The organism is Marinobacter halodurans (assembly GCF_004327985.1).
GTDB lineage: Bacteria > Pseudomonadota > Gammaproteobacteria > Pseudomonadales > Oleiphilaceae > Marinobacter_A > Marinobacter_A halodurans.
Genome location: NZ_SJDL01000015.1, coordinates 57,672 through 100,971 on the forward strand (window position 1 = coordinate 57,672; position 43,300 = coordinate 100,971).

Genomic DNA, 43,300 nt, shown 5'->3' on the forward strand with positions numbered 1-43,300 from the left:
TTCATCGGCTTGGGCTGGTTCGGGTCGTCGACCGCCTGGGCCCCCTCCGGCAGGACGATGCCCGGGTCGAGGGTCTTCAGGCCGACCAGTTGCTTGCGATCGGTCCGCACACAGTCTTCCCGCTTCATACCCCGTTTGCCGATGAAGCTGAACGGTTTGTCTTCCTTGACGGCCCAGCTCATGCCGAGGTCGTAAGGATGCACCGAGCCGTCCGTATCCTGGCCGGCAATGATGAAGCCTTTTTCGGCACGCAGGATGTGCATGGTCTCGGTGCCGTAGGGGGTCAGGTCATACTTGGCACCGTGCTCGAACAGCTTTTCCCAGACGTGCAGACCGTAATGGGCCTGGACGTTGATCTCATAGGACAGTTCGCCGGTGAAGGAGATACGGAAGACCCGGGCCGGAACCCCGGCTACCGTGCCCTGGCGCCAGTCCATGAACTTGAACGTGTCCCGGTCGAGATCGATGTCATCGGTCAGCTCCGAGAGCAGCTTGCGCGCGTTCGGCCCTGCGATGGTCATGGTGGCCCAGTGATCGGTCACGGTGTTCATGTAGACTTCCAGTTCCGGCCATTCGGTCTGGTGGTAGAGCTCCAGCCACTCCAGGACGCCGGCCGCACCGCCCGTCGTCGTGGTCATCAGGAAGTGGTTTTCGCCCAGGCAGGAGGTGACACCGTCGTCGAACACCATGCCGTCCTCGCGGCACATGAGACCGTAACGGCATTTGCCGACCGGTAGCTTGGCCCAGGCATTGGTGTACACCCGGCCGAGGAACTCCCGGGCGTCTTTGCCCTGGATATCGATCTTGCCCAGTGTCGACGCATCAAGGATACCGACGCTGTCGCGGGTGGCCAGGCATTCCCGGTTCAGGGCCTGCTGCATGGTTTCACCCGGCTTCGGGTAGTACCAGGGGCGCTTCCACTGGCCCACGTCCTCGAACTTGGCGCCGTGTTTCACGTGCCACTCGTGCATGGCGGTGTAGCGCATCGGGTCGAACAGGTCGTTGCAGTGGCGACCGGCTATGGCACCGAACGTCACCGGCGTGTAATTCGGACGGAAAATCGTCGTGCCGGTTTCCGAAATGGTCTGGTTCAGCGACTTGGCGGCAATGGCCATGCCGTTGATGTTGCCAAGCTTGCCCTGGTCCGTACCGAAACCCATGGCGGTGTAACGCTTGACGTGCTCGATCGACTCGAAGCCCTCCCGGGTGGCCAGTTCGATCGCGGCAGCGGTCACGTCTGTCTGGAAATCAACGAACTGCTTGGGGGCACGACTGTTGCGCTTGTGGTGCGGCACACAGAACAGGGCCATGGGGCGTGTTTCCGGGCGGCACTCGGCGGTGGGCACGGCTGCCGGTTCGGCTGTAAAGCCAGCATTGGTGGCCGCCAGGGCGCCCAGGCTGGCGCCTTCCTCGAGACACTCGTTGAGGCCGAATCGGCCAGCCACGGCACCGGCCGCAAGCTGTTTCTGAACGGTTTTGCCCGGCACGAAGCCAATCACTTCGTCGTCCCAGATCGGACGGCTGCCGGTGTGGCAGGACAGGTGGACGGCCGGACTCCAGCCGCCGGACGTCGCGAGCGTATCGCAAACCAGGACCTGGTCGCTGCCGAGGGCCTGACTGCCGTCGGGGCTAAGCCCGCTGACCACGGCACCCTGCACCCGCTTGCGTCCCCGCGCTTCAATCACCGCATGGCCGGTCAACACCTTGATACCCCGGCGGCGTGCTTCCTCCTGCCAGGCACCGGCGGCGCCCTGGCGGGTATCGACGATCGCCACGACCTCACGCCCCGCATCCTGCCAGTCGAAGGCAGTACGGTAGGCATTGTCGTTGGTGGTCATCAGCACCAGGCGATTGCCCGGAACGACCGCGTAGCGGTTGATATAGGTCGATACAGCCGAGGCGAGCATGCAGCCCGGAAGATCGTTGTTGCCATACACCAGCGGACGCTCGTGGGCGCCGGTGGCCAGGACGACCCACTTGGCACGAACCCGATGCAGACGCTGGCGCGAATGGTTGGCAGGTGCGCGATCGCCGATGTGGTCTGTGCGCCGTTCATGGATCGTCAGGAAGTTATGGTCGTGATAGCCATTGACGGTCGAGCGGGGCAGCAGCAGGACGTTGTCATAGCGTGCCAACTCGTCGAGTGTCGCCTTCAGCCATTCTGCCGCCGGCTGGCCGTCCAGGGTATAGCCGCCGTCCAGCAGCGATCCACCCATTTCAGCCTGCTCGTCGGCGAGAATGACACGGGCACCCGAGCGTGCCGCGGAAAGCGCCGCAGCAAGACCGGCCGGGCCGGCACCGACGATCAGGACGTCGGTGTGCTGGTTCAGGTGGTCGTAGATATCGACGTCCGGCTCGCGGGGCGAACGACCCAGTCCGGCGGCTTTGCGGATGTACTTCTCGTACGTGTCCCAGGCCGCCTGGGGGAACATGAAGGTCTTGTAGTAGAACCCGGGCGGTAGCATCCGTCCAAGAATGGTTCCCATCAGGCCCATGAAGTCGAAGTTGAGGTTGGGCCAGCCGCTGGTCGGCTGGCTGACCAGTCCGTCGAACAGTTCCTGCTGCGTTGCCCGGACGTTGGGTGTCTGGGTGGCTTCGGTGGCACCGAGCTGGAAGACGGCGTTCGGCTCTTCCGCTCCGGCCGCGATGATGCCGCGCGGACGGCTGTACTTGAAGCTGCGGCCGATCACATCGACCCCGTTGGCGAGCAGTGCCGAGGCCAGGGAGTCGCCAGCGAAGCCCTGATAGGTTTGCCCATTGAACTTGAATGTCAGCGGACGGCTGCGGTCGATACGGCCGCCGCGCGGGAGACGGTTGGATTGTGTCATGGTTCGCCTCTCAGGACTGCTGTTGATCGGTGGATTGGGACAGTTTCGGTGATTCGCCAATCCGATAGGTTTCCAGGATTTCGTAGGTCTGGGTATCGCGCGCGATGTTGAAGAACTTGCGACAGCCTATCGCATGGACCCAGAGCTCGTGATACAGGCCGCGGGGATTCGGGCGGAAGTAGAGGAAGTTCCCCCATTCCTCGTCGCTACAGGCATCCGGATCCTTCGGGCGTGCCAGATGGGCCTGGCCCTTGGCATGAAATTCCTCTTCTTCCCGGTGCTCGCCGCAGTAGGGACAGTAAATATAAAACATGGAATGTCCTCCGTTAGTGGGCGACGCCCGCAGCGCCGTGTTCGTCGATCAGTGCGCCGTTGTGGAAGCGGAACATGGAGAAGGGTTTGGCCAGTTCGTGGGCCTTGCCCTTGGCCAGGGTGGCGGCAAAGACATGGCCTGAGCCGGGTGTTGCCTTGAAGCCACCGGTACCCCATCCGCAGTTGAAGAAAAGGTTGTCGACCGGTGTGTCGGAAATGATCGGGCACGCATCCGGGCAGGTATCCACGATGCCGCCCCACTGGCGATTCATCCGGACCCGGCTGAAGATCGGGAACATTTCCACGATGGCCTGGAGCGTGTGCTCGATCGTGGGATAGGAGCCGCGCTGGCCGTAGCCGTTGTAGCCGTCGATACCGGCACCGATAACCAGGTCGCCCTTGTCGGACTGGGAGATGTAGCCGTGTACGTGATTCGACATAACCACGGTATCCAGGATCGGACGGATCGGCTCCGAGACGAGTGCCTGCAGGGGATGCGACTCCACCGGCAGCTCGAAACCGGCCATCTTGGCCAGCACGCCGGAGTTGCCGGCCACGACACAGCCGATGCGGTCGCCGCGAAGTACGCCATGCTGCTTGGTTTCGACACCGACGGCGGCGCCGTCCTCGGTGATGATGTCAGTGACTTCACACTGTTGGATCAGATCCACGCCCATGGCGTCGGCGGCGCGGGCAAAGCCCCAGGCCACGGCGTCATGCCGGGCGACACCGGCGCGCGGCTGCCAGGACGCCCCGAGAACGGGGTAACGACGGTTCGCGGAGCAGTCCATGATGGGTACGATTTCCTGCACGCCCTGGGTGTCCAGCGCCACACTGTCGATGCCGTTGAGGCGATTGGCGTTGACCCGGCGCTGAATGTCGCGCATATCCTGCAGGGTGTGGCCCAGGTTCAGCACGCCGCGCTGGGAGAACATCAGGTTGTAGTTGAGATCCTGGGAAAGTCCTTCCCAGAGCTTCATGGCGTGCTCGTAGAGCAGGGCGGCCTCGTCCCACAGGTAGTTTGAACGTACGATCGTGGTGTTACGGGCGGTGTTACCGCCGCCCAGGTAGCCTTTCTCGACCACGGCCACGTTGGTGATGCCATGCTCTTTGGCCAGGTAGTACGCGGTTGCCAGACCATGACCACCACCACCAACGATAATGACGTCGTACTTCCGTTTGGGCTTCGGGTTACGCCAGACACGTTGCCAGTTTTCGTGATAGGTCAGGGCGTGTTTCAGCAGCCCGAATCCGGAATATTTCTGCATGACTGGCTCCTAATAAAGACGGTGGTCAAGTCTGGCTCGGTTGTTTGGGGCCAGCGCCGGTTCTCTGGGCGGATCGCCCGCGATGGCGCTGACATGTAGAGATAGTATGTTTGCGTCCGTCAGCCCGTCTGCTTGACCGCGACACGCCCGTTAGAATTTGCGACAGTCTCCGTCGCTTTCCGGGGGCGGTCGCGGATGCCTGGCAGACGGGCGCGTCAGCATTCGATCACGTTGACGGCGAGTCCACCGCGGGACGTTTCCTTGTACTTGTCGAGCATGTCGCGGCCGGTATCGCGCATGGTGCGGATCACCTTGTCGAGCGAGACGAAGTGCTCGCCGTTCCCGCGCAACGCCATCACGGCCGCATTGATGGCCTTGACGGCGCCGACGGCGTTACGTTCAATGCAAGGCACCTGGACGAGTCCCCCGATGGGATCGCAGGTCAGCCCCAGGTGGTGCTCCATGCCAATTTCGGCGGCGTTCTCAACCTGACGTGGCGAGCCGCCCGTCGCAGCGGCCAGTCCGGCTGCCGCCATGGCGCAGGCCGAGCCCACTTCGCCCTGGCAGCCCACCTCCGCGCCGGAGATTGAGGCGTTCTCCTTGAACAGGATGCCGATGGCGGCGGCGGTCAGCAGGAAGCGGATAACGCCTTCCTCGTCGGCTTCCGGACACCAGTTCCAGTAGTAGTGCAGTACCGCCGGAATAATGCCGGCAGCGCCGTTGGTCGGGGCCGTGACCATCCGCCCGCCGGCGGCGTTTTCCTCATTGACCGCCAGCGCGTACAGGTTGACCCAGTCCATGGCGCTCAATGACGGGGAGATGAGGTCTTTTCGGTCCGCCGCCATCAGTAGGGCATACAGCGAGGCCGCCCGGCGTTTTACTTTCAGGCCGCCAGGAAGGATGCCTTCGTTGCGGATACCGTTTTGAACGCATTCCTGCATGACCTGCCAGATATGCAGGATTCCCTCGCGGATCTCTGACTCGGATCGCCAGACCTGCTCGTTGGCCATCATGACTTCGGCGATGGAGAGATTGTGGGTATCGCATTGCTGCAGAAGCTCGGCACCGCTCTTGAACCGGTATGGCAGGGGCGTTTTGTCCTCGACGATGCGGTCGGCCCCGGCGGCTTTTTCATCCACGACGAATCCACCACCCACCGAATAGTAGGTGCGCTCGCGGATCACGGCACCGGTGTCGTCAAAAGCCGTGAATTTCATGCCGTTGGGGTGATAGGGCAGCGTCTCCTTGCGGTGGTAGGTCAGGTCCTCGGCTTCGTTGAACGAGATGCTGTGCTCGCCGTTCAGGCAGAGCCGCCCCTCATTGCGAATGGCTTCCACCCGGGGAGGAAGCATTTCGGGATCGATCCGATCCGGACGGTGACCTTCCAGTCCCATCAGGACGGCGGGTCCGGTACCGTGACCTTTGCCGGTGGCGCCGAGCGAGCCATAAAGCTGGATATCGACACGGGCGACATCGGTGAGCCGGCCATTCTTCCTGAGGCCCCGGACGTAGCGCCTTGCGGCGGCCATCGGGCCGACAGTGTGGGAACTGGACGGACCAATGCCGATCTTCAACATATCGAAAAGACTGATAGCCATGGCAACGTCCTTCTTAAATTTGTGAGCATTCACCGCCCCTATCAGGTTAGACCGATAAGGGCGGCCGTTTGCTTATCCGCCGAATCAGCCGTAGGCCGGGAAATCCCGGCACAGCTGGCTGACTTTCTCGCGTACTTCGCCAATGGTGGCTGCCGCGTCACCCTGCTGCATGGCATCCAGGATGTCGGCAATCCAGCCGGCCAGGGAGCGGCAGTCCGACTCGCCCAGACCGCGGGTGGTGACCACGGGCGACCCGATGCGCAGCCCCGAGGTGACAAACGGCGATTCGGGATCGTTGGGCACCGCGTTCTTGTTGACGGTGATGTGAGCTTCGCCCAGCGCGGCATCGGCCGCCTTGCCGGTGAGTCCCTGCTTGACGAGACTCAGCAGGAACAGATGGTTATCCGTACCGCCGGACACCACGTCATAGCCCCGTTCAATAAAGACCTCGGCCATGGCCCGGGCGTTGATGACCACCTGTTGCTGATAGGCGTGGAACTGCGGCTCGGAGGCTTCCTTGAAAGCGACGGCTTTCGCAGCGATAACGTGCATCAGCGGCCCGCCCTGGCCGGCCGGGAACACTGCAGAGTTGAACTTTTTCTCCAGCTCAGGCTGGCCCTTGCTGAGAATCAGGCCGCCGCGGGGACCTCTCAGGGTTTTGTGGGTTGTGGTGGTAACCACATGGGCATGGGGCAGCGGGTTGGGGTAGAAGCCCGTGGCGACCAGACCGGCCACGTGCGCCATGTCGACCATCAGATAGGCGCCGACCTGATCGGCGATCTCGCGGAACCGGGCCCAGTCGACCACCCGTGAGTACGCCGAAAAACCGGCAACGATCATGCGCGGCTGATGTTCCTTGGCCAGTGCCTCAACCTGGTCGTAATCGATTTCACCGGTGGCTTCGTCGAGGCCGTACTGGACCGCGTTGTACAGCTTGCCGGAGAAGCTGACGTGGGCGCCATGGGTCAGGTGTCCGCCATGCGCCAGACTCATGCCGAGGACGGTATCGCCGGCATTCAGCAGTGCCATGTATACAGCGGCATTGGCCTGGGATCCGGAGTGCGGCTGGACGTTGGCGTAATCGGCGCCGAACAGGGCCTTGGCGCGATCGATGGCGAGTTGCTCCACGCGATCGACATGCTCGCAACCCCCGTAGTAGCGCTTGGCCGGATACCCTTCGGCGTACTTGTTGGTCAGGCAGGACCCTTGCGCCTGCATCACCAGCGGGCTGGTGTAGTTTTCCGAAGCGATCAGTTCCAGGTGGTCTTCCTGACGAGCGGCTTCGTCCTGCATGGCGGCCCAGAGGGTGGGGTCATAAACGTCAATAGATTGGCTTTTATCGAACATGCGTCCTGAATCCTATTGTGTGAGTAGGCACCTGAAGAGCCAGGCGTGAGGTGATATAAAAATAGTATGCCTTTGCCAGCGGACCGATCTGCTCTAGCACGACACGGAGACAAGGATTTGCGACAGGACAGCCAGAATAATGGGTAGGATGCGAAGGGAAGTCGCGGCAATAGCGGGTTGAGCGAGCGGGCCGGGTTCAGTGGGTGTCGTCCCTGTCACGATCATGGCGTGCGGCCGTGGGCGCCATGCCGTAGTAATCCCGGAAGCAGTTGCTGAAATGGCTGCTGCTGACGAACCCGCTTGCCAGGGCGATGTCGAGGATCGTCTTGTTGGTCTGCAGCAGCAGACGGCGGGCGTGGACCAGTCTGAGCTCCAGGTAATGGCGTGATGGTGAGGTGTCCAGGTGAGTCTGGAACAGGCGTTCCATCTGGCGCCTCGAGATATCGGCGCACTCGGCCAGTTCGGCCAGGGACAGGGGTTCCTCGATGTTGGCGCGCATCAGGGCCAACAGCGTTTGCAGCGCCGGGGGGAAGGTTGGATCATCGCCCACGTTCAATGGCATCGGGCCGACCTGCTCAGCCACCTGGTCGCAGCTCAGAATCTCCCGGACGGCACGGACGATGTGGGCGTTATGCAGCATCTGGCCGATCAGTTTCAGCATCATTTCCAGCGTACTGACCGGGCCGGCGCAGGTGGCGTAGGCGCCGTCGATCACATACGCATTGGTCGATACGCTGATGGTCGGGAAATGCTCCTTCACGTAAGCATGGTTGTCCGGATGCAACGCGCATTCCCGGCCGTTCAGCAGACCGGCTTGAGCCATCGCAATGCCACCGTTCCATAAACCGGCGATTCGGATACCCTGATGCTCTGCCGTCTTCAGGGTGTGCAGAAGTCGGGGCGCGACTTCAAGCGGGCTTCGATAGCCACCGCAGACGACCAGCATGTCGATCCGGCCCGAATCGAGCCTGAGATTTTCCAGCGTCGTACTGGTTGAGACTTCAATGCCCAGATCACTGAGAACGGTGCCAGAAGACACCCCGACCGTTAAGTGCTCAAACACCGGATCGGGCGTCACCAGATTGGTAGTGACGAGGGTATCGACTGCCGCCGTAAACGCGACCATGGAGAAGTGTTCCCGCAGGATGAAGGCGATGCGTAGCGGCTTTTCGATCCCGGTGGCCCAGGGAGATAAGGGCGCCGGGGTATCAACGGAGTGGTCTTGCACCATGGTCGTTTCCAGTATGACGCCGGGCCCGGGCCGGCCGCGTAAGAAGGTTGCGTGTACCGTATTTTTATTGGCTAATCAGTAAGATATTAATATAGCACAGCGCCGGCGGACAACGGTCCATTTCCGGGAATCCGCGGGAAATGGCCGGAACCGTCGGCCGGCACCGACGGCAAAATACCTTGGAATGGGCTCCTCTGACATCTCCCTGAAACGATTGTGGCGGTTGGGAAAGCGGCGCTTGTACTCGGGGATCCTGGCGTGTTGCACAATCATCAGAGGCGATATGGTTATAGAAAGCTGGCTGGTCACACCATGTCCAATGCGCGAAAGAATGTGTCGTATCCAGGCATGTGCTCTTTGAAAGGGTAACTAGAGTAGGAAAGGCACCCTTCCACTACAAAGCCCCACTAAAGAAGGAAGATACAATGACCAGTAATGCATCCAACCGTGGCGTCGTCTATCAGGGCCCCGGCCATGTTTCCGTTGAATCCATTGCCTTTCCGCAGCTTGCTCTCGGCAACCGCCGCTGCGATCACGGCGTCATCCTCAAGGTACTGACCACCAATATCTGTGGTTCTGACCAGCACATGGTTCGCGGCCGAACGACCGCACCCCAGGGCTTGGTGCTCGGCCACGAAATCACCGGCCAGATCATCGAGTGCGGCCGGGATGTGGAGTTCCTCCGTGAGGGGGATATCGTCTCCGTACCGTTCAACATTGCCTGTGGCCGCTGCCGCAACTGCAAGGAAGGCAAGACCGGCATCTGCCTGAACGTCAATCCGGCACGCCCCGGCGCCGCCTATGGTTATGTCGATATGGGCGGCTGGGTTGGTGGCCAGGCCGAGTATGTCATGGTGCCTTATGCCGACTTCAACCTGCTCAAGTTCCCGGATCCCGACCAGGCGATGGAGAAGATCAAGGACCTGACGCTGCTGTCGGATATCTTCCCCACCGGTTTCCATGGCTGCGTGACCGCCGGCGTTGGGCCGGGTTCTACCGTCTATATTGCTGGCGCCGGGCCGGTCGGCCTCGCGGCAGCTGCCAGCGCCCGCCTGCTGGGTGCCGCCTGCGTGATCGTGGGCGACATGATCGACGAGCGGCTGCAACAGGCCCGCAGCTTTGGCTGCGAAACCATCGACCTGAAGCAGGATGCCGAGCTGCCGGAACTGCTTGAAGCGATCCTGGGTGAGCCGGAAGTGGACTGCTTCGTGGATTGTGTGGGCTTTGAGGCGCACGCTTGTGGCCATGACCACCACCATGAACAGCCTGCCACCGTGCTGAACTCCGCCATGCAGGTCACCCGGGCCGGCGGTGAAATCGGCATTCCCGGCCTGTACGTGACGGAAGATCCCGGCGCGGCGGAAGCGGCGGCCCAGAAGGGTTCGCTTAGCATGCGCTTCGGCCTTGGCTGGGCGAAGTCCCACTCCTTCCACACAGGCCAGTGCCCGGTCATGCAATACCATCGTCAGTTGATGCAGGCCATCCTGTTCGAGCGCGTTGCCATTGCCGACGCCGTCAATGTGCAGATGATCAGCCTCGACCAGGCGCCCAAGGGCTATGCAGACTTCGACGGCGGCGCCGCCAAGAAGTTTGTCATTGATCCGCACGCTTCAGTTGCGGCCTGATTAAGTCCCAACCAGTGCTCATTCATCGGCTCCCATGCGTCAGCATGGGAGCCGATGATGTATCCGATACTCCCCCCCCCCAAAAAAAAGAACCATGACCTGTTCTGTCGCGTGCGCAACGGGCAGAGGGAAATGACTTTCCAATCGCAGTCCCTTGTACCGATTCAGCGGACGCCCTTCGTTGCTCCGGCAGCGGATATGGAACCAGGGTGCCTCTGATCAACTCCGCATGTTCTGGAAAGTGTAGCCGCAAGGCGTGGCTCGCCGGGAATGGTCTGGGCGGTATCCGGTCAGGAATCGCATCGCAGCCGATGCAGTCTTCAAAGCTCGCCCTACGGGTAATCGGAGCGAACCATGCTTGATGTGATGTAGAGCTGCAACGCTACGGTGGAGCGTGTCGATCAGCGCCTGGCCGATAGGAAGACAGGGGTGAATCTCATCGCCGCAAGCGGAGAGTTCGGTTGATCTGCTGGGTGGGGTCGTTCTCCGGGCGCGGGGCTGTTGCTCCACTCCGGCGTCAGGACTGATGCGCGCCGGGACTGTCGCCGCCGGCGCGCTTGTGATCGGAGTATTTAGAGGTTGTGGCGAGTCAGGTTCTTCAGGACAGTCTCGGCATACCAGTCCAGGAAATTGATGACCCCGAACTCATAGGTTTCGGAGTAGGGCCCGGGCTGATAGGCGGTGGAGTTGATGCCCCGCTGGTTCTGTTCGGCCAGTTCCCGGTCCTGCTTGTTGGTCTGGTCCCAGACATAGCGCAGGCGGCTGACGTCATAGTCCACACCCTCGACGGCATCCTTGTGAACCAGCCATTTGGTCGTCACCAGAGTCTTCTGCGCCGATACCGGTTGCACCATGAACACGATCACGTGATCGCTCTGCATGTGGTTCCAGGAGTTGGGGAGGTGGAGAATCCGCATTGAGCCCAGGTTCTGGTTCTGGATGCGTCCCAGCTTCTTGCTACAGGCTGGCTTGCCATCCATGGTCATGACCGCCGTGCCTTCCTTTAACGGCATCCGGACGATCCGGTTCTGCAGGCCGAACTCAACATGCTTGTGGGGGATACCCTCGCGGTCCCATTCTGCGGCCTGGCGTGCGTAATACTCCTTGAACTCGGGGGTTGCCCGGGGGTCGGTGGTATCGTCCCACTCCAGTAGCGTCCGCAGTAACTCGGGATGGGAGCCGGAGCAGTGATAGCATTCCCGGTTGTTCTCGATGACCAGCTTCCAGTTGGCATTCTCTTCGAGTGTCGACTCGGCGGCCACCTTGGCGTTTTCCATGTCGTAGGGATCCATGTAGGAATCCAGTGCCGTCAGGTAGTCGTCGATCTCGGGGGGCTCGCCTTCGGCGAGGCAGACATAGATAAACCCACCGGCAGTCTCGCAATGAGCCGGTTTCAGGCCGAATTCGCTCTTGTCGAAGTTGTCGCCCATTTCCGTGCCGGCATAGAGCAGGTTGCCTTTCAGGTCGTAGGTCCACTGGTGGTAGGGGCAGGTGAGGTTGGCAACCAGCCCTTTATTCGCGGTACAGACGCGCGATCCCCGGTGGCGGCAGACGTTATGGAAGGCCCGCACCTGATTGTCCCGGTCCCGGACGATCAACACCGGATTCTGGCCGATCTCGACGGTCATGTACGCGCCGGGTTTGGGGACCTCGCACGTCATGCCTACGAATAGCCATTCCTTCATGAAGACTTCTTCCATGTCAATGCGGAAGAGGAAGGGGTCGTTATAAAGCGCTTGGGGCAGGGAAAGCTGACGGGAGCGTTCATTCAGCGTATGATCCATATCCCGCCGGGCATCCTCGATATTGCTGTACTTCATGTTGAGCAGGTCGTGTTCGGTCATTGCGGTGTTTCCTCAATCTGGTGGAACTCAGCACGTGCCGTGGTATGCCCCCGGCGCGGGAATGTCGGTAGTCCATTCTCGAATGGAGGTGTCTACGTCAGTTGTCCGTTTACGACATCGTCCGCTATTTATTCGACTCCGTCACGGGGCGGAGGGGAGGGGCGGGGCAGAGGTTGGAGAAGTTGATCAAGTTCATGTCGTAAATGGCTAACCTGAGGGGCCCGGATTTCCCCAAAATGAATTTGCAGCCAACCACGGGTGCCATTCATCGATGTTGGAGATACGATCCATGACCAGTGTTACCGAAGCCACTGATCCCTCTACCCAGTTCCACGCGCTCAACACCCGGGTGTGGGCGAATGGCCGTCACCTGGTCCGATGTGTCCGGGTTATCCAGGAAACATGGGACGTGAAGACGTTCTGCTTTAACGCTGAGCAGTCCATCATGTTCTTCTTTAAGCCGGGACAGTTCGTCACCCTTGAGTTGGACATTGAGGGTGAACAAGTCATGCGTTCCTACACGATCTCAAGTTCGCCCTCTGTGCCTTACAGCTTCTCCATTACCGTGAAGAGGGTGCCGGGCGGCTACGTTTCCAACTGGCTGCACGACAATCTCAAGGAAAATGATGAGCTGGCGGTCCACGGGCCGGTAGGCAACTTCAACTGCATCGATCACTCCTCCGAAAAGGTGCTGCTCCTCTCAGGCGGAGTGGGCATCACGCCCATGATGTCGATGGCGCGATGGTTCTTCGATACCAATGCCGATGTCGATATTACGTTCATTCACAGCGCCCGTACGCCCAAGGACATCATCTTCGGGCGGGAGCTCGAGCACATGTGCTCGCGGGTCCCCAATTTAAATCTCAGCATCATCTGCGAGCGCACCGAGATCGGGCAGGCATGGAATGGCTACCGGGGCTTTTTGGACGAGGCCAAACTGAGAATGGTGGCGCCGGACTTCATGGGGCGGCGAATTTTCTGCTGCGGCCCGACGCCCTATATGCGAGCGGTCAAGAATCTCCTGATCGAGAACGGGTTCGACATGGATTACTACCATGAGGAATCGTTCGGAGCCACACCCGAAGGTGCCAGCCAGGATGCTCTCGAACAGGCCGAGCTCGCAGTCAAGCAGGCCGAGGAAATCAAGGATGCGGATACCTTCACCGTTGATTTCCAGGCGTCCGGCATGAGCATCCAGGTGCTGCCCGGCGAAACCGTTCATGCCGCTGCCAGCCGGCTGGGGCTGAATATTCCGAAGGCCTGCGGTGTTGGAATCTGCGGCACTTGTAAGGTGATGAAGACCTCGGGCGAGGTGGATATCCGGCACAACGGTGGTATCACTGAAGAAGATCTGAGTGAGGGCTATATCCTTTCCTGCTGCAGTACTCCGCTGTCCGATCTGTGTATCGACGGATAGCTGTTGGTTAGACCTTGGTCTAGCCAGCCCCCTCTTGCCTTTTGCGGGCCGTCGGCGTTGTCGACGGTTCTGCAACCCCTGTGTCGCTTTTAGGTCATAAATACCAGTCAATGCGACGCTTTTGAACTGTTGCGTGCTCGTTGCTGGTCGTAATATGTTCGCTAATCCAGCGCGGCAAATCGTCGCATAAGTACCAATACGACTGGCGAAAGCTGGAACAGAAACTGCTAACAAGAATCGAGGCTGAGAGTGCCCAGGCGGCTATACGGACGCCGGCAGCATTCTCATGACTCGCACGAGAGATTCAGGGAGCGCCCCAGGTGTGACTTCGTCATCCGCAGATCCGCCAGGGCGAAAAAAGTGGTTAGTCGACCCGAGCTCCGTTCGGCCCCCGCTGACCAAAGGGACCGTAAGAATGACAGTAATGAGGGGTTAATCGATGAGAGAGAATGCTGTTTCTCAAGAGAAAACAGTTGGTAAAGAACCGTACCGGGTTGGTTTTCTGCTAATCAACAACTTCACTCTGGTTGCCCTGGCGTCGGCGATTGATCCGTTGCGCATGGCTAACCAGTTGACCAGTAAAGAGCTTTATGCATGGCAGCTACTGTCCCGGGATGGCCAAGCGGTGAAAGCCAGCGACGGCATTTCAATCTCTCCGGATGGATCCATTGAAGAACGAAAGGCGTTCGACATTGTCATTGTGGTTGGGGGTGTCGATATCACCCGCAGCTTCGGTTCCAAGGAAGTGCACTGGCTCCAGGTCCAGGCACAGAAAAAGGTCCTGCTTGGTGCGGTGTGCACCGGCGCCTATGTCCTGGCAAGCGGCGGCTTGCTTGATGGGTACAATTGCAGTGCTCACTGGGAGTGTCTTGCTTCGCTGCAGGAGCGCTTCCCGCGGGTACAATGCACGAACCATCTGTACACGCTTGACAGGGACCGCATGACCTGTACGGGCGGCAGTGTGCCGATGGACATGATGCTCAGCATGATCACGCGCCAGCATGGCAAGGCCCTGGCCAATGCCATCTGCGACATGTTTGTCTGTGACCGGGTGCGTCCGGATAACGAAACCCAGCGCACCCCCCTGCGGCGGCTGCTGGTGACCGCCCAGCCCAAGCTGGCAGAGGTCACCGAACTGATGGATGCCAACATCGAGGAGCCCATCGAGCTTGAGGAACTCGCCAGCTTCGTCGGCATTTCCCGGCGGCAGTTGGAGCGTCTCTTCCTCAAGCACTTCAATTGTACTCCCTCACGTTACTACCTGAAGTTGCGACTCGACCGGGCGCGGCAACTGCTCAAGCAGACCACGTACTCGATCATCGAAGTCGCTTCCATGTGTGGTTTCGTGTCGGCGCCCCATTTCAGCCGCTGTTACCGCAAGTACATTGGGGTTTCTCCCAAGGAAGAGCGGGCCGCGGTCTGGTCTTTCAAGCGTCTGGAATCCACCGGGGGGGCGGCGGTAGAGGCGTTGCCAAGCTCGTCCAATGCTGCTTTACGGTTGGCGCAGGCTGAACCGTCGTACGGGGCTGTCAGCTTTATGTTCGATCCGTTGCCGTTTGGCGATGCGGTGGCCGCTTCCGGTTGATCGATCGGATCCTGGCTTGATCCAGAAAAGGGGCTTCGGCCCCTTTTTTGTTGGCCGCGATTCTCCCGTCTTGCGTCGCGCTCCGACAAGTAAAGGTCCTGGCTGCCGATTTTGGTGTTCGCACTGTCGCTTCCAGTGAATTTGGCGGCATAGGCCATGGATACACTGCATCTATGGTCAATTAACCAGTCACCGGGGTGCCAACATGAACGCAACCGAATTGCACCAGGATTCCATCGTTATCGATGGTCTCATTATTGCCAAATGGGGCCGTGAACTGTTCGAGGATATGCACAGAGGCCAACTGACGGCCGCCAACTGCACCGTGTCCGTCTGGGAGGATTTCCAGGCCACGGTCGACAACATCGTTGCGGTAAACGAGCTGATCGAGGCCAACAGCGATCTGGTCATGAAAGTCCGTACCACGGCCGATATCCGCAAGGCCAAGGATTTGGGCAAGACCGGCATCATCATGGGGTTCCAGAACGCTCACGCCTTTGAGGATCAGTTGGGTTATATCCAGATTTTCAAGGACCTCGGGGTCGGTGTCGTGCAGATGTGCTACAACACCCAGAACCTCATCGGTACCGGTTGTTACGAGCGCGACGGCGGCCTGTCCGGCTTCGGCCGGGAAGTGGTTGCAGAGATGAACCGCGTCGGCATCATGTGCGATCTGTCCCATGTGGGGAGCAAGACGTCCGAGGAGGTCATCCTCGAGTCGAAAATGCCGGTCTGCTATTCCCACTGCCTGCCCTCCGGCCTCAAGGAGCATCCGCGCAACAAGTCCGATGACGAGCTCCGGTTTATCGCCGAGCGGGGCGGTTTTGTGGGCGTCACCATGTTCACGCCGTTCCTCAAGAGAGGGGCTGACGCCACCATCGACGACTACATCGAGGCCATCGCCTACGTCATCGACATCGTCGGTGAGGACCAGGTGGGGATCGGCACGGACTTTACCCAGGGCCAGGACAAGGCCTTCTTCGACTGGTTGACTCACGACAAGGGCTACGCCCGCAGCCTCACCGAGTTCGGCAAGATCGTGAACCCTGAGGGTATCCGCACTATCGGTGAGTTTCCGAATCTGACTGCAGCGCTGTTGCGCAATGGTTTTTCCGAGGAAGTGACCCGGAAAATCATGGGCGAGAACTGGCTGCGCGTTCTCAACCAGGTCTGGGGGGAATAACCATGGCGACGCACGCTCCCGAAATGCCCATCAACGTCGATGAAGAAACCGGCGTCTGGACGACCGACGCACTGCCCATGCTGTACGTGCCGCGGCATTTCTTCATCAACAACCATCAAGCCATCGAAGAGGAAATCGGCCCCGAGCGTTATGCCGATATTCTCTACAAGGCGGGCTACAAATCCGCCTGGCACTGGTGCGAGAGAGAGGCAGCCCTGCACTGCCTGGAAGGTCGGGCAGTCTTCGATCACTACATGAAACGCCTGTCCCAGCGTGGCTGGGGGCTTTTCACGATCGAGCACATCGACATCGCCCGTGGTGAAGCCCGGGTACGCCTGGACCACTCTGCGTTCGTCTACCACTACGGCAAGGTCGGACGAAAGATCGAGTACATGTTTACCGGCTGGTTTGCCGGCGCCATGGACCAGATCGCACAGGACCTCGGGTACGACGTCCGCACCGAAGCAAAGCAGACACAGAGCGCCGCAGAAGACGGTGTTGAGTACGGGCTGTTTGAAGTAACGCCCAAGCAGACCCTCGAGGCCATCAACTAGAAAGAGGTTCCGGAAGCGGAAGGTGCCACCCTGGGGTTACCCGGTCACAACCTTTGACGACGCCCGCACGCGTAGTTGAAGGGGGCCGCCCCCGGGTGCATCGCCGCGGAGGAAGCAGGTGAGAGACCATGTCCCAATTTGAAGCGCTTTTTCGACCGTTGCAGATCAATCAGTTGACGATCAGGAACCGGGTGGTCAGTACCGCCCACGCCGAGGTGTATGCCACCGACGGCGGGATGACGACGGATCGTTACGTCAAGTATTACGAAGAAAAGGCCAAGGGGGGATGTGGCCTCTGCATCTGTGGTGGCTCCAGCGTCGTCTCGATCGATAGCCCGCAAAGCTGGTGGAGCTCGGTGAACCTGTCGACCGACCGCATCATCCCCCATTTCCAGAACCTGGCGGACGCCGTCCACAAGCACGGCGGCAAGATCATGATCCAGATTACCCACATGGGCCGGCGCTCCCGCTGGGATGGAGAAAACTGGCCCAACCTGTTGTCACCGTCCGGGATCCGTGAGCCGGTGCATCGCGCCACCTGTAAGACCATTGAGGAAGAGGAAATCTGGCGGGTCATCGGCGACTTCGCCCAGGCAGCCCGCCGAGCCAAGGAAGGTGGTCTGGATGGTGTTGAGCTGTCGGCGGTGCACCAGCACCTGATCGACCAGTTCTGGTCACCCCGGGTCAACCGGCGTACCGACGAGTGGGGCGGTACCTTCGAGAACCGGATGCGGTTCGGCATGGAAGTACTGAAAGCCGTGCGGCAAGAGGTGGGGCGTGACTTCGCCGTGGGCCTGCGTATCTGTGGGGACGAGTTCCATCCGGACGGTCTGAACCATGACGACATGAAGCAGATCGCGAAGTATTACAACGACACCGGGCTGCTGGATTTCTTCGGGGTGGTCGGTTCCGGCTGTGACACCCACAACACCCTCGCCAACGTCATTCCCAATATGTCCTTTCCGCCGGAGCCGTTCCTGCACCTGGCGGCCGGCATCAAGGAAGTGGTCGATGTGCCGGTTATCCACGCCCAGAACATCAAGGATCCGAACCAGGCTGAACGGATTCTGCAGGAAGGGTATGTCGACTTTGTTGGCATGACCCGGGCGCACATCGCCGATCCGCACCTGATTGCGAAAATCAAGATGAACCAGGTGGACCAGATCCGGCAATGTGTCGGGGCCAACTATTGCATCGATCGCCAATACCAGGGCCTCGATGTTCTCTGTATCCAGAACGCGGCGACGTCCCGTGAACACCTGGGACTGCCCCACATCATCGAGAAAACCGAAGGACCCGTTCGCAAGGTGCTGGTGATCGGTGGCGGCCCGGGCGGTATGGAAGCGGCACGCGTCGCGGCCGAGCGTGGCCACAATGTCACCCTGGTCGAGAAAGCCGGCGAACTGGGTGGCCAGATCACCCTGGCCGCCAGGGCGCCCCAACGGGACCAGATTGCGGGCATCACCCGCTGGTACGCGCTGGAGCTGGATCGACTCGGAGTGGACCTGCGCTTCAACACCGCCGCGGACGCTTCGGTAGTGCGTGATTTCCAGCCGGACATCTGCATCCTGGCGACCGGCGGTATTCCATTTATGGAACAGAATCCCGAATGGGGACACGACGATGGTCTGGTGGTATCCTCCTGGGACATCCTCAGCGGACAGGTGGAGCCCGGCAAGAATGTGCTGGTCTACGACACCATCTGCGAATTCTCGGGCATGTCGGCTGCGGACTACCTCGCGTCGAAAGGCGCCCAGGTGGAGCTGGTCACCGATGACATCAAGCCTGGCGTCGGCATCGGGGGCACCACGTTCCCAACCTACTACCGCAGCCTGTACGAGCACGAAGTGATCATGAGCTCGGACCTGATTCTGGAGAAAGTCTACGCCGAGGGGGACAAGAAGATCGCTGTCCTGGAGAACGAGTACACCGGCAGCCGCGAGGAACGGGTGGTGGACCAGGTGGTGATCGAGAACGGAACGCGGCCCAACGAAGAGTTGTACTACGCGTTGAAATCGGAATCGATCAACAAGGGGCAGATCGACGTGGAAGCCCTGTACGCCTGCCAGGCGCAGCCGGTCCTGAAAGAAGCGGACAGCGGCATGATCCTGTGGCGTCTGGGGGATTGCGTCTCCCAGCGGAACACGCACGCGGCGATCTATGATGCGCTCCGGCTGTGCAAGGACCTTTAGGAACCTCCCGATTCGGAGGTTCCCTAACCCACGTTCGATCCAGTGAGGTATCCCATGCTTCCTGAATGGCTGCTTCCCGCGTTGGTGATCACCGCGCTCGGCCTGTTCGCGATCGGAGCGCTTCGCCGCATTCTCCTGTGGCGGGCGGGTCGGCCCGAACCGGTCAGTCTGATCGCCGGGCTCATGGCCATGCCGCGCCGCTACCTGGTCGACCTGCACCATGTGGTGGCCCGTGACAAGGTGATGTCCAACACCCACGTCGCCACGGCCGGTGGGTTCGTGCTGTCCATGCTGCTGATCATCCCGGTGCATGTGTTCGGGCTGGATAGCCGCTGGCTCACCATTCCGCTGCTGGCGGCTACCGTCATCATGTTTACCGGCGCCGTCTTCGTCTATCGGCGCCGCCGCAACCCACCGGCCCGCCTGTCAAAGGGACCGTGGATGCGGTTGCCGAAAAGCCTGCTGACGTTCTCGGTATCCTTCTTCCTGCTGACACTGCTGGCATCCGACCTGCTCCCGGAAAACTTCGGCCATTGGGTGCTCACCGGTGTGCTGTTGATCGGCGTTACCCTGGGGCTGGCCGAGTTGCTGTTCGGCATGGGCTGGGGCGGCCCCATGAAGCATGCCTTTGCCGGCGCCCTGCACCTGGCCTTCCATCGCCGCCCGGAACGCTTTGGCGGTGGACGTTCAACCGGCCTCAAACCGGTCGATCTGGACGGCATGCTGGGCGTCGCCAAGCCGTCGGATTTCAAGTGGAACCAGTTGCTGGGCTTTGACGCCTGTGTCCAGTGCGGTCGATGCGAAGCCGTTTGTCCGGCCTTCGCGGCAGGCCAGCCGTTGAACCCGAAGAAGCTGATTCAGGACATGGTGGTGGGTCTCGCCGGCGGAAGCGATGCCCACTATGCCGGCAGCCCGTACCCGGGACGCGACGTGGGGCAGGCCCAGGGCAACCCGCATCAGCCGATCGTCGACGGACTGGTCAGTGCCGAGACGCTCTGGTCCTGCACGACCTGCCGGGCCTGTGTCGAGGAATGCCCGATGATGATCGAGCATGTCGATGCCATCGTCGATATGCGCCGACACCTGACGCTGGAACGCGGCGAAACACCGAACAAGGGCGCCGAGGTCCTCGACAACCTGATCGCCACCGACAATCCCGGCGGCTACGAGCCCAACAGCCGGATGAACTGGGCGGCCGACCTGGCGTTGCCGTTGATGGCCGACAAACAGGAAGCCGAGGTGCTGTTCTGGGTGAGCGACGGCTGCTTCGACATGCGCAGTCAAAGGATCCTGCGTGCCTTCGTGAAGATCCTGAAAGCGGCCAACGTGGATTTTGCGGTGCTCGGTAACGAAGAGTGTGATTCCGGAGACGTGGCCCGACGCCTCGGTGACGATGCCACCTTCCAGACCCTGGCCCGGCACAATATTGCGACGCTGAGCAAATACCGTTTTACACGGATCGTGACCACCGACCCCCACGCGTTCCACGTGCTCAAGAACGAGTACGGCGACTTCGGCGGCCACTACGACGTAATGCACCACAGCACGTTCATCAACGAACTGGTCGAACAGGGCCGCATTAACCTGGACCGGTTCAAGGGCGGCACCGTCACCTATCACGACCCCTGTTATCTCGGGCGTTACAACGGTGAATACGAGTCCCCCCGTGCGTTGCTGGCAGCGCTGGGCATCCAGGTCAGCGAAATGGAGCGTTCGGGTTACCGTTCACGCTGCTGCGGCGGCGGTGGCGGTGCCCCGATTACAGACATTCCGGGTGAACACCGTATTGCCGACATGCGGGTTGATGATGCTCGCAAGGTAGAGGCGGAGACCATTGCTGTGGCTTGCCAGCAGTGCACGGCCATGCTCGAAGGGGTGGTCGAACCCCGGCCCGAGATCCGGGACCTGGCAGAACTGGTTGCGGACGGTCTGGTCGTGGACGCGACGCCGGCTTCGACGGCGACGGCCGGGCCGTCCCTGGCTGAGGAGGTGCACTGATGAGCGAAGCTCCAAGACGTGATCCCCGAGCGGAATGGATCCTGCGTAACCGCCTGCATCCGGAGCACGACGTGCTGGTGGCGGCGCACAGCGGGCCGACACGTGGTCCAACCGGTCTGTTGCGAAAGAATCCGCATGCGGTGGGCTTCATCGGCCCCCAGGGCATCAAGCGTATTGATCGCAGCGCGGGCCTGTCCGGCGGCGCTTCGGGCCTGTCGTCGGGTGCCCGGGGCCGTTCCGCCAGTACCGAGGTGGAACTGCCGCTGCACCGGGTCGAGCATCCTGATTTCTACGTGGCCGTTGTGGTGGACCTGGTCGCCGGTCGTCTCAGCAGCCACGACAGGGACATCCTCGGACAGGCCCGGATACTGGCCAAGGGGTCCGAAGAGCAGGGCGCCGTGGTGGCGGTTGCCTTGGGTGAAGCCCGCGAGGCCAACTTTGAAGCTGCCGGTGCCGACCGGTTGGTCTCCCTGACCGAACTCCAGGGGCAGTCGCTTTCCGGCTACTGCCCGGAGCATAAACTGGCGGTGCTGGAAGCCGTTGAAGCCGAATTGTCACCGCGCTTCTGGCTGTTCCCGGATTCGATCCACGGCGGCGCCGATCTGGGCTCGCGCCTGGCGGCCCGGTTGGGCGAGCGGCCTGCGGTCCACGCCTGGAAGGTGGATGCACAGCAGACGGTGTGTCGTGGCGGCAGCCAACTGACGGACTGGCATCGTCCCACGGCGCGGGTCCTGCTGCTGGCCGAGGAATGTGCCTTGCCCGTCGACGAAACACGGCACGAAGCCAGGCCGATAGAGCTGGCGTCGATTCCTGAGGTCAGTGCGCTGATCGAGGATCTCGGCCAGGTGGACGTGGATCCGAGCAAGATCGCGCTCGGTGAAGCCGAGTTTATCCTGTCCGCAGGCAACGGTATCCGGGACTGGGATCAATTCCACGCAGTTGCAACAGCGCTGGGCGCCACCGAAGGGGCCAGCCGGGTGGCGGTAGACGATGGTCATATGCCCCGCAACCGACAGGTGGGGGCCACCGGGACCTGGGTGACTGCCCGGGTGTACGTGGCCATCGGGATCTCCGGCGCCATCCAGCATCTACAGGGGATCGGTCAATGCGACAAGGTTGTCGCCATCAACCTCGACGACAGTTGCGACATGATCAAACGGGCCGACCTCAGCGTCATCGGGGATAGCCAGGCCATTCTCGGGGAACTGCTACGCCTGGCCGAAGCCCGCCAGGGCGGTACCGGAGACGCAGCCATTGATTTGACAGAGGAGGCGCGCCATGTGGCCTGATTCCGACCTGAAAGTAGCCTCCCTGGTGTCCAACGGGCAACACCCCAAGTCGGGCCGTTCCCGCCGGGCCAGCCAGGATGCTCGCGCGGTTGAACTGGCTCTCAAAATGACCGGCCGGGCGGCCAGGGTCATCCACGTCGGGACCGGCCACCGTGACAGCGGTCTGGGCCAGTACCTGGGGATGGGCCTGCCGGAAATCACGCTGCTTAACGCCGATGAAAATGCCGATGCCGTACCGGTGCTCGTTGACCACCTGAAAGGGACGGATTTGGACATCGTCCTGACGGGCATCCATGCAGAGCAGGGCGAGGCATCGGGCATGGTGCCGTACCTGCTGGCCGAGCACCTGGGGTGGCCGCTGGTGTCGCACATCGCCGACATCCAGAAGGTGGAAGGTGGCAAGGCGGAGGTCCTGCAAGCCCTGCCTCGCGGTCAGCGCCGGCTGTTGAGGGTTCCACTGCCGTTCATCGCAACGGTCGACAACGCGGCCGCCGAGGCCCGGCAGTATGCCTTTGGAGCGGCCCGGCGCGGTAAGCTGGTCGACGAAGTCATCGATGCCCCGGTTGACCAGGCCCGTCTGGAATGGGAGTCCCACCCGGCCAAACCCCGACCCAAGCGCCTGCACGTTGCAAAGGCCAAATCCGCGGCCGATCGCTTCAAGGCGGCTACGGCCAAGCCCCAGGGGCAGGGCGGTTCCGTTCTCAGGGATGGAACAGACTTGGAAAAAGCAACGGCCATCATGGACCTGCTGATTTCGGAAGGTGTGGTGCGCTAGTGTCCCGTTCAGGCACTCCCGAAGGGCGCACCTCCGGTGCCTGTGGACCGGCGTTGCCAGCCCTTGATGTGTAACCACCACACCGGCGGACTGGCGCCTTGGCCAGAGGCGCCAGCGGTACGCAGTAGGTCAGCGAATTAACAAAACGGGACACTGGATAACGCGCCGCACCCGAAATTTGCAGTTGCCGTTTTAAGACACGCAACCTCCCTTCCATGTCGCAGTTGGGAATCTGTACCGGTCCCCAATTCCATAACATCACTGATACCCGGAACAGATCGGATCAGCTGATGCCCCATAGTCGCTGCGACCCCTAAACTCAGGCCACGCAGGGCTTATTCGAGATGAATTCCGGTTCCACTAGAAGTCAATAATAACGAAGCACTCGGAGAATCCCCCCATGACCGAACGCGCAAAACCTGCGGTCGAAGTCGGCAGTCGCTATGACAACGTCGACTACCAGATCGGGCAGGATAACGTCCAAATTGCCGGATTTGATATCCATAACCCGGTATTTGGTATCAGTGCCGTCCTGATCCTTATCTTTGTTATCGGCACCTTGCTGGCCCCGGAAGCGGCCAATGGCATGTTGCTTGACGCTCGAAACTGGGCCATTGCCCATTTTGACTGGCTGTTCATGGCGGGCGGTAACCTGTTCGTCATCTTCTGTCTTGCATTGATCTTCCTGCCGGTCGGTAAGATTCGCATTGGCGGCGAGAGTGCCAAACCGGAATTTTCCACGATGTCCTGGTTTGCCATGCTGTTCGCCGCGGGCATGGGTATCGGCCTGATGTTCTGGAGCGTGGCTGAACCGGTTGCCTACTATACCGACTGGTATGGTACCCCACTGGGCGTCCAGGCCCTCACACCAGAAGGCAAATCCCTGGCTTTGGGGGCCACGATGTTCCACTGGGGTCTTCATCCTTGGGCGATGTACGGGATTGTCGGTCTGTCCCTGGCCTTCTTTGCCTATAACAAGGGCTTGCCCCTGACCGTGCGTTCGGCGTTCTATCCGATTCTTGGCAGTCGTACCTGGGGGCCCATCGGGGACGCCATTGATATCGTGGCGGTACTGGCCACGATTTTTGGTCTCGCAACGTCACTGGGCCTGGGGGCTCAACAGGCGGCCAGTGGTCTGGCCTATCTGGGCATTGTGGAGAATGGTATCGGAACCCAGATCGCCCTGATCGCGTTCATCACATCGATCGCCATTTTCTCCGTCGTCCGTGGTCTGGAAGGCGGTGTCAAACTGCTCAGCAACATCAACATGATCATCGCCTTCATTCTCCTGGGCGCGGTGATTGCGCTGGGTTCCATTACCGGCTTCTTCTCCAACCTGCTTGAACTGTTCGGCTCATACATCAAGAACATTGGCCCGCTGAGCAACTGGGTCGGGCGTGAGGATGAATCCTGGTTCCACGGCTGGACGGTTTTCTACTGGGCCTGGTGGATTTCCTGGTCGCCGTTTGTCGGCATGTTCATCGCCCGGGTGTCCAAAGGCCGGACCGTGCGTGAATTCATGCTGGCCGTGCTGGTGGTTCCTACGATTGTCTGTGGCGTCTGGGTGACTGCGTTTGGCGGCAATGCCATCGACGAGATCCAGGCCGGCACCGGTGCCTTGGCTCAGGGACTGACGGAAGTCCCCCTGGCGATGTTCCAGATGATGGAAAGCATGCCAATGACATCATTCATCTCGTTCCTGGCTATCGTGCTGGTTATGGTCTTCTTCGTCACGTCTTCGGATTCGGGATCCCTGGTGATCGATGGCATTACGGCCGGCGGTAAGGAAGATGTTCCCGTCGCCCAGCGTGTCTTCTGGGCCACGCTGGAAGGCCTGATTGCAGCCGCGCTCCTGTATGGCGGCGGCTCCGAGGCCCTGAAGGCCCTCCAGGCGGGGGCGGTTACGGCGGGACTGCCGTTTGCCGTCATCCTGATACTGATGTGCATCAGTCTGTACAAGGGACTGGCGGATGACGCCAGAAGACTGAAGTACACCAAGGCCAGGGCCTGATAGACAGGCCAGTAGGGCCGGCCCCAAGGGCTGGCCCTACTGGCTCTTTTCCCTTGACGGAGTTCGGGGCCTTCCCGGAGTCCCGGTTTGAGCGTGCAAGCCAACCGTACCGCTACAGGATGTTAAAAGGCCGAACCTGAAGCGTCTCATCCATAGAACGCTGTGTTCATGATGTTTCGCTACTGCCCCCGCTTTCTTTCCGCTATGTTTAGTAACAGAAGCCACCTTCGTGTTGCTTCCCGGTTTACTCAAGCCCGAGGCTAAACATGAGCAATCTCAGCAATACGGTGACGGCCGACTGCACCGTCGACAGCTCCTGTGACGCAATCGAACTGATGATCCAGCCCAGGGACAGAGACCTTGGCGGCTTTTCCGTGAGACGCGTCCTGCCGACACGGGAACGCCAGATGGTCGGCCCGTGGATCTTTTTTGACCATATGGGGCCGGCCCGTTTTCCTGCGGGATCCGGCATCAATGTGCGCCCCCATCCCCACATCAACCTTGCTACCGTGACGTATCTGTTCGAGGGCGAAATTCTCCACCGGGACTCGCTCGGGAGCGTCCAGCCGATTCGCCCGGGCGACATCAACCTGATGGTGGCCGGCAAGGGGATTGTGCATTCCGAACGTGAGCGGCCGGAAGTCACAGCGACCGACCACCTCTTGCATGGCCTCCAGCTATGGCTGGCTTTGCCTGAGGACAAAGAGGAGGTTGAGCCGGCTTTCCATCATTACCCCAGTGCCGATATCCCGGCATTGAATGTCGGAGGCGTGCCGGTGCGGGTCATCATGGGATCGGCTTTTGGTGCCACATCGCCGGTGAAGATCCTGTCCGATACGTTGTATGTTGAAGCCCACCTGCAGGCGGGGCAGTCGCTACTGTTGCCGGAAGCCAGCGAGCGGGCGGTCTATGTGGCCAGTGGCGCCCTGAAGGCCAAGGAGTCGGTTATTCCCGAACACTCGATGGCGGTATTCGGACCGCAACCGGGTATTGAGGTGACAGCGACGGAAGAATCCCGTATCGCGCTGATCGGCGGCGAGCCCTTTACGCCCGATTCATGGAATGGAATTTCGTCTCCAGCAGTAAAGATCGGTTAGAGCAGGCCAAGTCGGACTGGAAAGCTGGCCGTTTCCCGCTGGTTCCCGGAGACGAGGAAGAGTTCATTCCACTGCCGGGAACATGAAGCCGCTTCCTTTGGTTCCACCTGTCAGTGCGAGAAACCGCCAGGCATGTGGAGCCTCAACCGGAGAGGCAGGCCATGCAGTTTGAACATGTGGTACAGGTCAACGATCTCACTGACGACAACATTCCCAACATCACCCGGGCACAGCTCTGGGACGGCATTGCCCTGAGGGCAACCGAGCCCCATCGCTTCCTGATCGGCTTGGACGAGTTCGACCTCGAATGGCAGTCCAAAGACCAGCTCAAACGGCGGCTGGAATTGCCCGGGGTCGTGGTGCACGACGTGGTCACCTTCGACGAGCCGCATAGCGTGCAGTACGACATCATTCCGACGGTTGAAGTCGCCGGGGGCAGCCTGACGATGACCATCGAGGAGCCGGAACCCGACGCCCTGTTCGTGCGCTTTCGCTACTGGGCCCGGTATGTGGAGGATATGGGCGAAGAGCTGCCTTATGATCTGTTCGTCCAACAGGCCTATATCGCCACGGATATCGACACGATCCGGATCATCCGGGACCGCGTGACGCTCAATTAGGCGGTGGCTAATCAGGCGCCAGACAGGGCTCCGCAATTGTTACCGGGTGTTCTCGGGAACCTGGAAGTCCACGTCGTCCAGGGATTCCGACAGGAAGTCCAGGAAGGCCCTGATGGCGGGCAGCAGTCCCCGGCGTGTTGCCGGGGTCGTCACGGATGTTTGCGTTGCATTCCTGACGCTGTCTGCCTATGCCAGTGCCGGGCGCATCGTCACTGCGTTCGCTCTTTGCAAATGCCAGAAACCTAAGGAGAAGACGATGAGCCTCAAACTCCAGATCATCATCTGCAGCACCCGACCGGGCCGCGTGGGGCCTGCCGTCGCCAACTGGTTCCACGGGTTTGCGCAAAGCCAGGGCCTGTTTGACTGCGAACTGGTCGACCTGGCCGATTTCCAGTTGCCGGTCTACGATGAGCCGAACCACCCCCGCATGCAGAAATACGAACACGACCATACCAAGGCCTGGTCCCGAAGTGTCGCCAAGGCCGACGCCTATATTTTCGTCCTCCCTGAATACAACTTCTGTCCGCCGCCATCTTTCACAAACGCCCTGGATTACGTCTACTCGGAATGGAATTACAAACCCGCAGGATTTGTCAGCTACGGTGGTGTTTCCGGCGGGTTGCGGTCAGCCCAACTGGCCAAGCAATGGGTGACGGCAGTCAAGATGATGCCGATGTTTGAAGGGGTAACGGTTCAAATGCCCTGGACGCTGATCGGCGAGGACGGCCGGTTCCAGGCCAACGAACACCACGAGGATTCGGGCGAGGCCCTGCTCAAGGAGCTTCTGAAATGGGCGGAAGCGATGAAGCCGATGCGCAGTCGCTGATCGTCGCGCGCATGGCCCCATAAGCCTATAGCCAATTGCCCGATACTGCCCCGCGATGACGCTGGACGGTATCGGGCGGAAATGAACCTTATTCCACTTTGCCGCCGCCCGGCGCAACCAGGTACCACTCGGAGCCAAAGCCGTGTACATCCTGACCGTTTACATCGCCGGGTTTGGAATCCTTGACGAAGTAGTACAGCGGCCAGCCACCATATGTCACCTGCGTTGTGCCGTCGGCTCGCTGGACCGTCGAGATAGCGCCCGAATCGACGTCACCCATCGCTTTGGGATTGCCATCCGTTAGCAGCGGCGGCCAGGCGCCTGCACAGGCGTCTTTGCAGTGACTGGTCCCATCTTCATCCGCCTCGAACAGATAGAGGCTGCGTCCTTCACCATCCACCAGGTAGGTGCCCAACTGATCGTTGACGCTGGTATTGAGAGTGGGGGAATCTGCCAGGGCAGCACCGGACAGGGTGAGGAACCCACCCAGGCCCAGAATAAGCAGGGGGTTTTGATTCACTTTCATATGCCCTCCGAGAACAATGAAGTGACTTTTTCACGGTAGCACCGCATCCGGACCGTTACCAGTATAGGGGCCGTCTGGAGTGCGGTGCCATCCTCCGTAGGGGTATCTGCCAGGAAGCACAGCACCATAGCGGGATCCGGCGCACTTCCAGGTTCGGGTTACGCACCTGCTTGATGTCGATGCCAATCAAGCCAGACGGACACCGACATGCCCAGATCAGGTGTATCAGCCTGTTTTGCACTCGGCCCGGTTGCTATTGGGAGGGCGGCGTATGAACCTGAACGTGAACAATACCTGATTGCGACACCGTTGATCGCTGATTACCGGAGGGGGGGGTGGCCCTGCACGGTTATCGCTACGACTGAAACGGCCGTCAAAGCAAGGAGGACAAGCGGCATGCGTCTTATGCTATGCGGGGATGTCATGACCGGTCGGGGGATCGACCAGATCATGCCTCAATCCGTCGATCCGGTCCTGTTCGAGTCTTTCGTGCGATCGGCCCAGGATTACATCACCCTGGCGGAACAGCGTCATGGCCCCATTCCCCGTCAGGTCGGTCCTGAATACATCTGGGGCGATGCGCTGCCATTGATTCGGGAAATGGCCCCCGATGTCCGGATTGCCAACCTGGAAACAGCGGTCACCACGAGCGATGATCGCCAGCCCAAAGGGATCCACTATCGGATGCATCCGGCCAATGTGGCCTGCCTGCAGGCGGCGCAACTGGATATCTGCACCCTGGCCAATAACCATGTCCTGGATTGGGGGGAAGGCGGGCTGGTGGAGACACTGGCCGTCCTGCGGGACGCTGGCATCGGGACCGCGGGGGCAGGCAGGGATCTCGGCGAAGCATCGGCGCCAACCGTGCGGCCCGCTGGCCGGGGGCGGGTACTGGTCTGTGCCGGCGGCCATGACAGCAGTGGCATTGATCCCGCCTGGGCTGCCGGTTCCCATCAGCCCGGAGTCTGTTTACTTCGTGATTATTCGCCACGAACCACAGCGGACGTCAGGCGGGCTATCCAAGCGCGGCGTCGGGAAGACGATGTGGTCGTCTTTTCAGTCCACTGGGGCGGGAATTGGGGATACTCGGTGCCGGAAGCGCATCGGGCATTCGCTCACAGGCTGATCGATGAAGCCTGCGCGGATATCGTCTTCGGCCATTCCTCCCATCACCCCATGGGCGTCGAGATCTATCGCAATAAGCTGATTCTCTATGGCTGCGGGGACCTGATCAATGATTACGAGGGCATTTCGGGATACGAGGCCTTTCGTCCCAATCTGCGAGTCATCTATTTTCCCGAGCTTGATGAGCGTGGCGACCTTCAGCGTCTTGATATGGCCGTACTGGAAACCGGTGGCTTCACGCTGCATCGCCCGGCGGAGGGGCATGTGGACTGGCTGGGCGATCGGCTGGCCGTTGCCAGTCGGGCCTTTGGGCCGGTCAGTATCCGAAACAGCGGCAATGGCATGCTTGAACTGACTGGATAGGGCAACGCGAACCGTGTTTCCGGCGCCACCCATCTGTTCGAGGAGCCGGGCAAGGTCGAACAGGTGAGTGAACAGGCCGGCGCCTGGTCGCCGATAATGGTGAGCGTTTGATCGGCGATGAATGGCCGGATGTCTATCATAACCCGGAATGCCTTAGGCGGCTGGCGCAAGGCGATTCGGGGCGCACTTCCTGCCTACTTCCTTCCAACCCATAAAAAAGTGGAGAGTCTTCAGGCGGTTATCAATGGCGACGGAAGCGTGGTAGTTTTAACGCAGGATATTGTCTGCGGACATCACAAAACCTGAAACGGGCGAGTAGACCTTATGAATGTGATCATCATTGGTGCGGGCATCATGGGAACCACGTTTGCCACCCTGGCAAAGGAGCTGGCACCCGAACTGGATGTCACGATCCTGGAAAGGCTGGACGGTCCCGGTGGTGGAAACTCCTGGATTTTCAACAATGCAGGCACGGGACATGAAGCCAATTGTGAGCTCAACTACACCCCCGTGGATGAAGAGGTCATCTCGGTCGAAAAAGCCCTGAAGATCCACGCCCAGTTCAACGTGGCGAAACAGTTCTGGGCGTACCTGATCAAGAAGGGCGCCATCAAGGATCCCAGGTCGTTCATCAACCAAACCAAACACTGCACGATAGTGCCCGAACCGGCCATCGACGAACTGCGACTGCGTTTCAAGGAAATGTCCGCCCATCATTTCTTCGAGCAGATGCAGTATTCCGAGGATTTTGACGAAATAAAACGCTGGATTCCTTACTTGATGGAGGGAAGGCCCCAGCAGCAGAAAATGGCGGCCACCGTTATCGAAACCGGCACCGACGTCAATTTCGGGGCCCTGACGGAACAAATGGCAACCTACGCCACCGAGCATCTTGGCGTAAAAATCGAATACGGCACCCACGTCAAGCGCGTGCATCGCAGCCCATCCGGAAGTTGGCTGGTGGAGACGGAGCAGGGTGGTCAGTCGGTTCGGCACAAGGCCGACGTCCTCTTCGTCGGTGCCGGTGGTGGCGCATTTCCCATCCTCAAGAAAAGCCACTTGCCGTTCGGCAGTCGATTTACCGGTTTTCCCGTAGGCGGGCGATTCCTGCAGGCGCCGATCACGAAGGAACAAGCGGCCCGTTACCGCGCCAAGACCTATGGCAAAGCGAAAGTGGGCGCTCCTCCGATGTCCGTGCCGCATCTGGATCTGCGGGTGGCGGATGGCCAATACTACTTGCTGTTCGGTCCGTTCGCGTCTTTCAAGCCGGTACTTGAGAAAGGCCGCGGGTTCCTCGATTACCTCGCCTCGATGCGCCTGCATGACATTCCCGGGTTGCTCAACGTCGCCATCGAGCATTTCCCGCTGGTGAAGTATCTCGTGTCAGAGACCTTTAAGGGCGAGAAAAGCATGCTTGAAGAGCTGGAAGAGTTCGCGCCCGGCATGAGTAAGAAGTTCCAGTGGAAGCAGCTTATAGCTGGCCAGCGCGTGCAGATTATCCGGGACGGCGATTTGCAGATGGGCACGGAGATCCTTGTGTCCAGCGACAAAACCTATGGCACGTTACTCGGGGCATCGCCCGGCGCCTCGGTATCGCCCGAAGTGATGCTGCGCTGCCTCGAGCAATTGCTGCCCGCCCTCTTCAAGAAAGAGGCGGCCCAGGCGAAACTGAAAGAGATGTTTCCCGAGGACGACCTGGAGACGCTGATCAATCAGCCCGATCGTTACCGTGAAATTCGGGATGCCGTTAACGGGACGTTGGGGATCAAACGGACCATGGCGGAATAAAGCCGAGGGCTTTAGTTAGCAAGATCACGCCTGAGTGGCTCCGTGGATCGGGCCGCTCCCTGGGAGCGTGTAGTAAGCCCAGCGCCTCTCTCCATGCCGTTCCAACCGTACGTCTCGTAGCAGTTTTTTCAGTAGGTAGGCGGCACGGTTGTGGGAGGCGTCCATTACCCTCTAGGCCGAAGAGTTATCCAGTCGGCCTTGCTTGTGAACATCGTCCAGCAGCAGTTGTTCATCGTGTTCGGTTGGCTTTACGCCGGGAGAGGAGGCCGCTTGTGAAGAAATCTGGCGGTCGGCGCCGAGAGTGATGAAATGCAGAAAAATCCAGACATTCCGGCAAAGTCGCCCCTTGATTGTGAATTGCTCCGAAGGTCACGGCCCTGTCTATGCGAAGCGGGCGGGAGCTTGACCCTCTGCAGATTTGGGTCCACATTGATTAATTATTGAACGCCCAGGTTGGCAACGGAGGCTTCCTGTCATGGGCTCATGGAATATCTCTTCCCCTCAAGCGAGCAATGGTGAGCGAGTCGCTGCTCCACCATACCCACCACCCGAGAGCGTTCGTGTCTTTAAGGGCGTACTCATGCTTTGTTCGCTCATTTCCTAGGAGCGACACATGTCAAACGAAACCGTCTTCAAGTTTGTTTCTTTGCGGGCCCCGGTCCCAGCAAGTTCCGGAGTTGAAGAGTCATCCATGCCCATTCCCGCGCCTGAAGGCTCAACAGAACCGTTGGAAAAGCTTGTGAGTGCGGCGGACCAGAAGCTTCCATTTCGTGATCGTCTTCGCAACGCGTCTGATGCCTTTATCGGGCAGGGGGCTTACTTTCTTTATCGACTGGATAGCGCACCGCGTACGTGGCTGACCGATGTTGAAAGTTTGGTTCGGGATAAAACCGTAGCTGCGGACGAATTCAAGAATCGGGCCGATGCGTTACTGGAGCAGCTAGCCACTCCTAATGACAGTTTTCCGGAAGGGTGGAGCAGTGCTCCATTGGTGAACCAGGTATGGAGCAGTTACTGCGCAAGTTTGTTTGCCAGTCGTGATTATGGGCGCCAAAGTCGAGCCTTACTGCAAATTATTCGTCTGATTTACGGTGTTGAACGTGCCTCCGATCCAGGGTTCAGCATAGCGGAACTCGACCTGGGAGCACGGAGAGCTGCCATTCCTGCCGGATTAACGGATGCCAATACGAAGCAGGCTTCCAGTGCACATCTTGCTTCCGGCATAGATGACTCGCCGCCGGTCTCAGGCCAGCCTTCTGTATCCACCAACAGTCACGTCCAGGCAGCGGAAGAGGTGCGAGAGCTTGTCGAAGCGCTTGGTGCGGTCCGGACGGCCGTAAAGGCTCGTAGGAGACGATTGGTGGAATCCACGCAACGCGCGTTTGCAGACGAGGGCCAGCAACTACGAGAGGAGGCGATCGAAGAGAGGGGCCAGAAAACCAAGTCTAAAACGGTTATTGGCTTAACCCACGTGGTCAGGGGGGCGGCATCAACCAAGGTGCACGAGTTAGCTGAAGATGACATCAAGGACCCAGCGGTACGGGAGATCCTTCGCCGTTTCAGGCTGGATGTGAACGGTGATGCACTGGTCTTGATGAGCCTGCTGAATGAACTCATCACCAGCAAGATGTCTGAGGCTGCACACCATAACACGCGCGAAGCCATTGCCTGGGAAAAAGGCGCGTTTGTCCGCATTCGCCGAAAGGTAAGACAGCTCAAGCAGGAGTGATTCATGCCCACTCTAAAGCCGTTTGGTATCGGAGACCTGATTGTCCTCAAAAAGCGCCTTGAGCGTTATCAGCCGGGCGAGATTGCCCACATTGAAAACGTCATGGGGAAAGAGCACCGCAAGAGGAATCACCGACAACTCCACCAGATCGAAACTCGCAGGCTCGAGGAGACAGAAGTCGAAGAAGAGTCTCGCCACGATCTGGAAACGACAGAGCGCTTTGAGCTGGAAAACGAGATCAAACAGGAGGTTAAGACCCAGGAGAAGTTTTCTGCGGGGCTTGAGGTGTCCGGTGGGTTTGGCCCGGTTCAGGTCTCTGCCTATGCCAAGTACGATCGGGATACATCCGAGACAGAATCGGAGCGCGCGGCCCAGAAGTATTCCAAGGAGATTACTGAAAAGGCCATGGAGCGAATCAAAGAGCGGGCCAGGACAGAGCGGGAAGACATCGAGCGCATAGAAACCGAAGAAATCAATGAACATAAATTCGAGAACGACAGCCCCGACCACGTCGTTGGCGTGTATCGATGGGTGGACAAGTACTATCGAGTGAAGCCGGTCAATTACGGTAAGCGTCTCTTCTACGAAGTGGTGATACCAGAGCCTGCCCGCATGTTCCTGTTTGCCAGGACATGGAGCCTGGAAAATCGTGCTATTCCCGAAAAGCCTGCCGAGCCCAGGGTTCCCACATTCGAGATAGGTGGGGTGGAATTCTGGTTTGACGGAAGCAGGCTTCGCACTGGCGATCCTGGCCCATTGCGTCCTAACCAGGTATTGGAAGCCAACTACGGATACCTTGCTAGCATGGTGGGTGCCGATGGGGTCAAGCCTCCGCCTGCGGAGACTGTAGTCGTATCCTATTCTCTCGCCAAGGAGCTGGATCCATCGATAGACTGGATTCTCGATGGAGAGGCGATTCCGCTACCGGATGACTATGAAGCCGTAACCGGTGAATACACGGCCGTCATCAAGGCCTGGAAGAACCATGACTTTCCAGCCGGGGCGACACCTTATGACGCCGGATGGCCCGCCTTTTGCCGGATTCAGATTGGGCAGCGAGCCATTTTGCAGTGGCGGGAGCATGCCATCCTGGGCCCCCCGTGGGAGGATCGTAACTTTACACTGGACCTTAATCGCGAGCGGGGCAGTCTCCCCATCAGTGGTACGGGCAATCGTGTCGGTACATTTGCTTTGAACATCAACGTGATCTGCGAGCGTACGGACGAGGTGTATGCGCGCTGGCAGATGGAAACGTACAGCGCGATCATGGCAGCGCATCGGCGCAGGGTCATGGATTACGAAGACCGTTTGGCCGCCTCGCAGGTGCGTGGAGGTGTAGAGATTCAAGGTGAGAACCCTGCCAAGAACCTGCTTACCATCAAAACCGAGCTGAAGCGGCAGTTCCTGGATCTGTGGATGAACGGTGATCTGGAACTGCCTGTTGCCGTCACCGATGGCGATCCCTCCCACACCCCGCCGAGCCTGCCGGACATGATCGAGCGCAATGTCCTCGACAACGGAGAAATTATCGGGTTCGCGGAAGAAGCCTTTGACTGGGACAATCTCTCGTTTCGCTTACTTCCATACTTTCACGGGCGTAAGGAGAAATGGATTGAGCTTTCCAGTTACACGGACCCGGACCCGGTGTTCGAGAACTTTCTAAAAGCGGGGGCAGCGCTTGTGCGGCTCCCCGTTGTACCCGAATACACCCATGCCGTGCTCTACTACCAGTTGACGGGGCGGATCTGGTCTCGTGATGCCGGCGAAGTCCCCGCATTGCGCGATGTATCTGCGGCGTCGGAGGTGGAGCTGTACAACGCCTATCTCCAGGATGTGGACCCTGAGGTTGAGGAGACTGACGTCCACCGCGAAGTCGAGATCCGGGACGACGACCCGGATACATTCGTCATCAAAGTCCCCACCAGTCTGGTCTGGCTCCAGCAGACCGAAGACTTGAATCCAGAATCGGAGTAGGCGATCCCATGCCAGAACGACGATTTCTTGAACATGGCAATGCAGCCATACACATCGAAACCAGCTCCTCCACTGACGGCCACACAGCGGCGGGAGCGAGATTCCTGAAGACCATACAGGACCTGTCGAAATTGATCGGGAAAGGGCTTGCCGAGTTGGAAAGCGACGCCCCCGACTCCGTAAGCATACGCTTTCGACTGGGGCTGTCCGATGACGGCAACTTCGTCATCGCACTGGACGGAACGCCTGCTAATTTTGAGGTCGAGATGAACTGGGGGGGTGGGTCAACACCCGATATCCCGCTACCGCGCCAGAAATAGCTGTCCAGCCAGGAAATCCAGCTCAGCGGAGCTAATGCCCAGTTCCACGATGTTGCTTCCTTGCGCCACTCCCAGAGATGGATTGAGTCCCATCTGGGACGCGCCTGAGGCGGTTATCACTTGGCGGTCGCTGGACACCAGCGAGATAACGCGTGGACCGGATTGATGCCCGGCTGGGTCATAAACATACGTCCATCCTCGCCCCATCTGAGCGGTCTGATCGGCGTTGTCGACAAGAACTTCGATGTCATCGCTCATGTTTCGGGTCACGATTGCAGAAGTGCCCTGGCCGCGTGGAATGTCGTAATATCGGGCGTCACGCGGGAGGTGTAACTGGAACCCCTCTTCAATGCGGCCTTCGATCCACTCGAAAATCTGTTCCTGGGCTTCGCCACCTCCCCGATACCCCGACTTGATTTCGAACACACTTAATACTTCGAGGTTTCCGTTGCTGCGCCATCGCGCGATGATGTTGTCTGAAAAAAGGCGCGAGGCTCCTGACGAGGGATCGATAATGCGTACGCCAGCCAGCAGCACGGCATCGGGGTGGGTTTCCTTGATGCGTACCAGGGTGCGAAGCTGTTCCGGCATTGAGAACACCTCGGCGAGGTTGCCCTTGAGGATGTTTAAATAGGCGCGGCTCACCCGTCGTTCTGTCGCAAGGAGTTCGGTCACGGCATCGACGCTGTCGTCGAAGCGGCTCAGGCGCTCCCAGGTCTTGGGCGCATTGTCCGCGCGGGTAAGGAACCGCAGTAGGTCGGAAACACGTTCCGGGGACATGGATGAAGGCCGGGGGATCATCGCCAGATCCAGCAGCACGGGAAGGCTTGTCCGCCCTCCACGCCGAATGTTTTCGCCCAGGAGTTTAAACAGGAAATCGTAGGCGGCGCCCCGGGCATAAGGGGGCCAGTCACGAGGTTCCAGTACGGGTCTCCCGGCGGCACGCTGGCGCTGCACATAGGCCTCGTAGAACTCCGCCACGCGCGGGTGGTTGATCTTTCCTTCGGCACTGATCAGGTCGTCGATGATCAGACACTGCATGTCGTTGGCATCCTCTGTAGTAACTCGGCAAGTGCCATCCACTGATCATCAGAGAGTCCGTGCCGCCGGCGTCGCAGCTGATCGGCGACCTCAATAATGAATCGACGCTCGGATTCACTAAATCCGGCGTTGTCGATTACGTTTGCCAAGCGTTGGGCGGCACGGCGGGTGCGCCCAAACGTGCGTGCGAGTCTCGGTCCGGCGCGGAGTACCCCGGACCCCACCAGGGGCAACAAAGCGCCAAGGCCCATAACAACCTTCTCCAGCGTGGATACACGATAGCCCCATCGATCCCGGTCCGTGGCGCAGGCGTAGAAAAACTCGGAAATGTCGGCGGCATCACCCACGTATGGAACAGCGCCCACTGCAAGGTCGGTGATGGTCTGGAGGATCGCAAGTATGGGGTCCGCGATGTAGTCGATACGGGCCCGCGATAATCGTCGAGTCGGTAGGTCTGCGCCTTGTGGCGGCACATTTTCGAAGTCTGTGTTGAATACTTCGAAAAACACCAGGGATCGTCTTCGACGCTCCTGCAAGGACGTGGTGCCGTGAATAAAACCACGTTGATTGCAGCTCAGTGTGGCCCGGACTGTAGGTGACTTCACGATGGTAACCAAAGGCAGGATGCCGCGACGGTGGTTTGAGTGCCCGTTATTGATGCGGAATGCGAACCGCGCTTCGTGGTCATCGCGACCGCTTTCGCCTTGTAAAAATCGGTGAAGCTGGGGAACTTCGATAGACAGCATTTGCGAAGAGTAGGGGTGCGTAAAGATGACCCCATTCGGCTGCAGGGCAACCTGCAGCAGACTGGGCGGCTGTAGAAACGCAAGCCGCGTCACGAATGGATTCCGGCCTTCCTCCAGCAAGCGCATGGGTTCAAATTCGGTCACCACGATATGGTCATCTAGACCTGCATCCTGAAACATACGATAGAGAAAGTAGAGGGACCGCTCCTCCTCGTCAGCGACACTGGAATCAAATATGGGATTGCCGGAACGCCAAGCCGGAGGGGGGAAGGTGTCGACGAAGTAGTCGCTTGTCAGTCCGCTGACCGTTGCATCGGCGCCCACGTTAGGGACGAGTCTTGGGTTTTGTACCCGGTAGACGTCCAGGCGAGGGACTTCCAGGGATGCGGTCCAGCTATCCGGCCAGTTTCGGGTTTCAACCGAAACGCCAGGGCCGGCAATTATCGTGATGAGCGGAGGGCGCACCACTCGATTGGGGTCGAAGGACAGGAACGCTGGAAGGGGGGAGTCGGGTAATGGCGATTCACCCAGCAGGTTTCCAGGATCGAACCCATAGTATGCGGGGATTCGTTCTTCGTCATAGCCGGGCAGGGGGCGCAGATACTTGAGCCTGAGGTACTTGGGCCGTTGGTCCCACTGATTGAACTTATACGTGAGCCTTATCTCCGGTCGGCCTTCCGGGCCCCGGGTAATTTCAGGCGTGAGTTGGGGAGGCATGGCCGGCTATTCTGCACACCGGTAGATCAAGCCGGGATTGCGCGAGTCAAGGCGCACCAGCTTGTCACGTTGGCGTGCGGTGCTGGCAATATTGCACGATGGATCAGGGTGAATTTTTACCCTTTCCGGCACGATACAGTTTGCGGATCGATTATTCCTGAAGTGGTGCTGTATGCGCTTCATCTGGACTCGTGCTCCCTGACTCAATTCACCTTTCCTTCCTGGCAGGCCTGAAAATCCGTTGATGCCTATCCTTTACCACCACCAGCAAGAATAGTTGATTTTTTGTTCAGTTCCAGCGTCGGTCAGCCGCCACTCAGCTTGTTTACACGTTGGCGTTGATCATCCATTTTCCTTGGGCAAATTGGCTTACCGTTTGGAAGTGGAGCGCGGGGCACTGCGTTTCGGGGTAGTTTGGAATTCCGGCGCGCAACCCAGCACGGGCGCATAACTGGAGGGGAGCCTGCCAACCGGGAAGCAGAACTGACAGCGAATTGGTCGAAAGGGCCTTCGGGGCGATAAAGAATCCTTTACTGCCGAAGCACAATTCCGGTTCTCATCTGTGACGCTGTTGCGGCTCAGCATGGGGCTGTGCTTGTGCGGTGAATACCCATTTGCCTTCTGCCCTGGGCGCGGCCTCGGGTACCGGCCCTCGTCGCCGATATCGAGGTAGACGACGCCGGTATCCGTACCCTCTTTCGAAAGCTGCTAAAGTTATATATAGATATGGATTTTATCTAATCGAACCTGTGCCAGGAGGGCCAGTCGTTTTGAATCACTCTGCCTGCCACCTCAACTCGTTTCCTTCCAAATCTCGGAGGGCAGGATTTGGTGATTGTGTCATCTCCCAGTTCTTTGCAGGTTCAATAACAAGCTATGCCACATAGAAAGTACTTAAAGTTCAGAATCACAGATCTAGAAACGGTTTTCTCGGATTCCATGGACGACATGGCGGTCCTGGAGGAGCTGGAAGAGGAGTTGCTCCACCGTTCTACCCAAAGGGCGGAAAAACTCCTTGAGAAGGTCCGCGGTGCGCTAAATGCAGAAGCTCCAGTTTTGGAGAATATCGCTGATAATCCTCGGGTCTTGGAGGACGCCTCGAAAAGTGACGGAGTTGAACGCCATCCCGAAGCAAAAACTCGCAATGTTTCTGAAGATATCGACTGGGATGTTGCGCTGGATCCCTATGTCACGAGAGACCCGGAGGCCGCCCAAGAACAACCCGAGATACCGATCTCAGACCAACCGGCCAATATCCTGGACGCCTGGACGGTCCTGGAAGCTCTCTCACCGCAGTCCTACAAAAGGCCCAATGACCTCGTCATGGGAGACGGCTCGGTAGCCTGGTTGAAAAGCGAACAAGAACCATGGCTTAAGGGAGAAAAATCTCGCCCGAAGAAGAACCTCTACTATGTCGTTTATCTTGGGGCAATCGATATTGAAAGCGCCATGCAGAAGCTTTTGATGGTGTTCCAGGATGACCGGGTCGAGCGGCCGGCAGCGAAAGGTTTTGCAGCGGTCGGCGCTGTTTTATTGGATAAGAAGGGGATTCCCATCCCCGATACTGGCCTGTCAATTTCGAGCTTTGGTTGGGCTTACGCGCGGGCTCTTCAGGGAAAAGTTGGTGAACTTAAGGCATGGGCCTTGGCAGAAAAGGTACTGCTAGAAGGTCTTGAGAGAATCATATATCGAACGGATTCCCAAGGGCGTCAAGTTCCATTTTCACTTAAAGTCGCCCAGCGTGCCTTTCAGTGGATCATCAAGAACTGTGGTATTCCGGAAGAGGATACTCAGGAGCCGTCGTTTGCCGTAAGACGGTATCAGCCATTCAGTAAAGGGGAGCCCGATACGCCGTTGCTGAACAGCTTTTTTCTGGATGATCTTCAGCTGGCGAAGTTGTTAGTGGATAACAAAAATGCTAGTCGAGCACTCTCACAGTATCTGGGGCTGGAATCCCCGCCGAACCGACATGATCTGATATCCGATGCCAAATGCCTCGAAGACGCCCTGGAGCCGCAATACACCCCATTGGCACGCTGGCCGGGTAAAGGTCGTTACCCTCTTGTGTTGCTTCAACAAGCAGCAATAAATCTTTGTCACCGGGAACTTGGAGAGGGTGGACTTTTTTCTGTAAATGGTCCTCCCGGAACCGGGAAAACAACACTGTTGAGAGATGTTGTTGCATCGGTGCAGGTGGATCGTGCGAAAGCACTTAGCAAGTTTGATGATGTTGGCAAAGCATTTCAGCACGCCGGGAAAATGAAACTGGGCAGTGCCTACGTGCATTTATATGAGCTTCATCCGTCTCTAAAAGGGCATGAACTACTCGTTGCGTCATCAAACAACAAGGCCGTCGAGAATGTGAGCCGGGAGCTGCCTTTGCGCTCCCAAATAGCCGAAGACATTGGTGACTTGGAATACTTCAAAGTTGTGAGTGATGCGCTGGCAAGTGGCAACTCCGATACCTGGGGCCTTGTTGCTGCCGTTTTGGGCAATTCAGGCAACCGATCGGAATTCATCAATAAGGCATGGTGGGATAAAGACAGTGGGCTCAGACAATACTTTTTAGCGCTTTCAGGTCAGGACGTGTCCACAATGGATGAGGACGGGGAGGAAGTATGGCCTCAAGTTGTGACGGAAAGCTCTCCTCCCGCTTCAGAACAGGAAGCCAGGCAGCGTTGGCAAAAGGCAAGGGATGAATTTCACAAGGCTCTTGCTGCATCGGAAGAAGCGAGACAACAGGCCCAAAAAGCCTATGAATGCTACTTGGCGTCCCAGGAGCTTCGCCATGAGCTTGAACAGGTAATGGCCAAACAGGACGAAAGAAACGAAGGGATTATAAAAATCGAGAGTGAAATCCATGCATTGGAATCAAGGCTAGTGGAGGTTAAGGAGAAGCTGGAGAGTGCCCGAGCGGCGGAAGAGACCTCTTTGGCCAACAAACCCGGTATCTTTGTCCGACTCCTCTCAAGAGCCAAGTGGAACACATGGAAAATTGGCCACAATAAGCTGGTGCAACGGGGTCACGAGTTCACAGCAGTTGCGGATGAAATGAAGCGTGAAGTCAGTGATCTTGAGCATAAGCGGTCGAGCTATCGCCGTGATCTTCAAGAGTTAGCCAGAAAGGAAAGTCTTTTTCGAGACCAAATAGCATCTGCGTTACGGCAGTTGGAGCAGTATTCGGACGTTTGTGGCGGAAAGCTTGTTACGGACCAGTTCTGGTCGTTGGAGTATGACGAGCAACAGAGGTTTGCGCCAAATTTCACGTCTGAAGCGCACAAGCTGCGTGATGACGTATTTGTAGCAGCGATCAAATTGCAAAAGGCTTTCATCGATTCGGCGGCGAAACCTCTACGCCAAAACCTTGGAGTTTTCTTCTATTTGCTGGGCGGTGGATCATTGCGACGTGAGTTGCAGCATTTGCTGCCAGATATATGGTCGACCGGGTTTTTGCTTACCCCCGTTATATCCACTACGTTTGCGTCGGTTGGTCGTATGCTAAAAGGTTTACCGAAAGAATGTATTGGCTGGCTACTTATTGATGAGGCTGGTCAAGCAACACCACAGGCTGCAGTAGGTGCGATTTCAAGAGCCAGGCGGGTTATATCGGTTGGAGATCCGCTTCAGATTGAACCAGTGGTAACCCTACCTCCACAATTGGTAGATAGTGTTTCCCGGCATTTCGGCGTTGATTCCTATAAATGGATGGCGCCACACGCATCCGTGCAAACGCTGTCGGACGAGTCCAATCCCTATGGAACAAAATTGCAGCGCGACCTCAGCGAGCTTTGGATCGGAGCTCCGCTTTTGGTGCATCGCCGTTGCGAAAATCCGATGTTTTCAATCTCTAACCGTATGGCTTATAACAAACTTATGGTTCATGCCACGAAACCATCGGAGTCGTATCTGACATCGATCTTCGGACAATCTGCATGGATTGATGTCGTTGGCAACGCCCAAGAGAAGTGGTGCCCGGAAGAGGGCGAGCGAGTTTGCCAAATGTTGCTGGAGGCCTGTGATAGCTCAGAGGGCAACCCAGACCTGTTTGTCATAACTCCATTCAGACGAGTTGCCGAAAAAATGCGACAGCGCATGAGCCGGGAAGTGGAGCGGCTGGAAGGTTTTGGTATGACCAATGTTGAGGACTGGATTAGGGATTCGATCGGTACTGTCCATACTTTTCAAGGAAAGGAAGCCAAGGGCGTCATTCTACTGCTCGGAGCACCGGGCCCTTCCCAGACCGGTGCACGTAACTGGGCAACTTCCAGCGTCAATCTGCTTAATGTGGCGGTGTCACGGGCGAAGCAGAACTTTTATGTGGTTGGAAACCGGAAGCTGTGGGCAGACCTGGGGAATATGAAGGTTGTGAGCCAAAGGCTTTAAAAGTGGAGGTTGCGGAAGATAGAAAAAGGGGCAGTGACCTCATGCCAATACCCGGTCAAGTGTAGGCGACTATTGACCGACCAGGACTCTGACTCATGCCGCTGTATCCCACGGTGATGATAGATTCGACCCGGTCTGGACTTTTCGGCTAACCCTATTATATTGTCGGCAGCATCCCATAGCCGTTGCGCCCAGGACGGGCGTCTTGTTTTCAAGGAAGATAGTATGTCCCTGCCTACCGATTTACAGTTCACTGCCCGCCTTGGGTCGTTACCCGACGATACCTTTGCCGTCGTTGAATTCAAGCTCGAAGAGCAGCTGTCACAGCCCTTTACCCTGACCCTCAAGCTGGCCAGCACCTTTGCCGACCTCGCCGCCAGCGATGTGCTGGACCAGGGCGTGGAGCTGGTGGTCTGGCAGGACGGCCAGGCCCTGCGCAACGTGCAGGGCGTGGTGACGTCTTTCAGCCGGGGCGACAGCGGCCACCGCCGCACCCGCTACGAAGTGGAAGTACGACCCGCCCTGTGGCGCCTGGACCTGATGCACAACAGCCGCATCTTCCAGCAACAGACCCCGGATGTGATTCTCGGCACCCTGCTGGACGAGCGGGGGCTGGTGGACAAGACCTTTGATCTGAAGCGGACTCCGCAAGAACGGGAATACTGCGTCCAGCACCGGGAAACGGATCTCGCATTCCTGTCCCGGATTGCCGCCGAGGAAGGCTGGCACTACCGGTTCGACCCGACCACCGCCGGTCAGCCGATCGTGATCGCCGACCATCACCGGGATGCCCCGCAACTCCCCGAGGTAGGCTACAACGCCACCTCAGGCGGTTCCCACAAGACCCCCTGCGTCTTTAAATTCAGCTACACCGAGACCGTCTCCGTCGCCGGCGTGGCCCTGAAGGACTACACCTTCAGGAACCCCGCCTACGCCCTGATGCACCAGGCCCATGCGGCGGACCTGGACAGCCAGCGCAGCGACTACG

General features: G+C 59.0%; 31 protein-coding genes (1 of these 31 running past the window's edge). 21 read left to right on the top strand and 10 right to left on the bottom strand.

Annotation, left to right across the window (positions count from 1 at the left end; genetic code table 11):
• The 6 genes from EZI54_RS11230 to EZI54_RS11255 all read right to left on the bottom strand — a co-directional run.
• On the bottom strand, positions 1-2,828 hold the 5' portion of the coding sequence (locus tag EZI54_RS11230) for a sarcosine oxidase subunit alpha (protein WP_131481980.1). Its footprint begins 193 nt before the window's first position; only the first 2,828 of its 3,021 coding nucleotides appear in the window; it begins with the start codon at positions 2,826-2,828; the stop codon falls past the left edge of the window.
• A gap of 10 nt (positions 2,829-2,838) precedes the next feature.
• The gene (locus tag EZI54_RS11235; protein WP_131481981.1) at positions 2,839-3,141 is read right to left on the bottom strand and encodes a sarcosine oxidase subunit delta; all 303 of its coding nucleotides are present in this window, start codon (positions 3,139-3,141) and stop codon (positions 2,839-2,841) included.
• 13 nt (positions 3,142-3,154) lie between these two features.
• Positions 3,155-4,408 (bottom strand): sarcosine oxidase subunit beta family protein, encoded by a 1,254-nt coding sequence (locus EZI54_RS11240; RefSeq protein ID WP_131481982.1) that lies wholly within the window; start codon positions 4,406-4,408, stop codon positions 3,155-3,157.
• A 215-nt stretch (positions 4,409-4,623) separates the two neighbouring features.
• Complete coding sequence (locus tag EZI54_RS11245) at positions 4,624-6,006, bottom strand: L-serine ammonia-lyase (RefSeq protein ID WP_131481983.1); 1,383 nt, start codon at positions 6,004-6,006, stop codon at positions 4,624-4,626.
• A gap of 84 nt (positions 6,007-6,090) precedes the next feature.
• Positions 6,091-7,353 carry a serine hydroxymethyltransferase gene (glyA, locus tag EZI54_RS11250; RefSeq protein WP_131481984.1) on the bottom strand — a complete coding sequence of 421 codons (1,263 nt, stop codon included), beginning with the start codon at positions 7,351-7,353 and terminating at the stop codon, positions 6,091-6,093.
• Positions 7,354-7,549: 196 nt separating this feature from the next.
• A complete protein-coding gene (locus EZI54_RS11255) occupies positions 7,550-8,584 on the bottom strand; it encodes a GlxA family transcriptional regulator (RefSeq protein WP_131481985.1) in 1,035 nt (344 codons plus the stop codon).
• 425 nt (positions 8,585-9,009) lie between these two features.
• Between EZI54_RS11255 and fdhA the strand changes: the two genes are divergently transcribed.
• Positions 9,010-10,209, top strand: a complete 1,200-nt coding sequence (fdhA, locus tag EZI54_RS11260; protein ID WP_131481986.1) for a formaldehyde dehydrogenase, glutathione-independent — start codon at positions 9,010-9,012, stop codon at positions 10,207-10,209.
• A 572-nt stretch (positions 10,210-10,781) separates the two neighbouring features.
• On the opposite strand, the gene EZI54_RS11265 is transcribed toward fdhA, so the two are convergent.
• Positions 10,782-12,053: an aromatic ring-hydroxylating oxygenase subunit alpha gene (locus EZI54_RS11265; protein ID WP_131481987.1), complete on the bottom strand. Its 1,272-nt coding sequence runs from the start codon at positions 12,051-12,053 to the stop codon at positions 10,782-10,784.
• Between the two features lie 289 nt (positions 12,054-12,342).
• Here EZI54_RS11265 and EZI54_RS11270 point away from each other — a divergent pair, with 289 nt between their 5' ends.
• The 13 genes from EZI54_RS11270 to EZI54_RS11325 all read left to right on the top strand — a co-directional run bounded on the left by EZI54_RS11270 (position 12,343) and on the right by EZI54_RS11325 (position 27,600).
• Positions 12,343-13,470: an FAD-binding oxidoreductase gene (locus EZI54_RS11270; RefSeq protein ID WP_131481988.1), complete on the top strand. Its 1,128-nt coding sequence runs from the start codon at positions 12,343-12,345 to the stop codon at positions 13,468-13,470.
• A 439-nt stretch (positions 13,471-13,909) separates the two neighbouring features.
• Positions 13,910-15,055 carry a choline metabolism transcriptional regulator GbdR gene (gene gbdR, locus EZI54_RS11275; protein ID WP_131481989.1) on the top strand — a complete coding sequence of 382 codons (1,146 nt, stop codon included), beginning with the start codon at positions 13,910-13,912 and terminating at the stop codon, positions 15,053-15,055.
• Between the two features lie 205 nt (positions 15,056-15,260).
• Positions 15,261-16,238: a dipeptidase gene (locus EZI54_RS11280; protein ID WP_131481990.1), complete on the top strand. Its 978-nt coding sequence runs from the start codon at positions 15,261-15,263 to the stop codon at positions 16,236-16,238.
• Positions 16,239-16,240: 2 nt separating this feature from the next.
• Positions 16,241-16,792: a 4-vinyl reductase gene (locus tag EZI54_RS11285; RefSeq protein WP_131481991.1), complete on the top strand. Its 552-nt coding sequence runs from the start codon at positions 16,241-16,243 to the stop codon at positions 16,790-16,792.
• Positions 16,793-16,920: 128 nt separating this feature from the next.
• A complete protein-coding gene (gene dgcA / locus EZI54_RS11290) occupies positions 16,921-18,984 on the top strand; it encodes a dimethylglycine demethylation protein DgcA (protein ID WP_131481992.1) in 2,064 nt (687 codons plus the stop codon).
• 54 nt (positions 18,985-19,038) lie between these two features.
• A complete protein-coding gene (locus EZI54_RS11295) occupies positions 19,039-20,982 on the top strand; it encodes a (Fe-S)-binding protein (RefSeq protein WP_131481993.1) in 1,944 nt (647 codons plus the stop codon).
• The gene (gene etfA / locus EZI54_RS11300) at positions 20,982-22,271 is read left to right on the top strand and encodes an electron transfer flavoprotein subunit alpha (protein WP_131481994.1); all 1,290 of its coding nucleotides are present in this window, start codon (positions 20,982-20,984) and stop codon (positions 22,269-22,271) included. The genes EZI54_RS11295 and etfA overlap by 1 nt, the downstream gene beginning before the upstream one ends.
• Entirely contained in the window at positions 22,261-23,046 is a 786-nt protein-coding gene (etfB, locus tag EZI54_RS11305) for an electron transfer flavoprotein subunit beta (protein ID WP_131481995.1), read from the top strand. Before etfA ends, etfB begins: the two co-directional genes overlap by 11 nt.
• 400 nt (positions 23,047-23,446) lie before the next feature.
• Positions 23,447-25,057 (top strand): BCCT family transporter, encoded by a 1,611-nt coding sequence (locus EZI54_RS11310; protein ID WP_131481996.1) that lies wholly within the window; start codon positions 23,447-23,449, stop codon positions 25,055-25,057.
• Positions 25,058-25,323: 266 nt separating this feature from the next.
• Entirely contained in the window at positions 25,324-26,154 is an 831-nt protein-coding gene (locus tag EZI54_RS11315; protein WP_278248716.1) for a pirin family protein, read from the top strand.
• On the top strand, positions 26,115-26,240 hold the full coding sequence (locus EZI54_RS25280; RefSeq protein ID WP_278248717.1) for a pirin-like C-terminal cupin domain-containing protein: 126 nt from the start codon (positions 26,115-26,117) through the stop codon (positions 26,238-26,240). The genes EZI54_RS11315 and EZI54_RS25280 overlap by 40 nt, the downstream gene beginning before the upstream one ends.
• Before the next feature lie 75 nt (positions 26,241-26,315).
• Positions 26,316-26,774 carry an AtaL-like protein gene (locus EZI54_RS11320; protein WP_131481997.1) on the top strand — a complete coding sequence of 153 codons (459 nt, stop codon included), beginning with the start codon at positions 26,316-26,318 and terminating at the stop codon, positions 26,772-26,774.
• Positions 26,775-27,030: 256 nt separating this feature from the next.
• Complete coding sequence (locus tag EZI54_RS11325) at positions 27,031-27,600, top strand: NADPH-dependent FMN reductase (protein ID WP_131481998.1); 570 nt, start codon at positions 27,031-27,033, stop codon at positions 27,598-27,600.
• An 88-nt stretch (positions 27,601-27,688) separates the two neighbouring features.
• Here EZI54_RS11325 and EZI54_RS11330 read toward each other — a convergent pair whose 3' ends face one another.
• Positions 27,689-28,126 carry a COG4315 family predicted lipoprotein gene (locus tag EZI54_RS11330; protein WP_131481999.1) on the bottom strand — a complete coding sequence of 146 codons (438 nt, stop codon included), beginning with the start codon at positions 28,124-28,126 and terminating at the stop codon, positions 27,689-27,691.
• Positions 28,127-28,522: 396 nt separating this feature from the next.
• Between EZI54_RS11330 and EZI54_RS11335 the strand changes: the two genes are divergently transcribed.
• The 5 genes from EZI54_RS11335 (at position 28,523) to EZI54_RS11355 (ending at position 35,425) form a co-directional block, all read left to right on the top strand.
• Positions 28,523-29,614, top strand: a complete 1,092-nt coding sequence (locus EZI54_RS11335) for a CapA family protein (protein WP_131482000.1) — start codon at positions 28,523-28,525, stop codon at positions 29,612-29,614.
• Positions 29,615-29,938: 324 nt separating this feature from the next.
• Positions 29,939-31,402 (top strand): malate:quinone oxidoreductase, encoded by a 1,464-nt coding sequence (locus tag EZI54_RS11340; RefSeq protein WP_131482001.1) that lies wholly within the window; start codon positions 29,939-29,941, stop codon positions 31,400-31,402.
• Positions 31,403-32,015: 613 nt separating this feature from the next.
• Positions 32,016-33,131, top strand: coding sequence for a hypothetical protein (locus EZI54_RS11345; protein WP_131482002.1), 1,116 nt, complete (start codon positions 32,016-32,018; stop codon positions 33,129-33,131).
• A 3-nt stretch (positions 33,132-33,134) separates the two neighbouring features.
• Positions 33,135-35,105, top strand: coding sequence for a hypothetical protein (locus tag EZI54_RS11350; RefSeq protein ID WP_131482003.1), 1,971 nt, complete (start codon positions 33,135-33,137; stop codon positions 35,103-35,105).
• Between the two features lie 8 nt (positions 35,106-35,113).
• Complete coding sequence (locus EZI54_RS11355) at positions 35,114-35,425, top strand: CU044_2847 family protein (RefSeq protein ID WP_131482004.1); 312 nt, start codon at positions 35,114-35,116, stop codon at positions 35,423-35,425.
• Here EZI54_RS11355 and EZI54_RS11360 read toward each other — a convergent pair.
• Both EZI54_RS11360 and EZI54_RS11365 read right to left on the bottom strand, forming a co-directional pair.
• The gene (locus EZI54_RS11360; protein ID WP_131482005.1) at positions 35,408-36,466 is read right to left on the bottom strand and encodes a hypothetical protein; all 1,059 of its coding nucleotides are present in this window, start codon (positions 36,464-36,466) and stop codon (positions 35,408-35,410) included. The genes EZI54_RS11355 and EZI54_RS11360 overlap by 18 nt on opposite strands.
• A complete protein-coding gene (locus tag EZI54_RS11365; RefSeq protein WP_131482006.1) occupies positions 36,454-37,929 on the bottom strand; it encodes a hypothetical protein in 1,476 nt (491 codons plus the stop codon). Before EZI54_RS11365 ends, EZI54_RS11360 begins: the two co-directional genes overlap by 13 nt.
• Positions 37,930-38,868: 939 nt before the next feature.
• Between EZI54_RS11365 and EZI54_RS11370 the strand changes: the two genes are divergently transcribed.
• Together EZI54_RS11370 and tssI are read left to right on the top strand one after the other, a co-directional pair.
• Entirely contained in the window at positions 38,869-42,312 is a 3,444-nt protein-coding gene (locus EZI54_RS11370; RefSeq protein WP_165495732.1) for a DEAD/DEAH box helicase, read from the top strand.
• Positions 42,313-42,537: 225 nt separating this feature from the next.
• Positions 42,538-43,300, top strand: a 763-nt coding sequence (gene tssI / locus EZI54_RS11375; protein ID WP_131482008.1) for a type VI secretion system tip protein TssI/VgrG, incomplete at its 3' end; no start/stop codon positions are given.

Coding starts and splice junctions, on each gene's coding strand:
- EZI54_RS11355 (WP_131482004.1), top strand. CDS start 35,114: ATGCCAGAACGACGATTTCTTGAACATGGCAATGCAGCCATACACATC.
- dgcA (WP_131481992.1), top strand. CDS start 16,921: ATGTCCCAATTTGAAGCGCTTTTTCGACCGTTGCAGATCAATCAGTTG.
- glyA (WP_131481984.1), bottom strand. CDS start 7,353: ATGTTCGATAAAAGCCAATCTATTGACGTTTATGACCCCACCCTCTGG.
- EZI54_RS11245 (WP_131481983.1), bottom strand. CDS start 6,006: ATGGCTATCAGTCTTTTCGATATGTTGAAGATCGGCATTGGTCCGTCC.
- EZI54_RS11280 (WP_131481990.1), top strand. CDS start 15,261: ATGAACGCAACCGAATTGCACCAGGATTCCATCGTTATCGATGGTCTC.
- EZI54_RS11370 (WP_165495732.1), top strand. CDS start 38,869: ATGGACGACATGGCGGTCCTGGAGGAGCTGGAAGAGGAGTTGCTCCAC.
- EZI54_RS11345 (WP_131482002.1), top strand. CDS start 32,016: ATGTCAAACGAAACCGTCTTCAAGTTTGTTTCTTTGCGGGCCCCGGTC.
- etfB (WP_131481995.1), top strand. CDS start 22,261: ATGTGGCCTGATTCCGACCTGAAAGTAGCCTCCCTGGTGTCCAACGGG.
- EZI54_RS11320 (WP_131481997.1), top strand. CDS start 26,316: ATGCAGTTTGAACATGTGGTACAGGTCAACGATCTCACTGACGACAAC.
- EZI54_RS11240 (WP_131481982.1), bottom strand. CDS start 4,408: ATGCAGAAATATTCCGGATTCGGGCTGCTGAAACACGCCCTGACCTAT.
- EZI54_RS11330 (WP_131481999.1), bottom strand. CDS start 28,126: ATGAAAGTGAATCAAAACCCCCTGCTTATTCTGGGCCTGGGTGGGTTC.
- EZI54_RS25280 (WP_278248717.1), top strand. CDS start 26,115: ATGGAATGGAATTTCGTCTCCAGCAGTAAAGATCGGTTAGAGCAGGCC.
- EZI54_RS11265 (WP_131481987.1), bottom strand. CDS start 12,053: ATGACCGAACACGACCTGCTCAACATGAAGTACAGCAATATCGAGGAT.
- EZI54_RS11365 (WP_131482006.1), bottom strand. CDS start 37,929: ATGCCTCCCCAACTCACGCCTGAAATTACCCGGGGCCCGGAAGGCCGA.
- EZI54_RS11360 (WP_131482005.1), bottom strand. CDS start 36,466: ATGCAGTGTCTGATCATCGACGACCTGATCAGTGCCGAAGGAAAGATC.
- EZI54_RS11350 (WP_131482003.1), top strand. CDS start 33,135: ATGCCCACTCTAAAGCCGTTTGGTATCGGAGACCTGATTGTCCTCAAA.
- gbdR (WP_131481989.1), top strand. CDS start 13,910: ATGAGAGAGAATGCTGTTTCTCAAGAGAAAACAGTTGGTAAAGAACCG.
- fdhA (WP_131481986.1), top strand. CDS start 9,010: ATGACCAGTAATGCATCCAACCGTGGCGTCGTCTATCAGGGCCCCGGC.
- EZI54_RS11325 (WP_131481998.1), top strand. CDS start 27,031: ATGAGCCTCAAACTCCAGATCATCATCTGCAGCACCCGACCGGGCCGC.
- EZI54_RS11270 (WP_131481988.1), top strand. CDS start 12,343: ATGACCAGTGTTACCGAAGCCACTGATCCCTCTACCCAGTTCCACGCG.
- etfA (WP_131481994.1), top strand. CDS start 20,982: ATGAGCGAAGCTCCAAGACGTGATCCCCGAGCGGAATGGATCCTGCGT.
- EZI54_RS11335 (WP_131482000.1), top strand. CDS start 28,523: ATGCGTCTTATGCTATGCGGGGATGTCATGACCGGTCGGGGGATCGAC.
- EZI54_RS11285 (WP_131481991.1), top strand. CDS start 16,241: ATGGCGACGCACGCTCCCGAAATGCCCATCAACGTCGATGAAGAAACC.
- EZI54_RS11340 (WP_131482001.1), top strand. CDS start 29,939: ATGAATGTGATCATCATTGGTGCGGGCATCATGGGAACCACGTTTGCC.
- EZI54_RS11235 (WP_131481981.1), bottom strand. CDS start 3,141: ATGTTTTATATTTACTGTCCCTACTGCGGCGAGCACCGGGAAGAAGAG.
- EZI54_RS11255 (WP_131481985.1), bottom strand. CDS start 8,584: ATGGTGCAAGACCACTCCGTTGATACCCCGGCGCCCTTATCTCCCTGG.
- EZI54_RS11295 (WP_131481993.1), top strand. CDS start 19,039: ATGCTTCCTGAATGGCTGCTTCCCGCGTTGGTGATCACCGCGCTCGGC.
- EZI54_RS11315 (WP_278248716.1), top strand. CDS start 25,324: ATGAGCAATCTCAGCAATACGGTGACGGCCGACTGCACCGTCGACAGC.
- EZI54_RS11310 (WP_131481996.1), top strand. CDS start 23,447: ATGACCGAACGCGCAAAACCTGCGGTCGAAGTCGGCAGTCGCTATGAC.